This window comes from Nitrosomonas nitrosa (assembly GCF_003051105.1).
Classification (GTDB): domain Bacteria; phylum Pseudomonadota; class Gammaproteobacteria; order Burkholderiales; family Nitrosomonadaceae; genus Nitrosomonas; species Nitrosomonas nitrosa.
In genome coordinates this window covers 1-57671 of record NZ_QAOO01000005.1, presented here as the reverse complement: position 1 = coordinate 57671, position 57671 = coordinate 1, and the positions used below count along the sequence as shown (strand labels likewise).

51 protein-coding genes are annotated in these 57671 nt (G+C 48.7%); 34 read left to right on the top strand and 17 right to left on the bottom strand.

Translation table 11 applies throughout. The features are described from left to right. Positions 1 to 148: 148 nt before the first annotated feature. The 5 genes from C8R30_RS03665 (at position 149) to cysC (ending at position 4747) form a co-directional block, all read left to right on the top strand. A complete protein-coding gene (locus C8R30_RS03665; RefSeq protein ID WP_107783978.1) occupies positions 149 to 652 on the top strand; it encodes an aspartate carbamoyltransferase in 504 nt (167 codons plus the stop codon). Continuing rightward, positions 591 to 1466, top strand: coding sequence for a sterol desaturase family protein (locus tag C8R30_RS03660; protein WP_239654043.1), 876 nt, complete (start codon positions 591 to 593; stop codon positions 1464 to 1466). The genes C8R30_RS03665 and C8R30_RS03660 overlap by 62 nt, the downstream gene beginning before the upstream one ends. Positions 1467 to 1498: 32 nt before the next feature. Further along, positions 1499 to 1945: a hypothetical protein gene (locus C8R30_RS03655; RefSeq protein WP_107789576.1), complete on the top strand. Its 447-nt coding sequence runs from the start codon at positions 1499 to 1501 to the stop codon at positions 1943 to 1945. Between the two features lie 550 nt (positions 1946 to 2495). Further along, positions 2496 to 4124 carry an MraY family glycosyltransferase gene (locus tag C8R30_RS03650; RefSeq protein WP_258191928.1) on the top strand — a complete coding sequence of 543 codons (1629 nt, stop codon included), beginning with the start codon at positions 2496 to 2498 and terminating at the stop codon, positions 4122 to 4124. A 2-nt stretch (positions 4125 to 4126) separates the two neighbouring features. Further along, a complete protein-coding gene (gene cysC, locus C8R30_RS03645; RefSeq protein ID WP_090670340.1) occupies positions 4127 to 4747 on the top strand; it encodes an adenylyl-sulfate kinase in 621 nt (206 codons plus the stop codon). Here the strand turns inward: cysC and C8R30_RS03640 are convergent. Next, the gene (locus tag C8R30_RS03640) at positions 4696 to 5106 is read right to left on the bottom strand and encodes a hypothetical protein (protein ID WP_107789575.1); all 411 of its coding nucleotides are present in this window, start codon (positions 5104 to 5106) and stop codon (positions 4696 to 4698) included. The genes cysC and C8R30_RS03640 overlap by 52 nt on opposite strands. Positions 5107 to 5165: 59 nt before the next feature. Here C8R30_RS03640 and C8R30_RS03635 point away from each other — a divergent pair, with 59 nt between their 5' ends. From C8R30_RS03635 to C8R30_RS03605, 7 genes are all read left to right on the top strand, one after another. Next, positions 5166 to 5465 (top strand): hypothetical protein, encoded by a 300-nt coding sequence (locus C8R30_RS03635; protein ID WP_219908815.1) that lies wholly within the window; start codon positions 5166 to 5168, stop codon positions 5463 to 5465. 145 nt (positions 5466 to 5610) lie between these two features. After that, positions 5611 to 6762: an O-antigen ligase family protein gene (locus tag C8R30_RS03630; protein ID WP_107789574.1), complete on the top strand. Its 1152-nt coding sequence runs from the start codon at positions 5611 to 5613 to the stop codon at positions 6760 to 6762. A gap of 204 nt (positions 6763 to 6966) precedes the next feature. Further along, the gene (locus tag C8R30_RS03625) at positions 6967 to 7512 is read left to right on the top strand and encodes an acyltransferase (protein ID WP_107789573.1); all 546 of its coding nucleotides are present in this window, start codon (positions 6967 to 6969) and stop codon (positions 7510 to 7512) included. 3 nt (positions 7513 to 7515) lie between these two features. Continuing rightward, complete coding sequence (locus tag C8R30_RS03620) at positions 7516 to 8745, top strand: MATE family efflux transporter (RefSeq protein ID WP_107789572.1); 1230 nt, start codon at positions 7516 to 7518, stop codon at positions 8743 to 8745. After that, positions 8742 to 9896, top strand: a complete 1155-nt coding sequence (locus tag C8R30_RS03615) for a glycosyltransferase family protein (protein ID WP_107789571.1) — start codon at positions 8742 to 8744, stop codon at positions 9894 to 9896. The genes C8R30_RS03620 and C8R30_RS03615 overlap by 4 nt, the downstream gene beginning before the upstream one ends. Further along, positions 9874 to 11109, top strand: a complete 1236-nt coding sequence (locus C8R30_RS03610) for a phenylacetate--CoA ligase family protein (RefSeq protein WP_107789570.1) — start codon at positions 9874 to 9876, stop codon at positions 11107 to 11109. The genes C8R30_RS03615 and C8R30_RS03610 overlap by 23 nt, the downstream gene beginning before the upstream one ends. A 32-nt stretch (positions 11110 to 11141) precedes the next feature. Continuing rightward, complete coding sequence (locus C8R30_RS03605) at positions 11142 to 13268, top strand: bi-domain-containing oxidoreductase (protein WP_107789606.1); 2127 nt, start codon at positions 11142 to 11144, stop codon at positions 13266 to 13268. Here C8R30_RS03605 and C8R30_RS03600 read toward each other — a convergent pair. Beyond that, positions 13260 to 13628, bottom strand: coding sequence for a hypothetical protein (locus C8R30_RS03600; RefSeq protein WP_107789569.1), 369 nt, complete (start codon positions 13626 to 13628; stop codon positions 13260 to 13262). The two genes, C8R30_RS03605 and C8R30_RS03600, sit on opposite strands and share 9 nt — an antisense overlap. A 322-nt stretch (positions 13629 to 13950) precedes the next feature. Here C8R30_RS03600 and C8R30_RS03595 point away from each other — a divergent pair, with 322 nt between their 5' ends. Continuing rightward, positions 13951 to 14241 carry a GIY-YIG nuclease family protein gene (locus tag C8R30_RS03595; protein ID WP_090670229.1) on the top strand — a complete coding sequence of 97 codons (291 nt, stop codon included), beginning with the start codon at positions 13951 to 13953 and terminating at the stop codon, positions 14239 to 14241. A gap of 484 nt (positions 14242 to 14725) precedes the next feature. Here the strand turns inward: C8R30_RS03595 and C8R30_RS03590 are convergent, their stop codons facing one another. After that, positions 14726 to 15082: a hypothetical protein gene (locus C8R30_RS03590; protein ID WP_107789568.1), complete on the bottom strand. Its 357-nt coding sequence runs from the start codon at positions 15080 to 15082 to the stop codon at positions 14726 to 14728. A 492-nt stretch (positions 15083 to 15574) separates the two neighbouring features. On the opposite strand from C8R30_RS03590, the gene C8R30_RS03585 reads away from it, so the two are divergent. Genes C8R30_RS03585 through C8R30_RS03575 form a run of 3 tightly spaced genes read left to right on the top strand, consistent with a single transcriptional unit; the run spans position 15575 to position 19468 of the window. Then, the gene (locus tag C8R30_RS03585; RefSeq protein ID WP_107789567.1) at positions 15575 to 17227 is read left to right on the top strand and encodes a heparinase II/III family protein; all 1653 of its coding nucleotides are present in this window, start codon (positions 15575 to 15577) and stop codon (positions 17225 to 17227) included. A gap of 1 nt (position 17228) precedes the next feature. Next, the gene (locus C8R30_RS03580) at positions 17229 to 18449 is read left to right on the top strand and encodes a glycosyltransferase family 4 protein (protein ID WP_107789566.1); all 1221 of its coding nucleotides are present in this window, start codon (positions 17229 to 17231) and stop codon (positions 18447 to 18449) included. Between the two features lie 56 nt (positions 18450 to 18505). After that, positions 18506 to 19468 (top strand): acetyltransferase, encoded by a 963-nt coding sequence (locus C8R30_RS03575; protein ID WP_107789565.1) that lies wholly within the window; start codon positions 18506 to 18508, stop codon positions 19466 to 19468. Between the two features lie 92 nt (positions 19469 to 19560). Here the strand turns inward: C8R30_RS03575 and C8R30_RS03570 are convergent, their stop codons facing one another. Together C8R30_RS03570 and C8R30_RS15805 are read right to left on the bottom strand one after the other, a co-directional pair. Continuing rightward, positions 19561 to 20334, bottom strand: coding sequence for a PEP-CTERM sorting domain-containing protein (locus C8R30_RS03570; protein ID WP_181258694.1), 774 nt, complete (start codon positions 20332 to 20334; stop codon positions 19561 to 19563). Positions 20335 to 20538: 204 nt separating this feature from the next. Next, positions 20539 to 20805 (bottom strand): hypothetical protein, encoded by a 267-nt coding sequence (locus C8R30_RS15805; RefSeq protein WP_181258693.1) that lies wholly within the window; start codon positions 20803 to 20805, stop codon positions 20539 to 20541. Between the two features lie 46 nt (positions 20806 to 20851). Here C8R30_RS15805 and C8R30_RS03565 point away from each other — a divergent pair, with 46 nt between their 5' ends. The 4 genes from C8R30_RS03565 (at position 20852) to C8R30_RS03550 (ending at position 26220) form a co-directional block, all read left to right on the top strand. Continuing rightward, positions 20852 to 21826, top strand: coding sequence for a lipocalin-like domain-containing protein (locus C8R30_RS03565; RefSeq protein ID WP_177182336.1), 975 nt, complete (start codon positions 20852 to 20854; stop codon positions 21824 to 21826). Positions 21827 to 22004: 178 nt separating this feature from the next. After that, entirely contained in the window at positions 22005 to 22445 is a 441-nt protein-coding gene (locus tag C8R30_RS03560; RefSeq protein WP_090670215.1) for a low molecular weight protein-tyrosine-phosphatase, read from the top strand. Between the two features lie 133 nt (positions 22446 to 22578). Next, positions 22579 to 23796, top strand: a complete 1218-nt coding sequence (locus C8R30_RS03555; protein ID WP_090670213.1) for a polysaccharide export protein — start codon at positions 22579 to 22581, stop codon at positions 23794 to 23796. Positions 23797 to 23883: 87 nt separating this feature from the next. Then, positions 23884 to 26220: a polysaccharide biosynthesis tyrosine autokinase gene (locus C8R30_RS03550; protein WP_258191927.1), complete on the top strand. Its 2337-nt coding sequence runs from the start codon at positions 23884 to 23886 to the stop codon at positions 26218 to 26220. A 161-nt stretch (positions 26221 to 26381) separates the two neighbouring features. Here C8R30_RS03550 and C8R30_RS03545 read toward each other — a convergent pair whose 3' ends face one another. Beyond that, entirely contained in the window at positions 26382 to 28043 is a 1662-nt protein-coding gene (locus C8R30_RS03545) for a MutS-related protein (protein WP_107789563.1), read from the bottom strand. Positions 28044 to 28950: 907 nt separating this feature from the next. Here C8R30_RS03545 and C8R30_RS03540 point away from each other — a divergent pair. The 4 genes from C8R30_RS03540 to C8R30_RS03525 are packed head-to-tail and all read left to right on the top strand — an operon-like array spanning position 28951 to position 33172. Next, positions 28951 to 30105 (top strand): efflux RND transporter periplasmic adaptor subunit, encoded by a 1155-nt coding sequence (locus C8R30_RS03540; protein WP_107789562.1) that lies wholly within the window; start codon positions 28951 to 28953, stop codon positions 30103 to 30105. Then, positions 30102 to 30773 carry an ABC transporter ATP-binding protein gene (locus C8R30_RS03535; protein WP_090670202.1) on the top strand — a complete coding sequence of 224 codons (672 nt, stop codon included), beginning with the start codon at positions 30102 to 30104 and terminating at the stop codon, positions 30771 to 30773. Before C8R30_RS03540 ends, C8R30_RS03535 begins: the two co-directional genes overlap by 4 nt. Then, positions 30770 to 31972, top strand: coding sequence for an ABC transporter permease (locus C8R30_RS03530; protein WP_107789561.1), 1203 nt, complete (start codon positions 30770 to 30772; stop codon positions 31970 to 31972). The genes C8R30_RS03535 and C8R30_RS03530 overlap by 4 nt, the downstream gene beginning before the upstream one ends. Further along, a complete protein-coding gene (locus C8R30_RS03525) occupies positions 31973 to 33172 on the top strand; it encodes an ABC transporter permease (RefSeq protein ID WP_090670196.1) in 1200 nt (399 codons plus the stop codon). Positions 33173 to 33193: 21 nt separating this feature from the next. Here the strand turns inward: C8R30_RS03525 and C8R30_RS03520 are convergent, their stop codons facing one another. Next, complete coding sequence (locus C8R30_RS03520; protein WP_107784469.1) at positions 33194 to 34069, bottom strand: hypothetical protein; 876 nt, start codon at positions 34067 to 34069, stop codon at positions 33194 to 33196. Positions 34070 to 34355: 286 nt separating this feature from the next. Between C8R30_RS03520 and C8R30_RS03515 the strand changes: the two genes are divergently transcribed. From C8R30_RS03515 to C8R30_RS03505, 3 genes are all read left to right on the top strand, one after another. Beyond that, positions 34356 to 35294: a carotenoid biosynthesis protein gene (locus C8R30_RS03515; RefSeq protein ID WP_107789560.1), complete on the top strand. Its 939-nt coding sequence runs from the start codon at positions 34356 to 34358 to the stop codon at positions 35292 to 35294. Between the two features lie 115 nt (positions 35295 to 35409). Further along, positions 35410 to 36513 (top strand): calcium-binding protein, encoded by a 1104-nt coding sequence (locus tag C8R30_RS03510; RefSeq protein WP_107784471.1) that lies wholly within the window; start codon positions 35410 to 35412, stop codon positions 36511 to 36513. Between the two features lie 45 nt (positions 36514 to 36558). Then, the gene (locus tag C8R30_RS03505; RefSeq protein ID WP_107789559.1) at positions 36559 to 38391 is read left to right on the top strand and encodes a glycoside hydrolase family 15 protein; all 1833 of its coding nucleotides are present in this window, start codon (positions 36559 to 36561) and stop codon (positions 38389 to 38391) included. A gap of 20 nt (positions 38392 to 38411) precedes the next feature. On the opposite strand, the gene C8R30_RS03500 is transcribed toward C8R30_RS03505, so the two are convergent. The 7 genes from C8R30_RS03500 to C8R30_RS03470 form a co-directional block, all read right to left on the bottom strand. After that, positions 38412 to 39332 carry a CysB family HTH-type transcriptional regulator gene (locus tag C8R30_RS03500; protein ID WP_107789558.1) on the bottom strand — a complete coding sequence of 307 codons (921 nt, stop codon included), beginning with the start codon at positions 39330 to 39332 and terminating at the stop codon, positions 38412 to 38414. A 37-nt stretch (positions 39333 to 39369) separates the two neighbouring features. Then, positions 39370 to 40443: a sulfate/molybdate ABC transporter ATP-binding protein gene (locus C8R30_RS03495; RefSeq protein WP_107789557.1), complete on the bottom strand. Its 1074-nt coding sequence runs from the start codon at positions 40441 to 40443 to the stop codon at positions 39370 to 39372. Next, complete coding sequence (gene cysW / locus C8R30_RS03490) at positions 40433 to 41314, bottom strand: sulfate ABC transporter permease subunit CysW (RefSeq protein ID WP_107789556.1); 882 nt, start codon at positions 41312 to 41314, stop codon at positions 40433 to 40435. Before cysW ends, C8R30_RS03495 begins: the two co-directional genes overlap by 11 nt. 10 nt (positions 41315 to 41324) lie before the next feature. Continuing rightward, positions 41325 to 42158 carry a sulfate ABC transporter permease subunit CysT gene (gene cysT / locus C8R30_RS03485; RefSeq protein WP_107789555.1) on the bottom strand — a complete coding sequence of 278 codons (834 nt, stop codon included), beginning with the start codon at positions 42156 to 42158 and terminating at the stop codon, positions 41325 to 41327. Positions 42159 to 42206: 48 nt separating this feature from the next. Next, the gene (locus C8R30_RS03480) at positions 42207 to 43205 is read right to left on the bottom strand and encodes a sulfate ABC transporter substrate-binding protein (protein ID WP_107789554.1); all 999 of its coding nucleotides are present in this window, start codon (positions 43203 to 43205) and stop codon (positions 42207 to 42209) included. Positions 43206 to 43235: 30 nt separating this feature from the next. Continuing rightward, complete coding sequence (locus C8R30_RS03475; RefSeq protein WP_258191926.1) at positions 43236 to 44831, bottom strand: alginate export family protein; 1596 nt, start codon at positions 44829 to 44831, stop codon at positions 43236 to 43238. A 128-nt stretch (positions 44832 to 44959) separates the two neighbouring features. Further along, positions 44960 to 45151 carry a YezD family protein gene (locus tag C8R30_RS03470; protein ID WP_107789553.1) on the bottom strand — a complete coding sequence of 64 codons (192 nt, stop codon included), beginning with the start codon at positions 45149 to 45151 and terminating at the stop codon, positions 44960 to 44962. 284 nt (positions 45152 to 45435) lie between these two features. Between C8R30_RS03470 and C8R30_RS03465 the strand changes: the two genes are divergently transcribed. The 3 genes from C8R30_RS03465 to C8R30_RS03455 all read left to right on the top strand — a co-directional run bounded on the left by C8R30_RS03465 (position 45436) and on the right by C8R30_RS03455 (position 51381). Continuing rightward, positions 45436 to 46809: a toll/interleukin-1 receptor domain-containing protein gene (locus tag C8R30_RS03465; protein ID WP_107789552.1), complete on the top strand. Its 1374-nt coding sequence runs from the start codon at positions 45436 to 45438 to the stop codon at positions 46807 to 46809. Between the two features lie 3 nt (positions 46810 to 46812). Next, the gene (locus C8R30_RS03460; protein WP_107789551.1) at positions 46813 to 50322 is read left to right on the top strand and encodes an nSTAND1 domain-containing NTPase; all 3510 of its coding nucleotides are present in this window, start codon (positions 46813 to 46815) and stop codon (positions 50320 to 50322) included. 120 nt (positions 50323 to 50442) lie between these two features. After that, positions 50443 to 51381, top strand: coding sequence for a zinc metalloprotease HtpX (locus tag C8R30_RS03455; RefSeq protein WP_258191925.1), 939 nt, complete (start codon positions 50443 to 50445; stop codon positions 51379 to 51381). A gap of 43 nt (positions 51382 to 51424) precedes the next feature. On the opposite strand, the gene C8R30_RS03450 is transcribed toward C8R30_RS03455, so the two are convergent. Further along, the gene (locus C8R30_RS03450; protein ID WP_090670153.1) at positions 51425 to 52573 is read right to left on the bottom strand and encodes a S1C family serine protease; all 1149 of its coding nucleotides are present in this window, start codon (positions 52571 to 52573) and stop codon (positions 51425 to 51427) included. 301 nt (positions 52574 to 52874) lie between these two features. On the opposite strand from C8R30_RS03450, the gene C8R30_RS03445 reads away from it, so the two are divergent. Beyond that, positions 52875 to 53321: a DUF2147 domain-containing protein gene (locus tag C8R30_RS03445; protein ID WP_090670150.1), complete on the top strand. Its 447-nt coding sequence runs from the start codon at positions 52875 to 52877 to the stop codon at positions 53319 to 53321. Positions 53322 to 53331: 10 nt separating this feature from the next. Here C8R30_RS03445 and C8R30_RS03440 read toward each other — a convergent pair whose 3' ends face one another. Together C8R30_RS03440 and C8R30_RS03435 are read right to left on the bottom strand one after the other, a co-directional pair. Further along, positions 53332 to 54504: a class I SAM-dependent RNA methyltransferase gene (locus C8R30_RS03440; protein ID WP_090670147.1), complete on the bottom strand. Its 1173-nt coding sequence runs from the start codon at positions 54502 to 54504 to the stop codon at positions 53332 to 53334. A gap of 17 nt (positions 54505 to 54521) precedes the next feature. Then, positions 54522 to 55868 (bottom strand): sensor domain-containing diguanylate cyclase, encoded by a 1347-nt coding sequence (locus C8R30_RS03435; RefSeq protein WP_107789549.1) that lies wholly within the window; start codon positions 55866 to 55868, stop codon positions 54522 to 54524. Positions 55869 to 56301: 433 nt separating this feature from the next. Here C8R30_RS03435 and C8R30_RS03430 point away from each other — a divergent pair, with 433 nt between their 5' ends. The 3 genes from C8R30_RS03430 to C8R30_RS03420 all read left to right on the top strand — a co-directional run bounded on the left by C8R30_RS03430 (position 56302) and on the right by C8R30_RS03420 (position 57670). Further along, a complete protein-coding gene (locus C8R30_RS03430; protein WP_107784499.1) occupies positions 56302 to 56661 on the top strand; it encodes a hypothetical protein in 360 nt (119 codons plus the stop codon). 66 nt (positions 56662 to 56727) lie between these two features. Then, a complete protein-coding gene (locus tag C8R30_RS03425) occupies positions 56728 to 57162 on the top strand; it encodes a hypothetical protein (protein ID WP_146162675.1) in 435 nt (144 codons plus the stop codon). 187 nt (positions 57163 to 57349) lie between these two features. Continuing rightward, the gene (locus C8R30_RS03420) at positions 57350 to 57670 is read left to right on the top strand and encodes a copper-binding protein (protein ID WP_107789547.1); all 321 of its coding nucleotides are present in this window, start codon (positions 57350 to 57352) and stop codon (positions 57668 to 57670) included. The last annotated feature ends 1 nt before the right edge of the window (position 57671 follow it).

The following is a 57671-nucleotide window of genomic DNA, read 5'->3' as shown; positions in this document are numbered from 1 at the left end:
TATGCTCATTACGCCCCAAAATTCGGTTTTACCATCCCTCATCCAATCTTCTCCTGGCGGGAGATGATATCGATGCCGAATTTTGAGATGCAAAGCATATGAATATATAAACCGATGTACTCCCTGATTAATAGGGTAGGATAAAACTATGAATGAACGCTTCACATCTTTATTGATCACTCTCCTGCTGATTACCCCCCTTTACGCGGTTGAACCTGCAAATGAGCAGCACCTTGATGATGTCGCTGAGCGCGGCGTCCATGTCATGCCATTTGATCTGGAAAAAACCATGCACTTCTTTACAAAAACAACCCGTGGCGGCATTCAGCAGGTTATCGTCAAAGATAAGCTCGATACCGAACAGATTCGGTTGATACGCGCGCATCTTCGCGAAATCTCGATAGCATTTGCCAATGCTGATTTTTCCAGGCCTGCGCAGATTCATGGGGATGACATGCCGGGGCTGGCCGAATTGCGGTCGGCCCAACCGGGACAAATCAAGATTGAATATGAAGCGCTTGCCAATGGCGCTCAGATAATCTACACCGCCAAATCGCCCTCACTCGTGCAAGCCATCCACCGATGGTTCGATGCCCAGCTCAGCGATCATGCACGCCATGCCGCACCTGGGCAGACACATCCGCATCACTAAGCAAACTGCCAACATATTCACCATGATCGAGAATGAAATCGCTGTCCGGTTAGGATTTTTCTTCGGGATTTTTTTACTCATGGCAGCATGGGAAATCCACGCCCCCAAACGCGCTCTGACCGTTTCGAAACTATTGCGCTGGCGCAGTAATTTAACCTTGACGCTGCTCAATAGCATTTTGCTACGACTACTCTTTCCTATCGCAGGCACCGGCATGGCGATCTACGCACAAAGTAAGGGATGGGGACTATTCAACTGGATTGAAACCCCTTCCTGGCTTGCAGTGATTGTCAGCATCCTCCTGCTCGATCTGGTCATCTACTGGCAACACGTGATGATGCATGCATTCCCTGTGCTCTGGCGGCTCCATCGGGCCCACCATGCCGATTTGGATATCGATGTGACAACCGGCGCACGTTTTCACCCCTTCGAAATGCTGCTCTCGATGCTGATCAAATTCGCCGCCATTACGCTACTCGGTGCACCCGCGCTCGCTGTATTGATATTCGAAGTAATCCTCAATGCAATGGCGATGTTCAATCATAGCAACATCCGTTTACCCGCCGCATTGGATCAAGGGTTACGTAAACTGATCGTCACCCCCGACGTGCATCGGGTTCATCACTCGGCTATCAGCCAGGAGATGAATAGTAATTTTGGCTTTAATCTTGTTATTTGGGATAAATTATTCCGAACTTATCGCGATCAGCCCCAGGCTGGCCACCAAAACATGACGATCGGCCTGAGGGAATGGCGCGACACGGCAATCTGCTGCCGTTTCATCAATATCCTGATCATACCGTTCCGGAAATAAATCAGAATGCTATTGCAAGCAAGGAAGTTAACATGCCTGAAAAAATAGAGAATCTTCAAGACTTTCTTATGGCCATCATAGGGCTGCTGAAATTCATCGATAAATCGAGTCCTGTTCTGTTCCGCTCAAATTTTAGGTTAAACCTTAGCCATAGCCTGGAAGAAGCCATTCCGACCTTGATTAGATTGAAGGAGCATGATTACATCCAGTTCCCCACCGACTCCCCGGCCATGGCCGAAGCGGGGCTGACAGGCAGCCAGCTCGACCTCAAACTCGAATCCTTCGAACACAGTTATTTGAGCTTTCATGAAGAAGGCGGCCTCAACCATTTGGTACGGGTGCTCAAGAAAGGCCAAATCATTTTGAGTAGTATTGGCAAAGTGGCACCTGGCTTTGGTTCTTTTGCCCAAGAACTCATCATGTTCATTATCGAAGAATTAAGCCTGGACACCACACAGGACCACCCGCTTGATATCTAAACGATAATAAGCCCTATAAATTGATTTTTTTCAGCGGTTAGCCCAACTGCAACAGGTTCAATGCGAGTGCCCTCTGCGGCAAATTGTCGCATTCCCATTATTCGGTATCTATGCTAAAACTCACTCACTACTGGCATCAAAGCGTATGAATGGTGATCAGGCGAAAATTCATACCATATGAACCATATGCTGATACAAACTGGCCTCTAATTAAGGTATGCCAGCCAAGCCACGCAGGTCAGAACTCGGCAAAAACGCAGATGATTTTTTTAATGATTTGTCAATGAATTGTAGGCTTGAGCGATTGATTGCAGAAAACCCAACACCTCAGCGAATGAGAATTATTTGCATAGATAAACGCTTTGTAGTAGGGTACTCACATCCAAGTGATGCTGCCTATCACACTGGAGCTTGCCGATCAGTGCAATGAATCTGAACGGGCCGGACTGACTACAATTCAGCGTTTTAAAAACACTGCATAGTGAATTCAAAAAGATTTAATAAAGCTGTGCCACTATGATTCTTCACTATGATTTGTAAGGATTGACCCATGGTTACCACTAATCCAATAACGCAAATGGCTTTCTTATTTGTTCTCAGTACCCTGCTATCAGTCATCGTAATTCGTTTAGCCATCGACAAGGCACTTGCGCTCGGCATCGCTGACCACCCGGGTGGCCACAAACAACATGACACCATTACCCCGTTTGTTGGCGGTGTGGGCGTCTTCGCAGCCTTAGCCATCGCACTCGTCGTATTGTTCATGCTTTACCCCGATCAATCACTCAAGTGGCTGAGCTTAGGATTAAGTGCAATCATCATTTTTGCTACCGGCTTTGCTGACGATATATTGCAACTCAATTATAAAGTGCGGCTGATCATTCAAGCTATGGTTGCAATGATCATGGTTGCTGCGGGTGGCGTAGTCCTCAGCGATTTGGGAGAACTCCTGCCTGGCATGACGCTCACGCTGGGCCTCCTCTCCATACCGTTCACGGTCTTTGCCGCCATCGGCGGCATCAATGCACTCAATATGATCGATGGGCTCGATGGACTGGCCGGAACGGTCTCATTCATCAGCTTATTGTTGATCAGTACTGTGGCGTTGGTTGCGGGCGATATGCCCAATCTTACACTGGCTGCGGCAATTGCCGGCGGCATGGCAGGCTTCTTGTTTTTTAACCTGCGCTATGGCGCTCAACGGCGCGCCAAGGTTTTTCTGGGAGACAACGGCAGCATGCTGCTGGGATTTCTTTTTGCCTGGCTACTGGTCGATTTATCGCAAGGCGCTCATCCCGCCATCACACCGGTCACGGCGATCTGGTTATTCTCCATTCCGCTCATGGATACGATCAGCGTCATGTTACGCCGCTTATCACTGCGAAAATCTCCTTTCACGCCGGACCACAACCATCTGCATCATATTTTGTTGCACGCAGGCTTTCGCGTCGAAGATACCGTACTAGTCATCGCATTCCTGCACCTGCTCTTTGGTGCGATTGGGCTAACTGGTTTATATTTGGGTATCCCCGAATTCGTCATGCTGTTTAGCTTCTTGCTGATCTACATGGGTTATTTCTATGTCACACTGCGCCCATGGTACTTCATTATGGCACTGCGTCATCTTCATGCCTTCCTGGGACTCATCCCGACTGAAAATCATGGCATGTTCTTAGGTAGCTACAGCGCCACTGAAGCCGAACGCCTGGTGAAAATGATTTCTAAAGAACTCGGACCGGCTGCCGATTCCTGGGTACATGTCGTAGAACAATATTCGCCGCACCAGCATAACGAAAAACGCTACTCGGTCGCCCTCAATATCCGGCTCATAAGCGACAACATTGCAATGGACGAGGAAAACAAGCGATACATCACGTCGGTACAGCAACGCATGCTGGAACGGCATGGCATCCAGGTGCGTCAATTTATCGAACGAAGCAGCAAGAATGAGCGGAGGCTGCAAAATCAGGGGAATCCCACAGGCAATGAACAACGTATCTCGGAACGGCGCAGTGCTACCTCCACGATACTGGTGTTCGAAGCCTTATTCGAGAGGCACGCTCCACCCACAATTTTTTCACCGAGACAGAGTCACACACTCGATTCGCGAGAAACCAGCCTCGACACCATCCAATTTTCCAATGAACCGATCAAACGAACCAACAACCACGAAATCTGATCATGACCGACTTATCTCCTACTTTTAAACATATCGTCTGGCACCACGCCACGGTTACCCGCATCAGACGAGAAGCGCTCAATGGACATCGCGGTGCCATCCTCTGGTTTACCGGCCTTTCCGGCGCAGGCAAATCGACACTCGCGCATGCCGTTGAAGAAGAATTACACCAGAACGGCTACCGAACGTTTGTGCTGGATGGTGACAATATCCGCCATGGCCTCTGCAGCGACCTTGGCTTTACCCCCGAAGACCGGATAGAAAATATCCGTCGCGTCGGGGAAGTGGCCAAGCTTTTCATGCAAGCGGGCATTATCGTGCTGACCGCGTTTATCTCCCCATATCGCGTGGAACGTGAACGGGTACGCGGCCTGGTCGAGCATGGCGATTTTATCGAAATCTATTGCGACAGCCCGGTTGAAATCTGTGAATCACGTGACGTAAAAGGCCTCTATAAAAAAGCCCGTGCTGGACTCATCCCCGAATTCACTGGCATCTCTTCCCCCTACGAAACCCCACTGAATCCAGAACTCATCGTCAGCACAGGAAAAACAAGCCTGGAATCGTGCGTTCAGCAAGTCATCGACGAACTCAAGCTGCGTGGCATCATCAAGCAAGATTGATCACGCCTCCAGTCATGCTCGAAAAGATATACACGCTGCAAACAAGGGAAAAACCGATTGATCGACTCAAAAACAACCTGGATTGCTTCGGCCAAAGCCTCGCAATGACTAAAAACCTCAGCAGCAACATCACCCAAAACCGTCATGGCGAGGCGCAACGCGCCGCGGCCATCCAGCACTGCCTCAAATAACAATGAACGCCCGCTCAACCAACACCACTTGCCCAAGCCACCAAGCATCACCAGTGAACCAACCTGGATTGCTTCGGCCAAAGCCTCGCAATGACGAAAAACCTCAGCAGCAACTTCACCCCAACCCGTCATGGCGAGGCGCAACGCGCCGTGGCCATCCAGTCGCATGGAGGTACCTTCACACTTTCATCTCTCACAAACTAAAATAACAAGGAATCTCATCCACTATGCGTTTGACTAAACAACAAGCCCAAGCCATTCACGAACTTGCCATTCAACTGGCAGGAAGCCATGCCCGCGTATGGCTCTTCGGCTCGCGACTGGACGATGAAGCACTTGGAGGAGACTGCGACCTGATGCTCGAATTGACTGAACCCGCGGAAAACCCTGCCCTACCGGCCGCCACGTTTTCCGCCAAAGTGAGCCGCTTGAAGCATGGACGGAAAGTAGACGTTTTACTCTCAGTACCCAATCTGAAACGTCTGCCCATCCATGACATAGCTTTTGATGAGGGGGTATTGTTATGACTTACAGCTATTTGCAAGATACTGATGAGCGTCGAATACTGATAAACCAGCATGATTCCATAGTACTTAGATCATCCATAGAAAACAGTTATCAATACTCAGAATCTACATTTGTAATTCGTCAGAGAGATCGAGTACAGAATAAATGAAAATTCGCTTTGCTAAAAGGCAGTTCATGGATATATTTTTAGTCGCATGTGCCTTCTCATATCCACTTACTTCACTTTTTTCGGGTTTTGCTTCGAACCTTAAGTTTTTCTCTGCAATTTCTCTAATAGCCTTAGGCATATACTCTTTTTTTAAGACTGGGCGTGCTACTCGCGCAGCTATAACATTTGTACTTTTCTTTACGATTGCTTTCTTTTTAGTAGCAGTATCCTTGTCATGGTCAGTTAGCTTACAAGAAAAAATAAAGACATTTCTGGGTGTCATAACTATCTTCGGTATAGTCACATCCTTTATTCTCCTTCGTGATCGTTATTCATCAATTACTGATCAAGCTTTTGTTTTAATTGGTTTGATCGCCATAATAACTTTCTTTAGTTCACCAACCGCCTATCAAGAAGCTAGAGTGAGCTTTGACAACAATAACCCGATCTGGATGGCACGTGTCTTAGGGCTAGCGGCGATTGGATCCGTTCATTTGTTAGTTTCGAGAAAATATAACCCTCTATTGCTCATTACAATCATTTTCATTTCTTTGTATGCAATTGTTGCTACTGGAAGCCGCGGCCCACTCATAGCTGTAATGGCAGTAGTAATTGCTGCTGCGTTTTTTTCACCCTATAGAAGAAAACTTGTTTCAATAGTTACATTAGGTTTCTTTTTTGTTACTGCTTTTATATTTGTTAAGTATCTAGGCTTTTTTTCTGGCGCTAGAGGCTTAAGTTTCTCTTCAGAAGATACCGGTACAGTATCAATCAGACAGGAAATTTATGAATATACACTTAATTTGATTTTTCAAAATCCAGCCGGAATAGGAATTGGCCAGTTTTATTATTTATGGCAGCCGTATCCACATAATATTTTTCTGGAGTTCATTGTTGAATGGGGTTGGCTATCAGGAGGATTTATGTCGTATCTAATTATATTTACAGGTTATAAACTCTTTACAATGCGAAAAACTTATCTTTTCATTTTTTTAGTTTATATATATGAATTAGTAAATGCATTGTTTTCAGGGGATATTACCAGTCCGCGATTCCTTTATGCGGTAATTTTCTTTGCTTTAATAAAAGCATTAGAAGATACCTTTCGGACATTTAAATTTTCTATCAGGTCAAGAAGCTACTCCTGATAACTGGTTCTTAAATATAAAAAAACAGTTTTACATCATGATTCATATGTCATTAATTTAGTTAATAATATTTCTCTATGATTAACAATAATATTTTGTATTCGTTAAGTAATACAAATAGAAAAACCATTTACCAGAATTAGCATTTAATCACTTTCTATGAAAGATCACCAAATCGACTGATTACTAACTTTGGAGAATAAGATGTCAAAGGCGCCAAAATATGAGCGAGTAGTAGCTTATACGCTTATTACCTTCTTACGACCATTTAATATGCGTTGGGCGACAGCAACCTATATTTTTTTCTTACGCCGTTGGGGTACACGATTTACTGGGCGCCCAGCCTATATCTCTGGAAAAGTTGATATTGATGGTACTGATTACAGCTTAGTATCTCTAGGCGAAGGTGTAACGCTATCAGGTAATGCACGTATCCTAACTCATGACTGGTCGCCATATACTGTCGGTAAAGCTATGGGAATCCAAACAACAAATCCATTAGGCCGAATCTTACCTGTAACCATAGGTGACTACAGTTTTATTGGAACCGGCTCAATCGTCATGCCAGGAGCTTCAATTGGGCGAGGCTGTATTATTGGTGCAGGATCAGTTGTACGTGGCTCAATACCTGATTTTTCAATAGTGATTGGCAATCCTGGTCAAATAATCGGTGATACTCGCGATTATCTAGCAAAAAAATTTCCTGAACATGTAGCTTTAATTGCACAAAGCCGTGACGAAAAAGATTAATTCATGATTGGTGAAACTAAGTTTGTTTCGGTAGTAAGAAGACTTGCGCCATCTGCACTGATCTTTTTATCCGGTGTTGGTGCTCTCTATGTGGCTGACTTAACAATTGCAGCATCGGCTAACGACGAAGCTATCGCTTTATGGGCAACTTTAAAATCTTTCATGATGATTGCTAGCACCTTCGCATTGTTTGGTATCAATCAATTGCTTGTGCGAGAACCCAAGGCAATGCGTTTGCTCACCCGAGTCGGGGGAGCGAATATTTTAGTTGTTTCCCTTGTATTGGGAATTATCGGTGCCTATTTCGATCTGGTGCCATCGATTCTAGTCGGTATTGTTGCCATTGCTGGCTTTTCATTCAGCAACCTAGCATTCCAATGGTTGCGATCCAATTTACAAGTAACCGCGGCTTACTTGGCAAATGGAAGCTGGCGCGTACTGTTTCTCTTGGGCATTCTTGTCTTTTTTATCAATGACAACGTCGATATCGGCATGATCCTGACGGGTTCGTTTGTAATCAGTGGCTTGATTATCGTAGGGTTGATTGTTCAAAATCCTGCAAAAAAAAATCTTGTTTCGTTGCATGATGATATCCGCAGCGTTAAAGATATCTATCTCATTGGAAGCAGTTATTTTCTAGCAGCCATCTCCCTTTCGATTGCTACTTATGGTGAGAATCTTGTGGTTCATCAGATTGGTACGACAGCAGACGTGGCACAGTATTTTCGCGCATCGGTTGTATTTCTATTTCCCGGCATGATACTTAACCAGTACCTAACTGCTGTTTTTGGGCTAGCAGTACGCCAAGAAGAAAGCCGTGTATTAAAAAATTTACGACGCTATCTATGGAAAGGTTTAGCTGGACTTCTACTTATGTGGCCAGTACTAATTGCTGGTGGCTACGTGTTAGAAATGCTGGTATATGGTGAAATCAGCACATCTATTATGCTTGCAACACTTTTGTCAATGGCTAGTTGCTTGCGCCTTCTATATGTTCTGCCTGGTTCATTTATTGGCGTTATCGCAAACCGTCGTACACTTCTCAAGGCTTCTATTATCTATCTTATCTGTGCATTCTCATTACCCCTCTTATCACTTCTTTTTCATTCATTAGGCATGGCAACCGTTATTTCAGTGGCACTTGCCAGTCTCATTAGCTGGACGCTCAGATGCGCCGTGGGCGCTGGATTAGTTTATCAACGCCTTGTCACTGTTACCTTGGAGAATAAATGAGCCAGAAAAAAATTGATTACCATAAAACTGTGGTACTTATTGCACCCCATGGCGAACCTGGCAAGCGAGTTAGGCTAGCTAAAACGATTAGAATCATTAAAAATCAATATCATCGTGATATTGCCTATTGGGGTTGGAAACGCACACCCGATGAAACATTGGGCGCTCATCTCGAGGGAATTATCAAATCAAGCGCATTGCTGAAAGGAGGAGGATTCCAGAGTGCACTGACCCGTTTTTATTACCTGGCATGGATGCTGCGCGTATTTTTAGCGGTTTTATGGCACGCACCCCAACGTGTTTATTGTTTGGGATTAGAAACGGCATTGCCGGTTTGGGTGGCTTCACGTCTGCGCCGCCGTATCGGCTATGTGTTCGATGATGCCGATCGGCTCGTTTTGCTTTGGAATCTACCAAAGCCTATTGAGAAAATGATCACTGCGCTCGAACAGAAAGTGTCACGTGATGCAGTAACGCATATCGTGCCAACATTGGCGCGCTATGATTACCGCACATCAAAACTGTATGAAATAGCCAACATCCCAGAACAAAATCAAGTTGAGGAAGCTAAGAATATTGCAAAGCCAAAACAGGATAGTCGGCTACATGTTTATATCAATGGTTGGCTTAATAAATCGCGTGGTCTGGATCTGATAGACCGTGCAGCAACGATGCTCGAGCAGGAAAATTGCAAGGATATCGTCTTCAATGTCGCTATTAATACTGGGCGTACGACGGATGATCAGCTACGCTTTCTAGAACACAGCAATGTCAATAACTTAGGCTATCTCACGCATGTAAACTCATTAGCGCAATATCTCGCAAATGATGTCGTCGTAACATTCTATGATCCAGCTATTCGTATCAATCGCTTTGCTTTGCCCAATAAGTGGGGTGATGCAATCGTGATGGGTATGCCTATCATTCTTAACGAAGGGATTGAAACAGCAGCACCACTTATTACAGCAGGAGTAGCTTTTACGGTTCCATTCGACAGTCCAGATGCACTTGTAGTGCTCCTCCGCGATTTACAGCGCGATGGTAATCGGCTATCCGCTGCTAAAACGGCAATTGCCAATATCAAAAATAATTATAAGTCGTTTGATGAGTCCATCGTGCCGGTGATGAATGCATTTTTGGGAAATCACTAGACCAGCTCTGTATATCGACATGATTTTCCAACTTAAAGATAGATTGACTGAATTTATAAAGCGCACAGGTGTTTATGCCTCTGCTCTTCAGGATGCTCAAAATGCAGCTCTCCTCGAACCGATAAAATATCTGGATGAAGATACAACCATAAGCAAGTTGGAAATGCGCAATCAATGTATAAATAAGAAATTACCTCTCGGTTGGCGCCATGCTTCTACTTCTGGTACATCGGGCGCACCTTTGGTTTTCCCGCAGCCCATTTCGGCACTGCAGAGAGAACAAGCATTTATCGATCGTCTTTGGCATTTAGTGGGTTTTACCACTGACTCACGAGTCGCCGTTTTACGTGGTGTACTGGTGCCAGGAGGCGTTCGCCAAGCAGGGAATAGGTTGATTATTTCATGCGAAGGATGGAGTGATGAAGAAATCATTTTCAAGTTCGATGCAATCTGCAAATTTAAACCGCAATTCATTCACTGCTATCCATCTTTGCTTGAAAGATTCCTGAGGCGTTGCCATGCTCTTGGTCTTACCTTCCCGTGTGGTGTGATGGCGGTTCTGTCTGGAAGCGAGGAGTGCACAGCTTTGCACGAAGCATTTTTTCTGACAATGCTAGGTTGCAGAACGCTTGCCTGGTATGGGCAATCAGAGCAAGTGGCGCTTGCTGTCAAGGAGGCTGATGGTACTTATGCTGTTGTGCCAGGGTATTCTGATATCGCATTTATTCGGCACCCGAATCATCTTGAGATTGTTGGCAAGAGCCGCATGAACCCATTTTTCTCTAAGCGCTGGTATCGAACCGGTGATATTTGTTCATCGGCTGAAATAGCAGAATCATCCATCCTCGGTTGCAAAACAATCATACTTCATGGGCTACAAGGCCGTTCTAACAAGCAAGTGGTTATGGAGGATGGTACTTCTGTGCCATTCAATCACGTGGTGTTCGGCCTCCACTCCTCATCGTGGTTAGCTGTAGACCGGTATTGTTTCATTCAAACCAAACCAGGTGTATTGACCTTTGTTTATTCACTGTCCTCCAATGCAGATTCAGCCATATTAGATAATTTAGTCAATGAATTGCGAGCGCGCTTCCCCAAAGAATTACTACTTGTCACAAGAAAAATTGATGATATGAGCGCTATACGAAATACAAAATGGAAATACTTTTTTGAAGATGAACAATCATTCAATAATTTTATGAAGATTGTTTGAACTACACATTTTTTTATGATAATCGAACATTGATGAAACAAATCCTGCAATCCCTCAAAACCGGCGCAACAGAAATCGCCGAAATTCCTTGTCCATCTGTCAAGCGAGGCCAACTCCTTATCCGTACGACCCAGACTTTGGTTTCCGTTGGAACGGAACGCATGCTGGTCGAATTTGGCAAGGCGGGTTGGATTGACAAGGCTCGTCAACAACCTGACAAAGTGCGCATGGTGCTGGATAAAATCAAAACGGATGGCCTGAAACCGACGGTCGAGACGGTATTCAACAAACTGGATCAGCCCTTGCCGCTTGGCTATTGCAATGTAGGCGTGGTCATGGAGGTAGGCGATGGCGTTGCAGGGTTCTCCACCGGGGATCGCGTCGCTTCCAATGGCAAGCATGCGGAAGTGGTCTCTGTACCAACAAATTTATGTGCGCGCATCCCTGATAGTGTCTCCGATGAAGAAGCCGCCTACACGGTGATTGCCGCGATTGCATTGCAGGGTATCCGACTTGTGCAGCCTACCCTGGGAGAATCCATCGTTGTGACAGGGCTCGGGCTGATCGGGCTAATCGCTGTGCAGTTGTTGCGCGCGCATGGTTGCCGGGTGCTGGGTATCGATTACGACGCCGACAAACTGGCGCTCGCCCAACAGTTTGGTGCGGAGATCGTGAACCTATCCGCTGGAGAAGATCCAGTGGCGGCGGCACAGCGCTTCTCACGCGGCCGGGGCATCGACGCCGTTATCATTACCGCTTCGACCAAAAGCAGCGAGCCCGTGCATCAGGCTGCCCTGATGTGCCGCAAACGGGGGCGGATTGTGCTGGTAGGTGTCACAGGGCTCGAATTATCTCGGGCTGATTTCTATGAAAAAGAGCTGACATTCCAGGTTTCGTGTTCTTACGGGCCGGGACGCTATGATCCGAACTATGAGGAAAAAGGCCAAGATTATCCGGTCGGTTTTGTCCGTTGGACTGAGCAGCGCAATTTTGAAGCTGTGTTGGATATGCTGGCCGATGGCAGGCTGGATGTGAAACCATTGATTTCGCACCGATTCGCCATCGATGAGGCTGAAAAGGCCTATCAATTGATCGCCGAAGCCGCACCTTCCTTGGGAATCCTCTTGCAATACCCTACGACTGAGGAAAAGCCCGAAGCCGAGCTTAGGCAGCAAACGGTCAGGCTTTCCACCCAACGCCCGCTTCCCTCTCAGCATATGAACGCCGCCATTGCTTTCGTGGGTTCTGGGAATTATGCCACCTCTGTGTTGATTCCGGCCTTCAAGCAAACCGGCGCCCGCATGAAAGTGGTAGCCTCCAGCGGAGGGGTCAGTGGCGTGCATGCAGGGCGAAAATATGGCTTTGAAGAAACAACCACGGCCACAGAAACCGTATTCACCGACCCTGAGATCAATACAGTGGTCATCACGACCCGCCATGACAGTCACGCCGATCTCGTATGCCAGGCACTCACTGCAGGCAAACACGTGTTCGTGGAAAAACCCCTATGCTTGACTTTGGAAGAGCTCGCGAAAATTGAAGCAACCTATGCCCGTCTGCAAGATCAAGGCAATGCGCCGCTGGTAATGGTCGGCTTCAACCGTCGCTTTTCGCCCCATGTACAGAAAATCAAATCGTTGCTGGCCAGTGTAAGCGGACCCAAATCGTTTGTAATGACGGTCAATGCGGGGTCGATACCCAGTGATCATTGGACTCAGGATAAAGAGGTCGGCGGCGGCCGCATCATCGGCGAGGGTTGCCACTTCATCGATTTATTGCGCTATTTGGCAGACACGCCAATTGTAGAACAAACCCGAATGACCATGGCCTCAACAAGCAACGATACCGTGAGCCTGCAATTGGGATTTGCCGATGGTTCGATTGGCACTGTCCACTATTTTGCCAACGGCTGCAAGGCTTTCCCCAAGGAACGCCTAGAAATCTTCGCCGCTGGTCGCGTATTGCAGTTGGATAATTTTCGGAAACTCAAGAGTTATGCATGGCCAGGCTTCAAAAGTATGAATCTTTGGAGCCAAGACAAAGGACAGAGGGCATGCGCAGAAGCGTTCGTTAAAGCCATTAACGAGGGTGGCTTATCCCCCATTCCTTTTACCGAGATTGTGGAAGTCAGCCGAATGTCTATTTTGCTGTCATCGTGAGTGATTGGGTTCTTGGATCGTAAGGTTGTTATTTTGATAACAATACTGGATTGCCACGGCGGCTACGCCGCCTCGCAATGACGCGCGGTAGGTTTGCATAGTAAGCAAGTTCGTGCTGCTGACGTCATTGCGAGCATAGCGAAGCAATCCAGTAAGGTGCTGGTTAGCTGCGATGACGTAATAAATGCCCTGCACTGTCATGATTGGCGGATCAACCCTTGGCAGCGTGATAAAGAGGTGAAAATAGTCTGGAGTCAATGCGATTCCTTCGGAAAAACTGGATTGCCACGGCGGCCATGCCGCCTCGCAATGACGCGCGGTAGGTTTGCATAGTAAGCAAGCTCGTGCTGCTGACGTCATTGCGAGCGCAGCGAAGCAATCCAGTAAGGTGCTGGTTAGCTGAAATAACGTAATAAATACCGCTCACTGTCATCGTCAGCCGATAATTATTTGGTTACATGCTTAGGTGTATGGAAAATATTGCCTAGATTATGGATTTTATCTCTTTGGCAAAAGGATGGATTGCCGCGGCGGCTGCGCCGCCTCGCAATGACAAAATGGTTAGCGCTGCAAGTAAATGATGTGTCACGTTCCCCGTCATTGCGAACGTAGTGAAGCAATCCAGTAAAGCCGTTAAATGTAAATAACATGTCATATTAGTAACCTAAAGTCAGCACTCCGGATGGAAAAACAGCCTGCAGTTTATATTTTGGCAAGTCAGCGTAATGGCACACTTTATACCGGCGTTACTTCAAATCTTGTTAAGCGTGTTTGGGAACATAAGAATGATCAGGTAGAAGGATTTACCAAAAAATACAGGGTACACACATTGGTCTATTTCGAGCTTTGTGAATCCATGGAAACGGCGATTATGCGAGAAAAGCAGATAAAAGCTGGATCAAGATTAAAGAAGTTAAAGTTGATCGAGGCCAAGAATCCAGGTTGGCAAGATCTATACGATAGTATTGTTTAATGAAGCAGATTAGAGTGAACAAGTAATTCCTTTGTGAGGAAGTTTGGATTGCCACGGCGGCCATGCCGCCTCGCAATGACGCGCGGTGGATTTGCATAGTAAGCAAGCTCGTGCTGCTGACGTCATTGCGAGCGCAGCGAGGCAATCCAGTAAGGCGCTGATTAGCTGTAATTACATAATAAATGTCCTGTTCTGTCATGGTTGGCGGATCAACTCTTGGCTACGTGATAAAGGAGTGAAAATAATTAAGAGTCAATGTGATTCCTTCGGAAAAACTGGATTGCCGCGGTGGCTATGCCGCCTCGCAATGACGCGCGGTAGGTTTGCATAGTAAGCAAATTCGTGCTGCTGACGTCATTGCGAGCGCAGTGAAGCAATCCAGTAAGGTGCTGGTTAGCTGCGATGACGTAATAAATGCCCTGCACTGTCATGGTTGGCGGATCAACTCTTGGCAGCGTGATAAAGAGGTGAAAATAGTCTGGAGTCAATGTGATTGCTTCGGAAAAACTGGATTGCCGCGGCGGCCATGCCGCCTCGCAATGACGCGCGGTAGGTTTGCATAGTAAGCAAGTTCATGCCGATTCCGTCCACTTATGTCATTGCGAGCGCAGTGAAGCAATCCAGTAAGGTGCTGGTTAGCTGCGATGACGTAATAAATGTCCTGCACTGTCATGGTTGGCGGATCAACCCTTGGCAGCGTGATAAAGAGGTGAAAATAGTCTGGAGTCAATGCGATTCCTTTGAAAAAACTGGATTGCCACGGCGGCATGGCCGCCTCGCAATGACGAGCGGTAGGTTTGCATAGTAAGCAAATTCGTGCTGCTCCCGTCATTGCGAGCATAGCGAAGCAATCCAGTAAGGTGCTGGTTAGCTGTGATTACGTAAAAAATGTCCTGCACTGTCATGGTTGGCGGATCAACTCTTGGCTACGTGACAAAGGAGTGAAAATAATTAAGAGTCAATGTGATTCCTTCGGAAAAACTGGATTGCCACGGCGGCATGGCCGCCTCGCAATGACGAGCGGTGGATTTGCATAGTAAGCAAGCTCGTGCTGCTGACGTCATTGCGAGCGCAGCGAAGCAATCCAGTAAGGTGCTGGTTAGCTGCGATGACGTAATAAATGTCCTGCACTGTCATGGTTGGCGGATCAACTCTTGGCAGCGTGATAAAGAGGTGAAAATAGTCTGGAGTCAATGCGATTCCTTTGGAAAAACTGGATTACCACGGCGGCTACGCCGCCTCGCAATGACGGTGTTGCTCTTGTTGAGAATGTAGCAATATCTCAGCCGTCATTTAAATAAAATGAAGCACAAGGTTTATATCCATAATTTTTATGATTTCTATACGACACATCGCACGTTACTGGCATACTTTGCGGTATTTACGTCCAGTACAGCTATTTGGGCGAGTATGGTTCCGGTTATTGCGACCTAAAATTGATCTGCGGCCTGCTCCGTCCTGCCGGGTTGCCGGTAATAATCAGTGGGTGTTACCTGCCCGGCGGCCGATCAGTCTGGTAGATCATGATCGTTTTCATTTTTTGAATGAAGTCCATGGTTTATCGGAGCATGGCTGGGACGGTGATAATTTAGAGAAGCTTTGGCGCTATAACCTCCACTACTTCGAAGATTTGAATGCGCAGGATGCTGCAGCTCGGAGTGAGTGGCACCGTGCTCTGCTACTACGCTGGGTACAGGAGAATCCGCCTGCTACAGGTACCGGTTGGGAACCTTACCCCACTTCCTTGCGTATAGTGAATTGGATCAAATGGTCGCTGGCTGGTAATGAATTGCCTGATGAATGCCTGGAGAGTCTGGCCGTCCAGACGCGCTGGCTCGCAAAACGACTGGAGATTCATTTACTTGGCAATCATCTGTTTGCCAATGCCAAGGCACTGGTGTTCGCCGGTTTGTTTTTCGATGGCCGGGAAGCTTCAGGTTGGCTGAAGAAAGGCATGCGGATTCTAAGTAGAGAAATAGCGGAGCAGATTCTAGCAGATGGCGGACAATTTGAACGCAGTACGATGTACCATGCGTTAGCACTCGAAGACATGCTGGATTTGAACAATATCACCACCACCTTTGCCAACGCGCTGCCGCCACATTGGCGCACAGTCATCGCAGACTGGCCCCGGCGCATAAATCTGATGCGTGATTGGTTAGCGACAATGTGTCATCCGGATGGAGAAATCAGCTTGTTCAATGATGCAGCGTTAGGTATTGCGCCCACGCCTTCAGAGCTGGAACGGTATGCCCGTGATTTGGGTATGGCAGAATCTACCCGTAACTTGGATGGTATCGTTCACCTGGCGCAAAGTGGTTATATTCGTGTAACTCAGCCCGAAATAGTTGCACTGCTCGATGTCGCGCCGATTGGGCCAGACTATCTGCCCGGACATGCTCATGCCGATACGTTATCTTTCGAACTTTCCGCATTTGGCGAACGGGTTTTAGTCAATTCAGGTACTTCATGTTACGGTCTGAGTGATGAGCGGTTGCGTCAGCGGGAAACGGCAGCGCATAACACCGTCGTCGTCAATGAGCAGAGTTCTTCGGAAGTATGGGCAGGCTTTCGGGTGGCACGGCGGGCGCGGCCATTTGGTTTAGAAATGATGATGCATGATGAACTTCAGATTGTTTGCAGTCATGATGGTTATCGTCGACTGCCAGGTGGCCCGGTTCATACCAGACGATGGCAGTTCGGTGCTAAATCGTTCCTGATCGAAGATCACGTCAGCGGGTCTTTCAATCATGCTGCCGCGAGATTTCATTTACACCCTGCGATTACAGCTGCCGTGTCTGGGCATGGAATAACGGGTAGCCTGAGTTTAACCAATGGCCGTAAATTATCCTGGCAGGTTGAGATGGGAGAATTAGAGCTTAAGAAATCGACCTATCATCCGTATTTTGGTAGCAGCCAGCCATCCTGTTGCCTCGTATTGCACTTGCATAATGGGCGTAGCCGTATTCAATTCAAATGGGCATGAAATGCATATATTGTTTTTAACCGATAATTTCCCTCCCGAAGTCAATGCGCCTGCTTCGCGTACTTTCGAGCATTGCCGTGAATGGGTAAAAGCGGGACATCAGGTCACAGTGATCACCTGCGCGCCTAATTTTCCCAAGGGGCGAGTTTTTGAAAGCTACCAAAACCGGCTTTGGCAAAGCGAAGAGATGGCGGGTATTCGGGTAATCCGGGTGTGGTCATACATCACGGCGAACGAAGGATTTGTCAGGCGTATCCTGGATTACCAAAGCTTTATGCTAACCTCGACCTTGGCATCGCTGTTCGTGCGTCATCCAGATATCGTAATCGGCACTTCTCCGCAATTCTTCACGGCATGCGCCGCTTATGCGGTAAGCCGCATGAAGCGCATTCCTTTCGTATTTGAATTGCGTGATTTATGGCCTGAATCGATCAAAGCAGTGGGGGCTATGGAGGATTCCGCGGCAATCCGTCTACTTGAGCGTGTGGAAATGTTTCTTTACCGGAAAGCCAGCCAGATTGTATCGGTTACTCATTCTTTCAAGAAAACACTGATTGCGCGCGGGGTGAATAGTGACAAAATCACGGTAATTACCAATGGCGTAGATATGTCTCGCTTCAAACCGATGCCTAAAGACGCTGAACTGGTTGCTCAACTCGGTCTGGAAGGAAAATTCGTCGCTGGCTATGTAGGTACACACGGATTGGCGCATCATTTAGAAACATTGCTGGATGCCGCAGAAAAAATACGCACTCTTCCTGATGGCGTAGCATTCCAATTTATTTTGCTTGGGGATGGCGCACGTAAGCAGGCGCTTAAGGAGGAAGCAGCGCGGCGTGGGCTGGATAACATCATTTTTATCGATTCGGTGCCCAAGGATCAGGTTGCACGCTATTGGTCATTATTGGATGTTTCGATCATTCATCTGAAGAAAACGGATCTGTTTACGACAGTCATCCCTTCCAAGTTATTTGAATGTATGGGCATGAGTTTACCTGTACTCCATGGCGTCGCTGGGGAATCTGCAGATATCGTTCGTAATGAAGGCGTCGGTATCGTATTCGAACCTGAAAATGCAACCCAATTGATAGCGGGCTTGATGCAAATGCGATGCGACCGACCGGCTTATGAGCAGTATCAAAAAAATTGCCTGGCAGCTGCCAAAAAATATGACCGGTCAGCACTGGCTCAGAGGATGCTCGGAGTGATCAACGTGGTATAAGCACCAGAACTTGTAATGCAGTATTTATTCTATAGCACGTTAAGAAAGATTAAAAAATGACAAACCACATCGATGTATTCAATGGTGACGCAGACGGTATTTGTGCGTTGATCCAGCTAAGGCTAGCCGAGCCGCTCGATACGGAGTTGATCACTGGGGTAAAACGTGACGTCACTTTATTGAAACAGGTGAAAGCTACGCAGGGGGATCAAATTACCGTGCTGGATATCTCACTGGATCGTAACCGTACCGATCTTCAACGGTTACTCGATGCAGGCGCACAGCTACGCTACTTCGATCATCACTTTGCTGGTGATATTCCCAAACACGACCGGCTGCTGGCCGTTATCGACGAGTCTCCCAATGTTTGCACTAGCTTGCTGGTCGACCGTTATCTCGCTGAGCGCTTTACTTTATGGGCCATCGTTGCCGCTTTTGGAGACAACCTGGTCCAGGTTGCGGAAAGGCGCTGTGCTGAACTCAAGTTGGATTTGGATGATTGTCTTCGACTGCGTCAATTGGGTGAGCTGCTCAACTACAATGGCTATGGTACGCGGATCGAAGATTTGCACTTTCACCCCGCTGCACTTTTTCAAGCGATGCGTCATTTCAGCGATCCACGCCAGGTGTTTGGCAATTCGCCGGAGCTGGCGGTGCTTGCGTCGGGTTATGCATCGGATAGAGAGCAAGCTAGCAATTTGGCACCAGAATTCGTTTCACCCACAACCGCGGTTTATCTGCTTCCAGACGCTGCATGGGCACGCAGGGTAATCGGTGTTTGGGCCAATGATTTGTCACAAGCGCACCCCGAGCGTGCGCACTTAATTCTCTGTCCCGATGGAGAAGGAACCTACTCGGCCAGCGTGCGTACCGCGCGCACGTATCCACAGAGCGCTTCGGCTTTTTGCCGCCGTTATCCGGAAGGCGGCGGGCGTGAAGCTGCAGCGGGAATCAATCGGTTTCCTGAAACAGGTATTGCAGAATTAATCACCGATTTTGTAGCAACATTTAGCCGGTAATGCAATGGGCTAATGAGAAAGGATAAAAAAGGATTAAATAAGAATGGGTACATCGATTTTAGCCAACGTACCCACCTCTAAGGACAACAAATTTAATTTTTTCTGCGTCTTTGTGCTGCGCCCATGCCCAAGATCCCCAACCCAACTAAGGCGAGGGTGGCAGGCTCGGGTATAGCGGTAATCGCTTCAGCAGTTGCCACGATATCGGCAAGCTCGAACGGGCCATTGATGACACCGTCCCCTCCCATGACACCGTCCCCTCCCCCCAACAATGTATCCCCTGCGAGTAAGGTTCCACCAATACCCGTCCATGTTAAGGCCGACTCAGAGAAATTGAAGAGTGCGCTGGTGCCATCGGCAAAAAAAGTACCTGTCACGGTAAGCTGACCGCTTCCTTCCGGATCAACAAAACCGAAAGGCGCCATGAAACCCATGACCAAAGGACTGACGACACCATCGTAATCTAAGGTAAAGCCGAAGTTGATATCGGCACCGATTGACGATCCAAAGGTAAAGCCGTAAGAGCCCGGTGTTAACCCAGAGGAACCGAGGAATCCGCTATAAAGCAGTGTTGACGAAGGAACGGTTACGTCTATCGTACCCCCAGGCCCTGCATGTCCCACAAAATTTGCAGAACCTTGCCCATAAACATTGTAGAAGCCATTTTCCATAGCCAGCAGATTAAGAGAACCGCTTAAATTCTCAAAGCTGGCAGAGAACGTTGTGGGAGAGCCATCAGCAAACCCTGTGACTTCAACATCGCCGGTCATATTAGACGAACTGGCGATGATAGCTGCAACGGACGAGGCGCTTATACTTGTTAGCGAGACGGCAAAGATGACTGCAAGCAGTGATTTTTTATGCATATTCTGATACTCCATCTTTGAGAAAAAAACAAGTTAGAAATAAAATTCAGTTCTGCTCGTTATGCGAATCTATATGCAATTGGGCTGGTTGTCAAACATAAAATTTGTCATGAAATCATAACAATACCAATATAATAATATAAGCTTTTAACCATCACCATATAATTTCTATTCTCTTTTGGCATAATACTTTGCTTTCATCTTTTACACCATCCGCGATAGTATGGTTAACCAAAAATCGGCAAAGTTAGGGTTATTCGCGAGCCAGCCATAGCAATGACGCGAATACTTCATCTGTGCTATTGTAATCATCCTGCTGGCCAATGATTGTAGGTGTAAATTGATGACATCATTTTTGCCTATGACATGAGCAGCGTGCATAAAACCCGCACACATCGGTATGTTTGGCAAAAAAACTGAACGTAAATACAGAAAACGATACTCGGCAAAAGCTTCCCTTATACTGTTCATTCTGCTTTTCGTACTGGGCATGGGCGCATGGTTCATTTATGAGATCATGGCAATCAAACCTGCCGATGAATGGTTCGAGAGTAAAGCCTCTAATGAGGGAAAGGTGTCGCTCCCTAAAGATGATGCGCCACACCAAGCCAAGATGGAATGGTGGTACTACAATGGACATTTAACAACAGAATCCGGCAAACGATTTAGCTTCCATTACACGACCTTCATTGTGACGGATTTGATCAGCCATTTAGTGAAACATGTTTCACTCAGTGATCATCAAACAAACCAACGTTTCACCGATCAACGCAGGACCACTGTCGGCATTGATTTTGCGTCGGCGACCAGCGATGGATTCGATTTCAAAATGGATAACTGGACGATGACAGGAAAAAATGGCCATGATCAACTCGTGGCGGCAACCAATCAATACAGTTTCAACCTGACGCTAACCAGTACCCTCCCCCCTGTACTTCATGGCGAGGAAGGTATTATCTCACTGGAGCAGGCTGGCAGCAGCTATTACTATTCCCGAACGCGCATGGCCATATCTGGTACCGTCAAAATCGGTAAAAAAATTGAGGCTGTAAAAGGTATCGCCTGGTTTGATCATCAATGGGGTGATTTCACCACCAATCAATTATCATGGGATTGGTTCAGTCTTCAATTGGATAGTGGTGAGGATGTCATGCTGTACCAGTTGCGCGACAAATTAGGTAACCCTATCCTTTATACGGGTAGCGTAACTCAAAACGGCATCACCGAAGTATTGTCGAGCAAGGATTTTACGTTAATACCCGGAAAAAAATGGACCAGCAAAAAAACAGGTATTGCTTATCCGATTTCGTGGACTATCCAAATCCCAAAGTGGAATATGGATATCAAGACCCAGGGGCTCATGGAAAACAGTGAATTTGATGCCATGCTGTCTACCTACAATATTTATTGGGAAGGTGCCGTCAAAATTGAAGGTACGCATAAAGGTACAGGCTTCATGGAGCTATATGGATATGGCGATAAGAAGAAGTAAGCTTATCTGTCCAAACCATCATGATCGGAAAGACGGGCAGCCTGCCACGTAGTTTTGAATTATGCGCAATGATACTTGACAGCAAGAATTTGCAATCTCTTCATCTCGTTGCTTCTTTGTCAAGGTAGACATGCTCAGCGAGCAAACAATTACAACCTAAACCAATAAGAGTTGATCTTTGTTTAAAAATATTTTAGTTATCTGTATCGGCAATATTTGTAGAAGTCCGATGGCCGAGGGATTATTGAAGCAAACCTTGGCTCAATCGGCTATCGATTGTCATGTAAGCTCTGCCGGACTCAATGCCCTGGTCGGCCATAAAGCCGATCCTATGGCTTGCCAGTTGATGATGCAAAAAGGCATTGATATATCGGGCCACCGTGCCTGCCAATTAAATAGCGAGATGATCCGTAAAGCTGATTTGATTCTCGTAATGGAAGCATTTCAGAAAGACGCAATCGAAAAAAACGAGCCGAGCACAAGAGGTAAGGTTTTTCGTCTGGGCGAATGGAGTCATTTTGATATACCTGATCCTTACCAGAAGGAGATGACGGTATTTGAAGCCGCCTTGGCGTTAATAGAGCAAGGCGTAGCTGAGTGGGCAAAAAAGCTACACTGAATCGGTAAAAACGAAATTAATTCCCTAAATCAGCGCAACAGGTTTGACAAATAAAAGCGGATGACTTAAACATCATATACCAATAACTTGTCGAAAATTTTTACAGTTGATATCTGAATAATGTTTGAAATCCATGCGTACTAAAATTTTCTTCACTCTTATTGCGCTCTCGCCCCTTGCTGCTTGTTCTATCATTCCTGGTCAGCACATGAACCCATTTTCTCGACAATCGAGCGTGGAAATGCCGGTGACAGAAAATAATGAGACTATTTTAAAGAGGCTCAATATTCAAACCATCAATGCGCAGCTCATTGTTGAACTAGAGCAAGATTTCAACAATCGCAGCTTGGGGCCGGATAACGTTGCCAATCACTATTTTGATTACCGCATCGGGTCGAATACCATCAAAGGTGTTCCAGATTCAGAACCCTATACCCAATATCGTGTAGGGCCTAGGGACATTCTCAACATTACCGTTTGGGATCACCCTGAACTGACCATTCCCGCCGGTCAATTCCGCTCTGCGGAGGCTGCGGGTAATGTCGTCGGTGAAGACGGTACGTTTTTCTATCCTTACGTGGGGGTTGTGCATGCAGCCGGCAGAACGGTTGAGGAGATCCGGGATGAGCTGACTCGGCGGTTATCGAAGTATATCGAGCAGGTACAATTGGACGTACGGGTTGCGGCTTACCGCAGCCAACGGGTTTATGTCGTGGGTGAAGTCGCACAGCCCGGCATCCAGCTCGTCAAGGATATCCCGCTGACTGTGTTGGAAGCCATCAATAATGCGGGAGGCGTAAAACCGGAGGCCGATCAACGTAACATCACCTTGACCCGCGATGGCAGAACATACAGTATCAATTTACTCAGCCTTTATGAAGGCGGCGATATCTCACAGAATGTGCTGCTCAAACATGGTGATGTGCTCAATGTGCCCGACAGCATGCTGAATAAAGTATTCGTACTCGGGGAAACCAATCACTTCGTTGCGGGCGGTGCCATTGGCCGTTCGCGCAGCCTGGTCATGAACAAAGCGCGTATGACATTGACAGAGGCATTGAGTGAAGCCGGTGGGTTCGACCAAGAAACATCCGACCCGGCGCGGATTTTCGTGTTTAGAGGCGGTTTGGGTAAGTCGGAAATTTTCCACTTGGATGCAAAATCCCCCGATGCGCTGCTGTTGGCTGATCGTTTTCCATTGCAGCCACGCGATGTAATTTATGTGGATCGCGCTCAAGGTATCCGCTGGAATCAGATCATTGCGCAAATTCAACCTACCATTAGCTTGCTAAATTCATTTGATGGTTCGCTACGGATTCAGCCATTCAGGCGTCTCCCTTCGGTACGGTAACTATTTAACGCTTCAAATCGAGACAAGCCATAATTTGTCTCCAACTCAAGCAAATGCGCACAACGCAAACCTAATAGCAATGGTTTGTTGGCAACGCATTTTTTCAGATTTACCGCCTGGATATTATTTAACTTAGAGAACCACTACTTGCACAAGATGATGCCAAATACACCTAACGATCATGCAAAAGCACAGCTAGATTATCAATTCGATCAAGATGACGACGAAATTAACCTGGGCGAAGTATTAGGTATTTTACTCGATAGTAAATGGCTAATTATTGGCATAACGTTTGTCGCCCTATCTTTGGGTGTAGCCAAGACTTTCCTCGATCGCCCCGTTTACAAAGCCGATGGTTTGCTGCAAGCCAAAGAAAACACCCAATCGCTTGCTGGTCTCGAACCGTTAACGGGTCTGATCGATGGTAAAACACCAGTTTTGGCCGAAATCGAGCTGATCAAATCCAGGATGATACTGGGAAAAACGATACAAAGCCTACACTTGGATATTGTAGCGAAACCCAAGTATTTCCCGATCATCGGCGAGGCCATCGCCCGACAGTTCGAGAAGCGCAATCCAGATAATGCCGTAGCCAATCCATTGTTCGATCAAATCCACTATGCATGGGGGGGGGAGGCTATTCAAGTCGACACCTTTGCTGTACCTGCCGACTGGGAGGACGAAGAGTTGATTCTGCAGGCTGGCAAACAGGGTCATTTCAAGTTAATACGTGACGATGAAATCATCCTCGAGGGGGAAGTGGGCAAACTCGCCAGCATGCAACTAGAAGGCGAAAAACATTCAGTCTCGATCTTTGTATCTCTGCTGAAAGCCCGCCCTGACACTTATTTCACAGTCATGCGTCAATCGAAAAATCAAGCGATTCGCAATCTGAGAAACAGCGTTTCCGTGACGGAAAAAGGTAAAAATACCGGTATCCTCGAATTGACTGTCGAATCACATAGCCCAGATGCTGCGGTGAGTATCGTGAATGAGATCGCCAACATTTATGTGCAACAAAATGTCGATCAGAAATCGGCTGAATCCCAGAAAACCCTGGAGTTCCTGGAAAAACAACTGCCGATCGTGAAAGATCAATTGGAAGCGGCCACCGTCGCACTCAATGAGTATAGAACCCGCCAGGGATCCATCGATTTGGATCTTGAAACCCAGAACATCTTGAAAAGTGCGGTCGAGCTAAGAACCCAAATCACGCTGTTACAACAAAAACGGGATGAGCTCCGTCAAAGGTATACCGAATCGCACCCCACGATCATCTCGATTGACAAGCAAATCGCACGCTTACAAAGCCAGATCACCGCTCACGATAATAAAATCGAAGTATTACCGGAAACACAGCAGGTCATCTTGAGACTATCTCGTGACGTAAAAGTCAACACTGAGCTTTATACCACGCTCTTGAACAATGCACAGACCTTGCGCATTGCAAAAGCAGGGACAATCGGCAACGTCAGAATCATCGATTATGCCCTCCTGCCCGATGAACCCATTAAACCCAAAAAATTGCTGATTATCGGGATAGCGGTCATTCTAGGCATCATACTCGGTATAGTGACTGCATTCGTTCGCCGCTTGCTCAATCGCGGCGTGGAAGATCCTCACTTAATCGAAAAGCAATTGAATATCCCCGTCTATGCCACCGTTCCGCATAGCAAGAGTCAGAAAGCGCTTTATGGCAAATTAAAAAAACCAGCGTCATCGCGCCACTACACCCCGGTTATCCTGGCGCTGGAAAACAGGGAAGATATCGCTATCGAAAGCCTGCGCAGTTTACGCACGACATTGCATTTCGCTTTTCTGGAAGCGCGCAACAATATCATCATGATTACCGGACCCAGCCCGAATATCGGCAAAACGTTCATCTCCGTCAACCTGGCCGTAGTGATGGCCGATGCAGGCAAAAAAGTTTTGCTCATCGATGGCGATATGCGCAGAGGTTTGATCCATAAACCACTTGGCCTAGGTAGAGATAATGGTTTATCTGAGCTTATTTTCGACGCGATCAAGATAGAGGAAGCGATTCATCACATCCCTCAGGCGAACATCGATTTTATTCCGACGGGAGCCATACCGCCGAATCCCTCAGAGTTGTTATTGCATGAACGCTTCGGTCATTTCCTGGAGAATATCAGCGCGCAGTACGACTTGGTAATCATCGATTCCCCTCCCATCCTGGCTGTGACCGATGCGGCCATCATTGGCCGATTGGCGAGCGCGACCCTGATGGTTGTCAAAGCGGGTGAGCATCCCATGCGGGAATTGGAGCAAAGTACAAGAAGACTGATTCAGGCAGGCACCCGTTTGAAGGGCATCGTATTTAACGATCTACCTCAAGTATCCGCTCGACACGGCTACAGCTATGGCAAATATGTTTACCAGTACAGTTATAAGAAAGGGAAATAGCCGCTATAAGACGACCATTCCGGTGGTATTTTCTTGAGTTCTCATGTCCATCAGCAGTAACCACCGAGTTGAGTTTTCCGCATTCTCGGTGGTTACGGTAAAACTACGCATGCATGAAGCATCCACTGCGTAATTCTTGTTGCATCGCCGGGGTAGTCTATTTACTCGGCTTTTCCAGGTAAGGTAGCCAAATGCTTTTCCACATCCTCTTTGCTGAATCCAAGGGCGCTCGCTACACGATCGGCATGGCTTACGTGAGAGATGCCCGGGATCAAGCGATGCGTTGGGCCTTCAGGCAAGAACTCCACTTGCAGGTAGCTTCCTATCCCCTCCCCTGATAAACGCTCGCATAGCTCATGGTTATGCGTCACCAGTATCGTCGTTGCACCGAGCTGATGAAATCCCTTCAGAACATACTCGGAAAGCGTCATCCTTTCTTCAAAAGTCGTGCCTTCGGCAAGTTCGTCGAGTATTACCAGGCTCAGCGGTGTCGAGTTGAAGAAAATTTCCCGCGTCTGCTTCAGCTCATGCGCGAAGCGTCCCATTCCTTCATCGAGCCTCCCGGGTTCAGGCACTTGATAAAAAATATGTTCTGCTGGCACCAGCCGTGCGTGCGATGCCGGTACATAACCACCCGTTTGACCTAACAACTGAATCTGCACGATGGTTTTGCAATAAGCTGTTTTTCCTCCGCTGTTTGGACCGGTGATGATCAGCAAACGATTGGCGGCATCCAGTTTGATGTCATTGGGAACATAATCGGGCTGGATTCTGGCAAGCAGAGGATTTCTAGCATTCGTCACCGTCAATGAATGTTGACCTGCTGCGAGGATTTCTGGCAGTGTCATTTCACCTTCGACCGATTTGGCATAATGGTGCAGAGATAGCAGCTCATCGATCATGCCAAGCGATTCCACCGCTTTAGCGAGCTCAGGACTTTTCCTGAATAACTTCTGCAAAGGATAGATAACTGATTTGAGGTCCGATGAGCAGATAGCTTGCAATACGATCGGGATCATGGGCACGGTCAAAATCAAGATACCGTAGCCTATGTAGGTTTCGCCTAGCTCGGCCCACATATTCTGAAAGAAAAAATAAAGCCCGCTGACGATGGAAACAAATATCAGCATCGGCAGCCATTTGAACATGCTCGGCCGGAAACGCGGCACTGGCAAGTAACGGGGCTTTTCTTTGCCGGTCTTAAATTTGCCGTCGATGATATAGATCGGACCATGCATCAATGCATACGTTCGGCTATTACCAAAATCGACCATTGCTTGAATCAGTTCGCGCAAATAAGCGCTGCGCACGGGGGGTAGTGCATCGGCTTCTTCAACCAGGTCGACCGCGAATTGCGTCCCGTCGATGAATTGATGATAACCGTAGCCACCGAATTCGAGCTTCTCTGTCTTGTTTTTGGGGTCATCTGTTGCCAATCCCCCGTTAAATTCACCATAAAGCAGATAATAAAGCGACTCCTCCCCTGCCACCATCTGCTTGACGAAGCGCTCGAGTGCAGCGTGCAATTCTGGATTGTCGGCCAATTCCCTAAGCGCTTCCTGTTTTTTCTGCAGTAATTGTGCATCGTGCGTGGGTCTCGCCAATGACCGGTAAAGTACGGATTGCCCGATCCAGGTTTCGGCACGATTGATTTCGTCGAACAAAGCATCCGTCTCAATCGCGTTGAACGTTTTGACATCCAAAACGCCCTGATCCGCCTCGGTAGGCCGGGTGTCCCGTATACCCGCCAACCGCTTGCCGTCCGATAAAATGAAAGGGCTTCGCCAGATGGGAATGGAGTTAGATTGGGTTGCGTCGTTCATGGTTATTCCCCAGTTTTGACTAAAAGATGATCGCTGTTATGTATAGCCTGCATAAGAGCATTTCTAAAAATCCATATTTCGTCTCAATTCGTCGTTGTTCGAAAAAAAGTTTCTTTACCTATCAATCATAAGCTGCGACAACATTTTTTGCGCTCGCTTCGCCTTGTTTAAATACTGAATTTTGAGAGAGACTCTTTTTTATGCACGTGGGTTGATTTTATTTAACGCGCCAACTTGCAATTCAGCCTACTTATGCTAATGAATTTATCGGATCGATGCTCTTATTAGCCTGAGATCAACCTGAGTCATTCTACCGAAACAAAATGAATATTTTCCAATCATTAGCGTCATATTTTCGGCATAATAAACCTGTGGTGTGCAAATTTTATAAATCCTTCATCTACCTAGTGGAAATATCCAATAAATCCAGTAGATCAGTTTTTTTGGTTATCCGCTTCCACCATCCCAACAAAGTCGATTCACGCATTGCGGTCTTCACCAAGCTTTAATCCAATCCTGTTACTATCGCATGCTCCATTTTTTTATATGACTGCGTTCAACCATGGCGGTTATCTCATACGCAACGGCATGATAATAATGCTGCTCTTGAAACGGATTTGATGAGCGGGAAATTCACCGTAGGGATTCGATCATAACACTCAGGCTTACTTTGATTGGTAAATCATGGATCACAGTTCTTTTACGATTAGCTTTCCTGTTAGCCGTTGTCGAATATTTTACAGTCATCGGCGTCTGGCGCATGTATGTCGTTCAAGCATGGCATAATCAGGGCAAAGCGCGCTCAGGATAATCACCAACCGCTTTTCTCAGATAAAAATTGATACAAACAAACCAAATGCAGTAGCCTATTGGATTTTTGATCAAGGGCCAAAGCATTTTCTAACTCATGATAAAAACAAAAACACTGCCTCGTACGATCACTTTTCTACTTATTGCCGCATTGTTGGGCTATGGCGGGTGGTCTCTGACCCGCCCCACCCCTATCGAAGTCGAGCTTGTCAGCATAGCGCGCGGCACGGTGGAGGCGACTGTGGTCAATACCCGCGCAGGGACGATCAAAGCATGCCGGCGCGCCAAGCTTGCGCCTGCAGTAGGCGGGCAAATTATCAAACTTCCTGTAAAAGAAGGGGACCGCGTCGAGCAAGGCACAATTCTGCTGGAACTCTGGAACGCCGATCTCACAGCACAGCATGAGCTTGCCAAACAGCAACTGGCGACCGCAAAAAGCCGGCAACGCGAAGCTTGTATTTTGGCCGAAAATGCGCGGCGTGAATCGGTACGCACCCAGCAACTGGTATCACAAGGTTTTGTCAGTCCGCAGCGAGCAGAAGACGCCGATTTCAATGCCCAGGCCAAACAAGCAAGCTGCGCGGCCGCGGCGGCAGATGTCAAACGTGCACAGGCCCAAATTGAAGTCACGCAAGCCAATCTGGAACGCACCCAACTGCATGCGCCTTTCGCGGGTATCGTGGCACAGGTTACCGGAGAATTGGGCGAATACACCATGCCTTCCCCACCGGGTATTCCCACGCCTCCGGCAATCGATTTGATCGATGACAGTTGTTTGTATGTCACAGCACCGATGGATGAAGTAGACGCGCCGAAAATAATGGTTGGGCAGGAAGCGCGAATCACGCTGGATGCATTGCCTGGCCGCTCCTTTGCCGGACGTGTGCGCCGGATTGCGCCCTATGTGACCGAAATAGAAAAGCAGGCCCGTACCGTCGATGTCGAGGTCAATTTCACCGAGAGCTCGGATTACGCATTGTTAGTTGGCTACAGTGCCGATGTCGAAGTGATCATCGATCGGCAGGAAAATGTTTTGCGTATCCCGACACAAGCCATCCGGCAGCAAGGCAAGGTGCTGGTGCTCGGCGAACAAGATTACCTGGAAGAACGCCAGCCAGAAACGGGTCTCGCCAATTGGGCGTACACTGAAATTGTCAGCGGGTTGGAGGAAGGTAATCAGGTCGTCATTTCATTCGATGATGAGAATATTGCCGCCGGTGCATTCGTCAGATCTAAATCGCTCGCACAATGATTGAGCTTTCAGCCATTTCCCGCATTTTTCATATGGGTGATCAGGAAATACGCGCGCTTGATCACATCGATTTGGAAATTGCCTCCGGTGAATATGTATCCATCATGGGGCCTTCCGGTTCCGGTAAATCCACTTTGCTGAACGTGATTGGTTTGCTGGACAGACCCGATAGTGGGCGTTATCAACTCGATGGAAGAGACGTGACCGATTTATCCGAAACCGAGCAAGCACGCGTTCGACGTGAAAAAATTGGCTTTGTTTTCCAGTCTTTTCATCTTATCCCCCGTCTAACCGCTGCAGAGAACATCGAACTACCGTTGATTCTGACTGGCATTTCGCCTGCCGAACGCAAAACACGCGTGGATGAGACGCTGCACGCGTTCAATTTAAGTGAGCGCGCACGGCATCGGCCGGCCGAGTTATCAGGGGGGCAACGCCAAAGAGTGGCGATCGCACGTGCAACCATTCTACGCCCGAGCGCCTTGCTGGCCGATGAGCCGACCGGCAATCTCGATCATTCCATTGGCGCGGAAGTAATGGCCTTGCTTGAGAATCTGCATCACGCCGGCACGACGTTAATCATCGTGACGCACGACCGAGAGCTCGGGCTGCGCGCGCACCGCCGCATCGCAATGCGCGATGGACAGATCGTGGCTGATGAGCGATGAAGCTACGCGATATTCTTCACCTCTCATTCAAGACGGTCACCAGCTACCCTACCCGCTCGTCCTTGATCGTTCTGGCGATGGCGCTGGGCATCGCTGCCGTCATCGTTTTGACTGCTTTGGGCGATGGGGCGCGTCGCTATGTACTCAATCAGTTCTCTTCAATTGGCTCCAATCTGCTGGTCGTATTACCGGGGCGCGCGGAAACGGCGGGCAGCTTTCCAGGCGCGGCCATAGGGCAGACACCCCGCGACCTGACACTGGAAGATGCGCGCTGGATTGGCCATCTCCCACAAGTGCGGCGTTACGCCCCCCTCAACGTCGGTGAAGCAGAACTTTCTGGCGCAAGCCGGCTACGGGAAGTCACCGTTATCGGCAGTACCGGCAATTTTTTTCCCATTCGCCACATGAAGCTCGCCCAGGGCAGTTTTCTTACACACGGATCGGAATTGAGCGCACAAATCGTGCTTGGCGCAAAACTGGCGGAAGAGTTTTTCCCTGACGGTAATGCCGTTGGCCAGCGTGTCCGGCTGGCTGACCGCCGTTTCATCGTATCGGGCGTCCTGGTCAAGCAAGGCGAAACGATGGGGTATAATTCAGACGAAATCGTCGTCATCCCGATCAATCATGCCCAAGCGCTGTTCAATACCACTTCGCTATTCCGCATTCTGGTCGAGGTCAGAAATCGCACAGAGATTTCTTCTGCCAAGGACGCCATCCGGGAATTACTGATTCAGCGGCATGATGGCGAGGATGATGTCACCATCATCACGCAAGATGCCGTGCTGGCCACGTTCGATCGCATCTTGCGCGCGCTGACGCTTGGTGTGGCCGGTATTGCCGCGATCAGTCTGGCCGTGGCCGGTATTCTGGTGATGAATGTCATGCTGGTAGCTGTCACGCAACGCACGACGGAAATCGGCTTGCTCAAAGCGGTCGGTGCCTTTTCGACCGATATTCGCCGTCTATTTCTTGCCGAGGCGGCCTGGCTTTCGCTCGCTGGCGCAGTGTTCGGCATTTTAATAGGGCAATTGGGGAGCTTGCTGATTCGCATCGCCCTGCCCCAGTTGCCAGCCTGGCCGCCTCTGTGGGCGACCCTAGCCAGTATCCTGGTTGCGCTGACAACAGGCATGATTGCTGGATTGCTGCCCGCAACCCGTGCGGCGCGGCTTGATCCGATCAAAGCATTGAGCGGTAAGTAAATGAATAGCGCCGACACCATCCGTTTTGCCTTACGCGCCCTGTCTGCTCACTGGCTTCGCACGCTGCTTTCCGCGTCAGGCATTGCTATCGGTATTGCAGCCGTCGTCCTGCTCACTTCGATTGGTGAAGGCATTCAACGTTTCGTATTGTTAGAATTCACGCAGTTCGGCACGAATATCCTGAACATAACACCCGGCAAAATCAAAACGCATGGCGGATCAGTCGGCGCCATCGGCAGTGCCCGTATCCTCACGATAGAGGATGCACTGGCGCTAAAACACTCCCGTTATACTCAATACGTCAACGCGACAGCCATGGGTAACGCAGAAATTCGTGCAGCGGGTCGTAGCCGCCGTGTTACAGTCTATGGCCAAGGCCCGGATTTCGACAAGGCATTCAATATGCATATCGCGATCGGTCAGTTTCTACCTGCGGATGACCCGCGTAATCCACGCGCTTTTGCGGTGCTGGGCGCAAAGGCGCATAGCGAGCTATTCGGTGAAACGACCCCGCTGGGCGCCATTCTGCAGGTCGGTGGGTCACGCTTTCGCGTCATCGGCGTGATGGCGTCAAAAGGACAAGTTTTGGGCTTCGATCTGGATGATACGGTGTTCATCCCTACCATGCGTGCGCTGGAAGTATTCAACCGCGAAGGGTTGATGGAGATTCAGGTTGTCTATCCGCCAGATGCGCCCTTGCAAGCCGTCATCGATGATGTCCGGCGAATTCTGGTCGAACGGCATGGACGCGAAGACTTTACCATCACCCCTCAGCAACAAATGCTCAGCACCCTCTCGACCGTGCTGAACGTATTGACCTTTGCGGTTGCTGCCTTGGGTGGAATTTCTCTGTTGGTGGGTGCAGTCGGTATGGTTACGCTCATGCATATCTCGGTCGCCGAACGGGTAGCAGAAATCGGGTTGCTCAACGCCCTGGGGGCGACACGCGGCCGTATCCGAATGCTGTTTTTGATGGAATCGACCGTCCTTTCCACGCTGGGTGGCCTGGCTGGGCTTGCGATCGGCACTGCGTTGGCCACTTTGCTGGAATTTCTTATCAGCGATCTACCCGTCAGTATCCCTTGGAATTTTGTATTGGCTGCCCTGGGCGCATCGATGGTGATAGGGTTGGCCGCCGGGGTCGTGCCCGCAATGCAAGCAGCCCGGCTAAACCCGGTCGAAGCATTGAGAACCGAATAACGTCTGAACTTGCAATTATTTCTAATCCATCATGCGGCTGATCGTGGATGCCCAGCTCGCACAGCCTGCATAGGGTGTGCTTTTCAGCATCGTCTTGTATTTCTGCGGCAAACGCGCTAGCAGCCATCTCATTTCCTGCTCATCTTGCCCAGTGATCACCGTAGGGCCTATAAAAGGCGTTTTGTTTCGATACAAATCCATATCGAAACGGGATTTGTGAGATAGATCAAAAAAATCAGCCAGTTGCTTTAATATTGCTTCGTCTTTCAAATGCGCGTCGACATCGATGAAAAAGACACGATTTTGCCAATGATTGTGCTGAATCAATTGCATCGCCCGATGTTCGATTTCGATCCATTGCAGCAAATAAAATTGAAAGCGGCTCAAAGTATGCTGGGCGTAGTACTGAAAAAGCGTTTCTTTTCCCGTCAACGCCCATAAAAAGCAACGTTCTCCCGCTTCGGTGAAGTAATCAACAAACGGAAGGTGTAATTTGCGGATCATCTGCTCGCGCAACCACTCGCTTTTTGCCACCTTGGCCGGATGACGGACGAGATGGATAAACCCGACATTGTTCAGTAAAGCGCCAGCGTGCCGGTTAAACGCTTTCAGAAAAGCATGATTGGATTCAAAATACACCGGTTCCTGGCGGTTTGCGATAAAGCGGCATTTACGCTCTAACACTGGCATCAGTGCATTATCGTTGTGCTGGGTATTCCAGTCGATCGGCTTGCCGAACAAAGTGGGATTGCCCAAGGTAAAATAGGGCTCGTGGGTGTGGTAGCATTGCTCGATATTCTTGGCAAAAAAATCTGCTAGAAAAAGAGTACCGGAGCGGCCGCTTGCCAGCGTAAAAATTGTCAGCTTATCGCTGTTTGCAAGATTTTTTGTATTCAAAGGAAAGTTAGTATTGGGAGTAGACCAAGGCTGGCCACTATCTTAAACGAGAGTCCATCGATTGCGTAATAAAACTGCCATATTGGCTGACTGAGTGCTGCTATTCTTTGCTCGTCCCAAGTCGTTCAAAGTAGCGACACTGCGAAATCTTTAGGCGCTGCAGTATGTTTAACCGGCTATAATCTTTCTTTTGATCCATTGCTGTTTATACCTCGTCCAGGCGCTTTGCCCTATTGCAATTTCATCATGACGTCATAGAATTCACGGCGTTTAGACCAGTCAACACGTGCTAGAACTTTTCTACAGCTTATTATATCGACCGTATGTCACTTTGTTTCTGCTCGCTTTCCTCGCGATGAGTTGGCTTGAGCAAGGAACACTGCGAACTGGCATCTGGCTGATTACAGGCTATTTGGTTGCGCTCGCTGCCGAATGGGGCAGTATCAACTATGGTTTTCCTTTTGGCTATTACACCTACCACTACGAACAGCTGGAACATGACTTGGTAATCTTGGGGGTGCCATTTTTTGATTCGTTATCCTTTGTCTTTTTGAGTTACGTAAGCTTCTCATTCGCACAATTTTTCCTGTCGCCACATTGGCGCAGTGGCTTCAACGTGCAGCGTGTGACATTATCCCCTGTTCGCAATAGCCGCGCAGTGCTGTTCGTAGGTGCGTTTTTCATGATGGTATTGGATTGGGTGATCGACCCAGCGACACATTTGGGAAAGCACTGGTTCTTGGGCGATATCTACCACTACCCCGACCCAGGCTGGCATTTCGACGTTACGCTGGCTAACTATGGTGGCTGGTTCATCGTCGGCTGGATAATCATTTTCATCAACCAGCGTGCCGATGCACTGTTAGCAAAATATGTACCGTCGATCCACAAACCGTTAAAGTTACGCTACGTGGTCGGAAAGGGATTGTTCGCGCCACTATTCTGGTTTGGAATCGCGCTCTTTATGCTGGGAATGACCGCTTGGCTGGGCTGGGGCTATGATCTTGAGCAAATTGCCCCTGATGAGCGCGCGACTTTTATCGCTGAAACACGTAAACTCTTTCTTGCCAGCACTTTTATCATCGCACCGATTGCCGTGCTTGCCTGGGTGCATATGGTGCGGTATGACGGGCAACCTTCGCCTGAGCACCTTGCAGCCTGGCTCAGAGAGTACCCCAGTCCAGAACTGGAAGCTCGCTTGGGTATGCAGAGAAAGTCAGAGTAAATCATTGTTGTATCCATTACAATGATGGGCGCTAGTCTTTATCAGTGAATCGTTCTCACTCGCGGATATAGCGAGAGAGAATAAAGATTCATTTAATTAGTAAGGAGGATATCTCATGGCATTCCACCTATACCGCATCAACGAACTTTATTCGGACGTAACCGGCACCATTCAGTTTATTGAAATGTCGGTCGGATCGTTTAATGGAGAATCGTTTTGGATCAATCAGACCATCTCGGTTACGCAAGGGGGTACAACCCACGCTTTCAGGTTTCCCAGCAATCTTCCCAATACATTCACGGCCAACACGACCGTGCTCATTGCTACCCAAGGTTTCGCTAATTTGGGTATCGTCACACCGGATTTTATTGTTCCGGATGGATTCTTGTTTACGAATGGCGGTGCAACTGTCAATTTTGCAGGTGTTGATCAAATAACGTATTCTTCGTTGCCGCTCGATGGTATCCATTCGATTAATCGTAGTGGTGACATCATAGTCAATTCACCGAAAAATTTTGCTGGCGTCACAGGCACCATACAAAGTAATACGATTGCAGGTACCGATGGCCCGGACAACCTTACCGGCACTGCCGGGAACGACACAATTCTAGCAAAAGGGGGCAATGACACGCTCAATGGACTGGCAGGCGATGATTTATTGGATGGTGGTGCCGGTGCCGATATTGCAATTTATAACGACCCCAGTGCAGCCTATGCGGTCAATCGAACGCCATCTGGCTTTAGTGTCAGCGGCCCAGAAGGCAATGATACGCTGATCGATATAGAACGATTCGATTTTCAGGACAGAAATCTTGCATTCGATCTTGCGCAAGGCCAGGCCGCCGGCAATAGCGTGCGCATCATCGGCGCGGCTTTCGATACGCACAACATCATCCCCGAGTATGTGGGAATTGGCTTGCAATTATTCGATAGCGGCCAATCGATGCTGGAAGTCAGCGAACTGGTCGTCAATACACCACTGTTTATCTCATTGGCAGGTTCGTCGAGTAATGTCGATTTCGTCAATCTCGTTTATCAAAATGTTGTGGGTGAACCGCCTGTACCCTCTGAACGCGATTTTTATGTTGGCTTGCTGCAGGGAAGCGGGGGCACCATGACGCAAGCAGAACTCCTGATGTTGGCTGCGAATACCATTGCAAACGAGGTCAATATCGATCTGGTCGGCCTGAACCAAAGCGGAGTCGAGTTCATTGCCTAGCCCAATGGTTCATGCCACTGAGTAAACTGTTATTTTTTAAAAATAATGAGCTATCAACCAATCGAAGATTACGGCATTATCGGCAACATGCGCACCACCGCATTGGTGGGAAAGAATGGTTCGATTGACTGGTTTTGTCTTCCCAGACACGATTCTCCGAGCATCTTCGCTGCAATTCTGGATGACGAGAAAGGCGGCTATTTTCGAATCTACCCCAGCGAAGATCAGGTTGCCTGCAAGCAGTTTTACTGGCCCGAAACCAATGTGTTGGTCACCCGCTTTTTGGCCGATTGCTGTGTAGGTGAAATCGTCGATTTCATGCCGGTGGGCCTCTCCGCCAAAGAAAAGGGGTATCACTGGTTGGTTCGGCAAGTACGCGGCATCCGTTCTCGCATGAAATTCCGCCTGGAATGCTATCCGGCTTTCAATTACGCGCGGGATCGGCATGAGACTGTAATCACCGATAATGGCGCGCTTTTCCAATCATCGGACTTGGCTTTGGAATTTATAACCGATATCCCGCTGCATCGAGACGACCGCGGGGTCTATGCCGAGTTTACGCTCGAGGCCGGTCAAAGCGCCGTCTTCGTGTTACGGCAATGGACCACTTCCGAAGATCAGGGTTCATCCTGCCATCGCCAGGAAGCGCAGCAATTATTCGAATCGACGGTCGAGTTTTGGCGACGCTGGCTTTCCCAGTGCATCTATAAAGGCAAATGGCGTGAAATGGTCGAGCGCTCTGCACTCGTTCTCAAACTGCTCACCTATGAGCCCACTGGCGCGATTATCGCAGCGCCGACCTGCGGGTTACCCGAGCAGCTCGGGGGAGAACGCAATTGGGATTACCGATATACCTGGATACGGGATGCCGCCTTCACCTTGTACGGATTGTTACGCATCGGTTTCTCCGAAGAAGCCGCCCAATTCATGCACTGGATAGAGGCGCGTTGCCACGAATTGGAAGCAGATGGCGCGCTCCAGACGATGTATGGTATCGATGGGCGGCATACCCTGCAAGAAGATATGCTTACCCATCTGGATGGTTATAAAGGTTCACGCCCAGTCAGAATCGGCAATGGCGCGCACAAGCAGTTACAGCTCGATATTTATGGCGAGCTCATGGATTCCGTTTATCTGTTCAATAAGTATGGCTCGCCCATTTCCTACGATTTGTGGACACATTTGCGGCGACTGCTCACCTGGGTATGCGATCATTGGCAAACTCCCGATGAAGGGATCTGGGAAATTCGCGACCAACGCAGACATCACGTTTACTCTAAACTGATGTGCTGGGTAGCACTGGATCGAGGTCTACGCCTGGCCGAGAAACGTTCGTTTCCCGCCGATAGAGAACGATGGCTCGATGAACGCGATCGTATCTACGAAGAAATCAACCTCAAGGGATGGAATGCCGAAAGACAAGCTTTTGTCCAACATTACGATAGTCACGCGCTGGATGCCAGCAATTTGGTGATGCCACTGGTTTTTTTCATGTCCCCCAATGATCCCCGCATGCTCAGCACCATCGATTCGATCAATCGTCTGCCGGAAAAAGGCGGGCTGGTATCAAATAGCCTGGTCTATCGTTACAACCTAAAAAGCAACACCAACGGCCTAAGCGGAGAAGAAGGCAGCTTCAATCTGTGCACGTTCTGGCTAGTCGAGGCGCTGACGCGGGCAGGCCGCAGAGACGGCCAGCGGCTCAATCAGGCACGTTTGATGTTTGAAGAAATGCTGAGTTATGCCAATCATCTAGGACTGTATGCCGAGGAAACAGGCGCAAGCGGCGAAGCACTAGGCAATTTCCCCCAAGCGTTCACACACCTGGCTTTGATAAGTGCTGCCTGGAATCTGGATAAGGCACTCAGCAGATCATAGACAATTTGTCACCCAAATGTTCAGCGAAGATAATCTCTCGTCTTGAACGATTCGCTGAGCGTGGGGATGCACAGCTCGATGAAGCAGTGGGCATAATCTCGCAAATAATGATTCTGACGAATCGAGATATAAGTGGTGTTTTTTTCGAATAAATGTGACGCATCGAGCTTGACGAGCAGCATGTCTCGCTCAGGCACGAATGCGACCGACGCGATGATTCCGACGCCCAATCCAAGTGCCACATAGGTTTTGATCACATCGGCATCCAGCGCTGACATGGCGATATCGGGTATCAGGCCCGCCTGCGCAAAAGCCTGGTCGATTCGTGACCGTCCGGTGAATCCCTGATGATAGGTAATGATCGGAAAAGCCGAAATCGCTTCGAGCGTCAGTGGTTGAACCGCCTGCAATGGGTGCCCGGCAGGCACGATGATGGTATGGTGCCAGGTGTAGTAAGGATAAGAGACCAACTCGACCGTGCTTTCCAGTGCTTCCGTCGCGATGCCGATATCTGCCTGACCATCGAGTAACATCGATACGATTTCGCTTGGACTCGATTGGTGCAGCACGAGATGCACCTTGGGAAATAACCGCTTGAACTGTGCTACTACGGATGGCAATGCATATTGCGCTTGCGTATGAGTCGTCGCTACCGTAAGTTGGCCTTGATCATGCTGGCTAAACTGTTCAGCCAGGCGTTTGATATTTCTGGTATCCAACAAGATTCGGTCAACGATTTTGATCAACTCCTTGCCAGGCTCGGTCAAACCCATCAACCGTTTGCCTTTACGAACAAACAGCTCGATACCGAGTTCATCCTCCAGATCCTTGATATGCTTGCTGACACCCGATTGTGAGGTAAACAAGGCATTGGCGACTTCCGTCAGGTTGTACCGTTGACGCACGGTTTCACTCAAGATGCGCAATTGTTGGAAGTTCAAGGGATCATTCCTTTAGCATTATTTGAAAGATGCAATATTAATGCATTTGATAAGGAAACAAATCGAGCCGCCGTGGTTTTATGAAAACTTGGTCACCCTTTGTCAACTGCAATTCACGGAAACGCTCCTTGCTGATCTCGACCTGAATCAGATCTTGCTCATGCTGCCCCTCACGGAGGAGCTCCAATCGCACTACGGGACCCACTGAAAGCACATGGCTGACACGCGCCGCCAAAGCCGCGTCACCATTTGCAGTTCGAGTCACCTCGATGTCATGGGGTCGCACATAGGCAACCGCAGCCAATTCCTCAGCCCAGCTAAATTCAGGTGCAGCGATTTCGACATCGCCAATCCAGGCGCGGCCTTGGTGAACTCGGCCATGAAACAGATTGACATCCCCCAAAAATTCATATACGAACGGGTTAGCCGGCTGCTCATAAACCTCATCGGGCGTGCCGACCTGTTCGATCCGCCCTTCATTCATGACCACGACACGGTCGGATACTTCCAGTGCTTCTTCCTGATCGTGCGTGACAAAAATACTGGTGATATGCATTTCATCATGCAATCTTCGCAGCCAGGTACGTAATTCTTTGCGCACCTTGGCATCGAGTGCGCCGAAGGGTTCATCCAACAACAATACTTTGGGTTCGACCGCCAAAGCACGCGCTAAGGCAATACGCTGGCGCTGGCCGCCAGAAAGCTGGTGGGGGTAGCGATCGGCCTGCCAATCGAGCTGCACCAGCTTCAACAGCTTGGTGACACGTTCACGGATTTCCTGATCTTTCAGGCGATTTTTTCTAGGGCGAACTTGTAATCCAAACGCGACATTCTCGAAAATCGTCATATTGCGAAACAATGCATAATGCTGGAAGACAAATCCTACCTGCCGTTCACGGACAGGTTGATCGGTCGTGTCTTCGTCGTTGAACAATACCTGCCCGGCATCGGCAGTTTCCAGTCCGGCGATAACGCGCAGCAAAGTCGTTTTGCCCGACCCAGAAGGGCCCAACAGCGCCAACAGTTCACCAGAATGAATTTTCAGATTAATGCTACGCAATGCGGCAAATGAGCCAAATTGCTTGGAAAGTTGACGGATTTCAATGCTCATGGATGAGTTTTCCTTTTTGTTGCGTGACTTTTAATTCGACGAACGTTTTGATGGCCAGTGTAATCAGCGCAAGCAGCGCAAGCAGCGAGGCAACAGCAAAGGCTGCCGCATAGTTATACTCGTTATAAAGAATCTCGACGTGTAGCGGTAACGTATTGGTGCTGCCGCGAATATGCCCCGACACCACCGAAACGGCCCCGAACTCCCCCATTGCGCGCGCATTGCAAAGAATGATGCCGTATAGCAACCCCCATTTGATATTGGGAAGCGTAATCCGCCAGAAGGTCTGCCAGCCACTTGCACCCAGGATAATGGCCGCTTCTTCCTCTTCAGTGCCCTGCGCTTGCATCAATGGAATCAACTCTCGTGCGATGAAAGGTACGGTCACAAAAATCGTGGCGAGCACAATACCGGGTACCGCAAAGATAATTTTCAAATCATGCTCGATTAACCATGCGCCGAACCAACCCTGCAAGCCGAACACCAGCACGTAAATCAAGCCGGCAATGACAGGGGAAACCGAGAAAGGTAGATCAATCAGCGTAATCAACATATTCTTGCCACGAAATTCAAACTTGGCGATGGCCCAAGCAGCAGCGACACCAAATAGCAAATTGAGCGGCATCGCAATCGCTGCCGCCATCAAGGTCAACCGGATAGCAGCTTGGGCATCCGGCTCAGTAATCGCAGCGAGATAAACATCTACGCCCTTTTTGAGCGCCTCGAAAAATACCGCCGCCAGCGGCAGAATCAAAAACAAAGTCAGAAAAACAAGCGCCAATCCGGTCAGCATCCAACGCACCCATGCAGGTTCCTGAGTAAGGAGAGTGTGCTGCGCCTTTGCTGGATAAGTAATCGTTGCTGTGTTCATGGGATACCTTTCATGTGAGTGCGTTGCGACGGCGGCTCCACCATTGCAATAAGTTAATGATGAGCAACAAAATAAACGAAATAACTAGCATGACTACGGCGAGAGCCGTTGCACCCGCATAGTCATACTGCTCGAGCTTAGTGATGATCAGTAGCGGCGTAATCTCTGAAATCATCGGCATATTGCCAGCGATGAATATCACCGAACCGTATTCGCCAATAGCACGCGCAAAAGCCAGCGCAAAACCGGTCATGAGTGCCGGAAAAATAGTCGGAAAAATGATCCGTGAGAAGGTTTGCAGCCGGTTTGCACCCAACATGGCTGCCGCTTCTTCCAATTCTGTTTCGATATCCTCCAGCACAGGCTGCACTGTGCGTACTACAAATGGCAATCCAATAAACGTCAGTGCTACATAAACGCCTATGGGCGTAAAGGCCACTTTGACACCCAGCGGTTCGAGAAATTGACCGATCCAGCCATTACTCGCATAAAGCGCAGTCAATGTGATACCCGCCACGGCGGTGGGCAACGCGAACGGCAAATCAATCAAAGCGTCGACGATCCGCTTTCCTCTAAATGAGTAGCGTACGAGCACCCATGCCACCAACAGCCCAAAAATGGCATTGGTCATAGCAGCAGCAAATGAAGCGCCGAAAGTCAGCCGATATGAGGCGAGTACCCGGGGTGTTGTGACCGTCTCCCAAAATTGTGGCCAAGTCAGTTCGGCAGTACGAATGAAGGCAGCCGAAAGCGGAATCAATACAATCAGGCTCAGATAAAGCAGCGTAAAACCGAGCGCCAGATTAAAACCCGGCAGCACACTATGTTGTTTGAAAGTATTCAAGTGTTAGGTACCTCATCAAATTAGCTTGGTTTGGCAAACTTAAACGGACTACTTCAGATAAACTTGGTCGAATGTACCGCCATCATCGAAATGTGTTTTTTGCGCATTTTTCCAGCTACCGAATGCCTCATTGACTTTAAATAACTTGATCGGTGTAAATTGCTTGGCGTACTTGGCGGCAATTTTTTCATTGGTTGGCCGGTAAAAATGCTTGGCAGCAATCACCTGCCCTTCCTCCGAATAGAGATACTGAAGATAAGCTTCCGCAACTTTGCGCGTGCCTTTCTTGTCGACGACCTTGTCGACCAGCGCGACAGTCGGTTCTGCCAGAACACTGAATGAAGGTACAACAATTTCGAGCTTGTCCTGGCCGTACGCCTTAAGGGCCAAGTAGGCTTCGTTTTCCCAGGATATCAACACATCACCGATGCCACGTTCTATGAAGGTGGTCGCCGAGCCACGTGCACCGGAATCCAAGACAGGAACGTTTTTGAAGATATCGGCGACAAATTCTTTTGCTTTGGCTTCACCGAAATGCTGTTTGCCATATTCCCAGGCGGCCAGATAATTCCAACGCGCTCCTCCGGAAGTTTTCGGATTCGGTGTGATCACGGCCATGCCGGGTCTCGCCAGATCGTTCCAATCCTTAATTCCTTTGGGATTGCCCTTACGCACAAGAAAAATGATGGTCGAGGTGTAAGGTGAACTGTTATGAGGCAGGCGCGTTTGCCAACTCTCAGGCAGTCGTTTACTGTGCTCGGCAATGGCATCGATATCGACGGCCAGCGCCAGCGTCACCACATCAGCTGCCAATCCATCGATCACGGAACGGGCCTGCTTACCCGAACCCCCATGGGATTGTTGTACCGTGACCTTCTCGCCGGTCAGTGCTTGCCAGTATTTGCTGAATGCTGGGTTGAATTCTTGATAGAGTTCACGTGTTGGATCGTAGGAAACATTCAATAATGTTTTGTCAGCAGAAGCATGACTACCCAGCATCAAGCTGGCTACCAACATGATGATTCTTGACCACTTGTTTGTAAACATGATTTTGTCCTTTAATGTAATGAGCTAGGGTTATTTAAATGCTCGGATCGATACTTCAACATAGAAAAAATTGGAACTTTCTCTGGATACTCCCAGCGTTGCCAACTGCCTGTTTTTAGTGAATTCACCATTAATGAAGTGAGAATAGCCAATCGTGGTATCGACCAACGGCGCTATCTTGTAGTTGATACGTGCATTGATCGATTGCCCAATAAAATCACCACTTTCCCCCGTACGATCGCGATTGCCGGGATTAGGCATTGAAACATTGAAAAGATTGTTGAATCGATCGGTATCGCTAGCCAACCAGAACCAGCTATATCCCCCATCGATAGAAAGATCCTTGTGAGGGAAAATTTCGAACACCAATTTGGGCGCTTTGATGTTCTCCATCACAAGATAGTCATCGGGCGACCAAGGACGTCCAAACCCGAAGAAACGTTCAAAACGATTGTCGACATTATCGTTAGGATCCCGATCACCACTCACATAGCCATAAAAGGCACTTAATCGTGGTTTCCAGTCATGTTTCAGGGTATAGCCAAATTCGAGTAGATATGACCAGGCAGATTTTTTCAAACCATTATCACGGCCAAACTGGTAGATCGCACCCAAATCAAAATCGATATCGGTATTGGGTAGCACCCCGTAGGCACGAATACCCGGCGAATGAATCTCGCGCTCAGCCTGCCTGCCCTCTCTGCCATCCTGCATGAGCCCCATATAATAAGGTTGCAACGTCACAACATCCGACCATTTCCGCCAGTGTCCGACTGCACCATAGAACCATTGACTTTTATTACGCCCATCAAAATCATCGATAGCGCGAATAACTGGCTGCATGCCCCATGCATCGAATTCCCAGTCATTGGCTTCTTGTCCCAATGTGACGCGAAACCCTTCAAAGTTATTAGTCGTATTGCGCCACTGATTATTGCCGAGGAGACGCCGATCAACCGCTTCCCAGGCCATGCGCCCGCCCCGTATTCTGATGGGACGCTGATTACCCAGATCATCCTGCCCTAGCGCGCCTTTGAAATACAATTCGCCATAAGTCTGAATCAATTCAAAGGCATTCCAGTCACGGTTATCTCTCGGAAATTCGCTGTTATAGCCGCGCGCATCTTCAAATTCGACGGCCATCCGAAACGGATCGACAATATTTCGAATACCTATATAGGCGCGCGTCCGCAGCAGGAAAGGATGATCCGTCAGCAACCGGTTACGGCGTATATCACCGTCACGCAACTCGTATCGAACGCGGTAATCTAGGCCGACATCCAACCAGTCGAGATCCTTGAATGCTTCATATTCGGTTTTGGCCAGGTTACGCACATAGCGAGGTGGATCGGATTCTGGGTGGGTGCTATAGCTGCGGGCGCGCTGAAAGTAGGTGGTTTTCAACGGGGCTTCTGGTTTAGCGTCAGCGGGTTGAGTTGCCGGTTGATCCGCGAGTTTAATTGCCCATTTGTAAGATCCCCCTGCATCGGCTTGAGTGATTTGCGTGGCAGGCTGATGAGTAGCCTGAGCATGCCCAAGTTGCGATGAATTTCCACCGGCCTGAATCGAGGCAATAGGCAGCAAATTTGCTGTCAACAACAGTAAAGATCGCCAGGTATATTTCATTAATTTCTCCCCTGTGCCCTTCCGGCATTTCGGTCAGGACATTGCTGTTTATTTTTTTCTTTCGCCAGTTTTCTGGTCAAAGTGAAGGGTGGTTACTGCTGAAACATAATCTGACTGAGCTGGTTTTGCTATTTTACTTTGTGAGTGTAATCAGCCGGACTAACGCGAATTTTTTCTCTGGACTCAATCTTCACAACCTGGCCAGCATGAATCAGGATTTCAACCAAGCCATATCGAATGCCGTTAATGACCCGTAGGATTTCCTGCTTGATATTCTGGGAAACAGGCTGACTGTTTGATGGGGCAGTGTTGTGTGTCATAGTGCTGAGATAAAATGTTGTCTCCGATGGCTGCGCACTTTATCAGCCATCATATATAAACAAAAATAATATTATTTCATTTGATTATCACAATTATGTATATAGAAAATTTAAATGAGTCGTACGCGCACCCATCTATACCTATGAATTACAAACCGCTGCGTAGCGGTTGTCACTTGCGGCAATCTGTAAATGTATTTTTGGGCGGTATGATAGACTGTTGTAACCGCTGCCAGCAGCATGAGCTTTATCTCTAAGTGATATGATAGAACGGTAAACAGGCCATGAATGAAAGAAGTTGGGATCGTTTGTTGAAATCGATCGAAGACGGATTAGTCGTGCCCGTTCTGGGACCGCAAGTGCTGATTGCCCAGGGCGATAGCGGCTCATCTTTTCAAGCGCAGGTTGCGCACCAACTTCTGGCCTATTATGGGTACGATCTCAAGGATGAAACCCTGCCGCCCTTTCGTGAGCTGAATGAAGCTGTCACCCGCCTCAAACGTGATCATCCACTACAAGACTTATATGGTGATATTCACGATGCGATTGAGAAACTCACACCCAAAAACGAAACAGCTAATCCAGGACCGCTCAAACATATTGCGGCCATCACCCATTTCCGTCTATTCGTCACCCTGACGCCGGATGAGTTGCTTGCTCACAGTCTACGTATGCGCTGCGCCGTCAATGAGATTGTGCACTCGCCCTACCTGCCTACGAGCGAAGGCTCAGATTTACCTACCGATTGGCTATCACACCGCGGAGAAGTGTATCTACTCTATTTATTCGGCAAATCGAGACCGGCTCCCATGTTCGCGATTCATGACGAAGATATTCTGGAATACGTCCATAACATCATCGCACGCGGCAGCCATGTACCAGTCAAATTTTTTGGTGAGTTGCAGCAGCGCAACTTGCTGTTGATCGGCTGCAATTTTCCACAATGGTTGAGCCGATTCTTTCTGCGCTTGACCAATCAAAAACGACTCTCAGACACCCAAAGAAAACGCGAGTGGCTGATTGAGGCGATGAAACCGGAAGAAGAGCTGATTTTCTTCTTGAAAAGTTATAGTGAAGGAACCGAAATTCTATCGGATATCTCCCCATCAGCGTTCATCGCCGAGCTTTATCGGCGATGGCTGGAACGAAACGGTGCTGAAGCGGATTCCATACCTGCTCAGTTTGAAACGGTTCCACACAACACCCTATTTTTTGTCAGTTATTGCCGGACACCCGATTTCCCCGCAGCGAATAAGCTAGTGGAATCCTTGAAATCGCTGGGTGTCGCTGACAATGAAATCTGGTTCGATAAATCGGCGATCGAGCCCGGGCAGGATTTCCGGGAACGGATTCTAAGCGGCATCCGCACCTGCCGCTATTTCATACCATTGATTTCCAGCTCAGCCGACCAACTGGATGAAAAATTTTTCCGGCGTGAGTGGAACGAAGCGCTCGATCGGAGCAAAGCGATCCAAGGCAGAACGTTCATTGTGCCGGTCATTGTCGATCAGGCTTACGATCCCGAGCAATACCAGCGGGTTCCGCGTGAATGGAAGGATGCTTTGCATTTTGGTTATGCGCCAACAGGGCTTCCAGATGAACAGACCAGCGCGTTACTGAAGAAACTCATCCGCGCCGAGCGACAGCGTACTGCCTAAGGAATGAATGCGCCTCCTATACCATTAGCAACGGATAGCCCCGAGTCGGTATTGGCTGCGAGCGAGGCAAAATCAACTATCCTGCTCACAGCGCAATCCCCTTGGCCAGGGTTGGCGGCTTACGATGAAAATGCCAGCAATTTCTTCTTTGGACGCACAGAAGAGGCAATCGAACTCGCACGCATGATCCGGCAAGCGCCGTTGACCGTGTTGTATGGGAAATCCGGTCTCGGCAAAACATCATTACTGCAAGCGGGACTCTATCCGCTGCTACGCGCCGAGCATTACTTCCCCGTTCAGCTCCGGCTCGATTATGCCCCAATGGCACCGTTACCGCCGCTCGAACACGCCATGCAGAAACTCCAGGAAGCGCTTGCTGCTGCAGGCGCTGAATTTCCAGCCCCCGCTCTCGATGAGAGTTTGTGGCACTATCTGCACCGGCGCAATCTTGAAATCTGGAGTCAGGATAATTATTTACTGACGCCGGTACTGGTATTCGATCAATTCGAGGAATTTTTTTCCCAGGGTGAACAGGCCCCCGCTCAGATGCAGTTTACGCTCAATGCATTAGCGGATCTGATTGAAAACCGCATTCCAAGTGAACTCACTGGAGACAATATCAAACGGCAAGCGCTGTCAGAATTGGATTTACAAGCACAGCGCTACTGTATCGTTCTTTCCTTCCGGGAAGATTTTTTACCAGAAATCGAAGGCTGGCAAGGGCGAGTCCCCTCCCTATTGCGTCATCGTCTGCGGTTGTTGCCGATGTCACGCACACGCGCGATCGAAGCCATCAGCGCAGCAGGTGCTGCAGTTCTGGCCACCGGCGTAGCCGAACCCCTGGTCGATTTCGTTGGCAATCTCGACACCACCACCCGTGCGATGCCGGTAATCGAACCTGTGCTGCTAAGCCTTTGTTGCTACCAACTCAATCAACGCCGCCCCGCCGGCGGAAAAATAGACATCCAGCTGTTACAGCAAGCTGGACAGGACATTCTGCAGGATTTTTATAACGAAGCATTGGCAGGAATGCCTGCAATTGTCTCAGAATTTATCGAAACCCACTTGATTCAAGGTAATCGTTACCGCAGCAGCTATCCTGTCGACCAAGCGCTGCAAGACGGCTATTTGACAAAAGAACAGCTGTCCCAATTGGCAAGCAAACATCGTCTGTTGCGCATCGACCAGCAATTGGGGGTTAACCGGATCGAGCTGATTCACGATCGGCTGGTCAGTGTAGTGAGCAAAGCACGTGACGAACGATTGCGGCAATTAGAACTGCAGCGCCTGCGGCTCGAAGAGGAAGAACGCAGACGGCAAATGGCGCTGGAAACGGCTTTAGAAAAGCAAGTTGCCGCAGAAGCGCTGGCGGCAGAGCAGCTCAGAGCTGCAGAAAGAGCGCGCGCAGACGCGGCGCGCCTTCGCAAACAAACTCGGCGATTGCAATTTGCCCTATTGACGGTATTCATACTGGTTGGGATAGCCGGTTATGGACTTTATCATGCCAACGCAGAGAAAAAAGTGCGGAAGCTCGCGCAACGCGAGATTATGAGCCTCCGATTAGTATCAGAAAGTCTGGATATCATGAACGATCTCCGCCCGGGTAACGACGAGCGTGCCATACTACAACTGCTCGCAGCACAACAAATCACGCCCGGAAACAAAAAAGTGGATGCCGCACTCATCACGACACTGAATCGTAATCATCATGTCAAAAAAATCTGGACTACACCTACACCCATTGGTGCAATTGCATTTAACCCGAATGAAAAACACCTGGTCTCTGTGGGTGACGATGGCCAGTTGCATGGGTGGGATGCGGAAACCGCACAGCCACTCGGCGAGACGACTCAGATTAGAGAACAACAAATAACGACTACCGTCCTCTCGCCCAACGGTAACAGACTTGCGACTGGCAACGCTGAAGGGAGAATAAAGGTATGGAATATCGGTAGCGAACAACCGATTGCAGAATGGAAAACCGACAAAGCTATTGGCAGTCTAGCGTTCTCGTTCGATGGCAGCCAGTTGATCAGCTCAAGCGGTAACATGCTCCAGTTGTGGGACTTAAACACGCACGAACCCATTGGTGATGCCTGGCAAAACCAGGAAGAGACCATCCGTAGCATTGCTTTTTCTCCGGATGGCGACCGACTTGCGCTAGGTGGTGAAAACAAGACTATCCAGCTATGGGATAGCCGCACACGCCAACCTGTGGGTAAGCCTATCCACGGTCATACCGGCGCTATCAGTAGCCTTGCATTTTCTCCTGATGGACGCAAAATCGTGTCTGGCAGCGAAGATAAAACGCTGCGCCTATGGGATAGCCAAACAGGTCAACCTATCGGCAAAGCCATGCACGGCCATGAAGGCACCATCGCGAGTGTCGCATTTTCTTCCGACGGCAATTACCTTGCTTCGGGCGGCCGTGATGCAACCCTGCGCATTTGGGATGCCAACAATATTCAATTTATCGATGTGCCCTTACAAGGCCATGAAGATATGGTAACAAGTGTTGTTTTCAATCCAGATGGAACGCGCATACTCTCAGCCAGTGACGACAAGACACTGCGTCTGTGGGATGCACACACCGGCGAGCCGATTGGCGAACCGATGCGCGGGCATGAAGGCACGCTCAATGGTGCCGTCTTCAGCCCCGATGGCACCCTGATTGTCTCAGGCGCCAGCGACAAAACGCTCCGGCGATGGGATGCGCAGACCGGCAAACCGATCGGCGAGCCATTGGTCGGACATGAAGATGGTGTAGAAAGCGTCGCCTTCAGCCCCGATGGCAAACGAATTGCGTCAAGCGGTAAAGACCGTACTATCCGCCTATGGGATGCACAAACGGGACATCCGATTGGTCAGCCGCTGCGTGGCCATGAAGAAATGGTCAGAAGTGTTGCTTTCAGTCCGGACAGTACAATCATTGTTTCCGCCAGTTACGATCAAACCTTACGACGCTGGGATGCCAATACCGGCCAGCCCATTGGCGAACCTCTGCGCGGCCATGACGGGCAGGTGGTCAATGTCGCCTACAGTCCGGATGGACAGTATATTGCTTCGGGCAGCAAAGACAAAACGGTACGGTTATGGAATGCCCATACTGGCAAGCCCATTGGCGAACCTTTAGTAGGACACGAAGATCGTGTCAACAGCGTTGCATTCAGCCCGGATAGCCGCCGTATCGTTTCTGCCAGTCACGATACGATGCTTCGTTTATGGGATGTGGTCAACGGACTGCCTATAGGCAGTCCGTTGCCAGGCCATCTGGGATCGGTAGCAAGCGCCGTTTTCAGTCCGGACGGCACACGAATTGTATCTGGCAGTGCTGACAAAACCTTGCGTTTCTGGCCTGCAACGACCGCATGGAACGATGCGCTCTGTAACAAGCTGACACGTAATATGAGCACGCGCGAATGGCAGGAATGGGTTTCACCTGATATCCCCTATCGCCGGCAATGCCCTGATCTGCCGGTTCCTGAGCATTATTCCGCAGCAGAGAAATCATGACACACCGATGGGAAAGCAGTCATTACCGTTACAGCAGATCAGTTTGCTATCGTATACCACCTTTTATGCATAAAATGAAAACAAAGGAAGTGCTGTACCATCATTTGGAGGACAAGAACATTGCATGATCGTGTAACCCATCATTCCTGGATTAATCGCTTGCAAACGCTGCTGCTAATTGGCTTGCTCCTGGGGATTTCCCTGCTTGCGGGCTGGCTGTTGTTCGGCAAAGAAGGCTTCTGGCTCGTCATTCTCGCCAGTATCGTCATTTTGCTGGTAGAACCTGCCGCTGCCTCGCGTCTGACACTGAAGCTCTACCGTGCTTGCCCCATTGCACCGCATGAAGCGCCCGAATTGTACCGTATCATGGCGTTCCTCGCCGATCGTGCCGGGCTGGCCCATATGCCGACACTGTACTATATCGCAAGCCCGATGGTGAACGCATTCACGGTCGGCAATCGACGGCAAGCGGCTATCGCTTTGACGGATGGCTTGTTACGCTGCTTGTCGATACGTGAAACCGCGGGTGTCTTGGCGCACGAAACTGCCCATATTGCCAATGGGGATCTTTTTGTCATGGGGCTAGCGGATTATATCAGTCGACTTACCAGCATACTCGCGCTGGTCGGCCAGATTCTATTGATATTGGCGCTACCGTCCGTGCTGCTTGGCTATGCGAAAATCAACTGGGCTATCCTGCTCTTGCTGGTTTTCTCTCCCTATTTGACGATGCTCTTGCAACTCGGTCTGTCGCGCGTCCGGGAATTCAATGCCGATCTAAAAGCAATCCAACTTACCGGAGATCCGGAAGCACTCGCTGCTGCACTCGCCAAAATTGAGCGAGTCAGTCACTCCTGGCGGGCCTGGATTTTGCCCGGCTGGGGCAATCCAGAGCCTTCCTGGCTCAGAACGCATCCCGCCACTGAAGAGCGCATCCGTCGCCTACTTACGTTACGCTCCCGCCACTCTGGGCAATGGCCAAACCACCCCATTTCTTATCGTGTCCATTCGCCGCGGCACTCCTCCCCGCGCTGGTATCCCGGTGGCTTCTGGCATTAACACCTGCCTACACCACCGAAATTGCGCTTGTGTGCAATGATGCTCATACACCGGGTTGCAGAGTTACTTCGACTTCTCGAGTTTGCCCTTCGCGCATGACTGTCAAGCGTACCGTATCCCCTACTTTGAATTCATCGATCAACCCCAGTAATTTAGAAACGGTGTCAACGCTTTTACCTTGAATGGCCACGATCACATCATTTGGAATAACACCGCCATCAGGTGTTAAAACCGCCCCTTTCAACCCCGCACGATCTGCTGCGGAGCCTCGGGCAACGCGCAGCACGATCACGCCTTTGATTTCGAGCATCGAAGTCACACGCTCATTGAGGCGTTCGTCGACTTCGATCCCAAGCGTAGGGCGTATATAGCGTCCCTGTTCGATCAGCTCAGGCACGACTCGCATGATGGTATCGACAGGGACGGCAAATCCGATACCGATAGACGCGCCGCTAGGACTATAAATTGCCGTATTGATACCAATGAGGCGCCCCGCGGAATCCAGCAAAGGCCCTCCTGAGTTTCCGGGATTGATCGCCGCGTCGGTCTGAATCAAATTCTGGATAGGCGGCCCACCCCCCCCACTGGCAAGCGAGCGGTCGAGCGCGGAAACGATGCCTGTCGTTAACGTCCAATCCAGCCCAAAAGGATTACCGATAGCGAAGACCTTCTGCCCCACCTTCAAATCGCGACTGGTGCCGATAGGTACGGGTAGAGGGCGCTTAAACCCGATGCCGATACGCAAAACGGCAATATCATGCGCGGGACTTGCACCAACGAGTACGGCCTTGTAATCCCGTCCATCGGCCAGCTTGATGGTCGCTTCACTGGCGCCTTCGATCACATGGTAATTGGTCACCACGTGACCCGCATCATCCCAAATAAAACCCGAGCCATTGCCTCTGGGAACAGCAAATACGTTACGCGTCCAGATATCGCGCACGAGTCTCGCAGTCGAAATAAACACGACCGAATCGCGCGACTTTTCGAAAAGCTCGATAGTCGCGCGTTCATCTTCAGCTAAATCACCCCGCGCCGTGACGGTACGTACGCCTCCCTCGGTAGGCGTGAACAGAGATTCGATCATGGGTAATGACCACCAAAGCAGCATCACCACGATGATTGCGGTTGAAATGGCAGCCAGGCGACGCACGAAAGGATCGCGGCCAGAGGGAGGTGGAACAGGATACATAGTCGATTTTTTATTAATGTCAGTTAATGATGAGGGCACGCAGCCACAGGAAGCCACATTCTAGTCAGAAAGAATCAAACTGAACAGACCAAAATATACGTGTTTTTTACAGGTGTATTGTCCATGAACGTATTTTATGCCTGTATCGGCACTACCTCAGCAAGTCAATCACCTTAGCCTGGCTTTTTTTGTTATATTGGTTACCAAAGGGCAGCCTCTAAACAACAGTGACAGATTCCAATAGTTCCAGCAAGCTGTTTTCCTTTTACAAATCAAATCTTTTACAGGTGGTCAGTCAGTTATGGCAAATCCTCTCATTTTCGCTCTTTCTATCACTTTGATGTATCCACAGATTACCCAGGCTGAAGATAGCACAAACATCACCGGCTTGTGGTTAACCAAAAAGCAGGATGTCGCCGTACGGATCGAGCATTGCGGCGATGAGGGGTTATGTGGTCATATCGCTTGGCTCAATGCGCAGGAAAGTACTGAAAATCCGGAACTTTGCGGAACGAAAGTTCTTTGGAATATGCGCGCCAAAGAGGGGCACACGAACGAATGGGTAGGGGGCACGCTCTACAAAGCGGATGAGAAAAAATATTACGGCGCTAATCTGCGGCTTACGGATGAGAATACATTGGCGTTACGGGCGTATATCGGCGTGCCGTTGCTTGGTAAAACCAAAAAACTCACTCGCACAAGCGTGAAGACGCATCCACCGTGCACCAAATTGAACCAAGACGGCTGAAATATCATTCCTATCCATTTGGAATGGCTAGGGTACTTTTTTTAAATTCGGCAAGCGTCTCGACATGAGGCGTGTGCGGAAATAGGTCTACTAGCTGGATATCAGTTAGCTGCCAACCTTTTTTTGCAAACGCCCATGCATCCCGGGCAAATGTCTCGGGATCGCAAGAGATGTAATAAATCGTCCGCAGCGACACAAAATACTCAAAAAAACCTTTCATATTCTTCAAACCCGCACGCGGCGGATCGATGACTAACGTCTCTGCATCGGCAATACTTTTTTTTAAGATTTTCCAGATATAAGGCTTGAATAAATCAATGGACCGTGCATCGACTTTAGTCAGATTTTTTGCTCGGAGCTGTTTGATTGCATCCAGCCCGCACTCGTAAGCAATTACCTCGCTGCAGTGTGAGTCGGCAATCACTTCAGTAAAATTGCCGGATCCACAAAAAAGCTCGATGACTTTGCCTATTCTGGGGTTTGCATTGAGCCGGCTACGCAACCAGCATTTCATCCGTTCATTTTGAGCGGTATTACCCTGCTTAAAAGGCCGTTTCTGGTTGAGCGCTATTTGCTCAACGGACAATTCATCATCCAGATCGATGAAATTCCAATCAAAGCCAGCGCCAGGCTGCCAATCTTCGCGAGGTAGGCTGGCGAGCATTGCTTTCAATAGGCTTCTGCACGCACCATTCAGCACTATACAATCGCCGATGGGTGCAATACGATGCGACCCTTCAGCGACATAACCGAATTTCATCCCATCGGTTTTAACCTGGAAACGATTGCGGTAGCCAAATTGTTCAGGAGAAGGCTGCACGCTGGGCACATGCAGCTGCGCCATGTCAAAGCCAATTCGCTTCATGGCGTAAACCAAACGGTTTCGCTTTTGTTCAAGTTGGCTCTCGTAATCGGCAATCATCCAAGGGCAGCCAGAACACGCATCATCATGTATGCCTAGATAAGCACACTCAGGTTGATGTCGTTGGCCGGATGCCTTGATGAGCTGAATCAATTTAGCATAACCATATTTTTTATTGTTCAGTGGCCGATCGATGATCTCGAACTCGCCCCAATCCCCAGGCCATGTGCCAAATACAAAATAGGAAATGCCATCTGCATCATTCCTGACTACACCCAATCCTTTTTGCGATAAATGGGTGACTTCGCCCTTGAATTTCATTTAGCAATAATTAGGCTTTATTTAACGATGGCGTCTGCTCTGCTACTTCCGCCCCCTACTCCATCAGGCTTGAATAAGCAGACCCGGTTCCGCCCTTCGCATTTAGCTCGGTACAACGCAGTATCAGCGCTACTGAAAAGGTCGGCCAGGGTATCATGCTGGTGCGACAACACCACACCAAAGCTGGAGGTAATATAGATGGGTTCACCCTCGTCGCTCATTATGGGGGTACGTGCAATGGCTTCACGTAATCGCTCAACAGGCAATAAAACTTCTTCAAATCGCGCATTCCCAATCATGGCAACGAACTCGTCCCCGCCCCAGTGGCCGAACAAATCAATCTCACGCAAAATATTTTTACAGACCGACACCAGCATCTGTATGGCACGATCACCGGTCAAATGTCCATAGGTGTCGTTGAGATGTTTAAAGCGATCGATATCGAAAAGTATGACTGCTATCGCATGCCCGGTCCGCCTGGCTCGCTTGAACTCATACTCTGCGCGCTCCATCCAATGGCGGCGGCTGAAAATGCCTGTCAATGCATCCGTATTTGCCAATTCTTCGAATTGCTTGCGCAGTTGTACGATTTCCGTGATGTCAGTTGAAATGCCGATCAACGAGTCAACTTGATTTTCTTTGAATAGCGGCACCTTGATTGACCAGTAATGGCGCTTCTCTCCATTGGGATGCGTTATCGTTTCTTCACCACATTGTTTCCGTTGCAACCGCAATACTCGTCGATCCATTGCATTGAGTTTGCGTGCTTCTTCCAAAGGCATGAAATCAGCATCTTGCTTTCCTAGAATATGCGCTTGGGAGACACCAAACAGCTCTGCCAGTTTAGAATTGACATATCGATAATGAAAATGCCTATCTTTCATATAAATATAGGCATCGGCATGATTTAGAATGCTGTCTAGCAAAATTTTCTGTTCGTGGGTTTGTTGTTCGAGATTGCGGCGTTCTGTGATATCGGTCGATATCCCGCATAATCCACTCACCTCACCCGTCGAATTATGCAAAGGTATTTTTACTGCCCAATAAACACGGCGCTCTCTCGTCGCAGCAATATAATTGACTTCTTCGCTTTCTACTTTGACGTTGTTTTCCATGACATGAATATCGTTTTGACGTAAATCGTTCGAGATGGCTAAATTAAAGAACGCTTCATCCGTCTTACCGATGATTTGGTCAGGCGTACAATTGAACAATTCACACACCATGCGGTTGACGAACGTATACCTGCCATTGATATCTTTCGTAAAGACATAGGCACCGACGTTATTAAGCGCATCCTGCAACTCCTGGATACGGCGCAGCAATTGCTGGCGTTCTGCTTGCTCCCTCTTGCTATCACTCATTTCCCGAGTTCATTTACATCAACAAACGTAATACCTATCGTAAACAACCCCAACCGATAGATCGATAACTCTCATCGAATCGATCAACCCATTCGTTCAGAAGGCTATAAAAATCTATCAAGGCCAAATAAAAACGATTGCCACTTCTAGAAGAAGGATTTACAAATTAGTGTTTTATTATCAATCATTATCATTATTTCTACCAGATGATATCAATTCAGTGCATCGCGCAACACATAGCGGGTAATCAGCACCCGCGTCTTCTGACTTACAACACCGTTACGGAAACGACAAACTTAAATTTTCCGATTAAGAAGAAAAAGTTGCGCAATACTCAAAAAAAGTCTAAATAGTAAGTTGAAGTAGGAGAAATGGCATCAAGTAACCTAATTCATTCCTGGGTTGTCACATTCATTCATTAGGGAGCAATATCATGAAAATATGGCGCAATTTCTTAGCATTAGCCACTCTAAGCTTATTTTTTTCTTGTGCGCAAGCGCAAATTGGATCTCACCCTATGGACATGACGCAAGCTATTCAAGATGCTAAAACTGCAGCTGATCACGAAGCTTTAGCCAAGCACTACGAAGAAGTTGCTAAAAGCATGCAGTTAAAATCGCAGAAATATGAAGAATTGTTCGAAAAATATGAATCTAACCCCCAGCTCTACGGCAGAATGGGTGAGACCCTGCAGAACCATAGCAAAAGCCTGGCTCATCTATACGAAGAAGCCGCAAAAACGAATATGGAAATGGCCGAATCCCACCGAAGTATGGCTGCCGAGATGAAGTAGTTTTAATCAATAAGCAGCGTGATGTGATCATCTTGAGCATTGTCAGATAAAGAGCAGCTTGCCGACATGAAACAGTTAGCTCTCTATCACCCTACCACCCGTTCGATCTGGCACTCAAAACGGATGGTAAGTGGTCTATTGCTCATCACACTGCTCGCGGTGCAGGTAAAGATCATGTTGGAAGGGTGTTTCGTCATGCCCTATTTGCCAGCACCGCAGAACACGGTAGAACCGATGGAGGGCCCTTGTAGCGAGCCTGCTTCATCTACCGAGCGGGTTTGCCTAGCTAATTGCGAATATTCGGTAAGTAAGCCCAAACTCGTTAGTGAAACTTCCCTGTTTGACATCATCGTAGGGCTTCCGGCGATCACTTTTGTAGTCGCCCTGCTCGTTAGCTTCTCTCCTCCTATTTATTATGCTACCTTCATGCCCGCTAACGGGCCACCTTTGTATCTACTTTTTCTGCGCCTTTTCATTCCCCTTCCCTCCTCTCATCATTGACTGGTTTTCTGCTCGTCTGTCGACGTAAGCAAAAACCCATTCGCTTCAAAAAATATCTTTAGTCATTTTCCGAGCTGTTTTCCTCCATGGAGAAGAAAACATGTTACCTCCTGCCAGTAGCCAAGAGGTATCCGCCTGCTTGGATTATGAGTGATATGTATTCAAAGAATTATTTGGGAGTCAGAACATGAAAAGAAATATGCAAGTTGTTTTTATCAATATTTGTGCAGTTTTCCTATCGATCGGACTGGTTGCCATGCAGCCTGCTAACGCTACCGCTGCGTCACATGAGGGAGTTGCAATGGTGAAAGCAATAGATTTAGACAAGAGTATCGTGAAACTTGCCCATAGTCCGATTGCCACTCTCAACTGGCTCGCCATGACTATGAATTTCAAAACCAAGGAGCGAACGCGCCTGCAGGGAATCAAGGTAGGCGATGTTGTGACTTTTACCTTCATTCAGGCAAATGGTGATTATGTCATTACCCATATCCAGTCTGACCGATAGG

What these genes read in the sequence shown, in the direction of transcription:
- C8R30_RS03665 (WP_107783978.1), top strand. Translation starts at nt 149, where the DNA reads ATGAATGAACGCTTCACATCTTTATTGATCACTCTCCTGCTGATTACC.
- C8R30_RS03660 (WP_239654043.1), top strand. Translation starts at nt 591, where the DNA reads ATGCCCAGCTCAGCGATCATGCACGCCATGCCGCACCTGGGCAGACAC.
- C8R30_RS03655 (WP_107789576.1), top strand. Translation starts at nt 1,499, where the DNA reads ATGCCTGAAAAAATAGAGAATCTTCAAGACTTTCTTATGGCCATCATA.
- C8R30_RS03650 (WP_258191928.1), top strand. Translation starts at nt 2,496, where the DNA reads ATGGTTACCACTAATCCAATAACGCAAATGGCTTTCTTATTTGTTCTC.
- cysC (WP_090670340.1), top strand. Translation starts at nt 4,127, where the DNA reads ATGACCGACTTATCTCCTACTTTTAAACATATCGTCTGGCACCACGCC.
- C8R30_RS03640 (WP_107789575.1), bottom strand. Translation starts at nt 5,106, where the DNA reads ATGCGACTGGATGGCCACGGCGCGTTGCGCCTCGCCATGACGGGTTGG.
- C8R30_RS03635 (WP_219908815.1), top strand. Translation starts at nt 5,166, where the DNA reads ATGCGTTTGACTAAACAACAAGCCCAAGCCATTCACGAACTTGCCATT.
- C8R30_RS03630 (WP_107789574.1), top strand. Translation starts at nt 5,611, where the DNA reads ATGAAAATTCGCTTTGCTAAAAGGCAGTTCATGGATATATTTTTAGTC.
- C8R30_RS03625 (WP_107789573.1), top strand. Translation starts at nt 6,967, where the DNA reads ATGTCAAAGGCGCCAAAATATGAGCGAGTAGTAGCTTATACGCTTATT.
- C8R30_RS03620 (WP_107789572.1), top strand. Translation starts at nt 7,516, where the DNA reads ATGATTGGTGAAACTAAGTTTGTTTCGGTAGTAAGAAGACTTGCGCCA.
- C8R30_RS03615 (WP_107789571.1), top strand. Translation starts at nt 8,742, where the DNA reads ATGAGCCAGAAAAAAATTGATTACCATAAAACTGTGGTACTTATTGCA.
- C8R30_RS03610 (WP_107789570.1), top strand. Translation starts at nt 9,874, where the DNA reads ATGCATTTTTGGGAAATCACTAGACCAGCTCTGTATATCGACATGATT.
- C8R30_RS03605 (WP_107789606.1), top strand. Translation starts at nt 11,142, where the DNA reads ATGAAACAAATCCTGCAATCCCTCAAAACCGGCGCAACAGAAATCGCC.
- C8R30_RS03600 (WP_107789569.1), bottom strand. Translation starts at nt 13,628, where the DNA reads ATGACGTCAGCAGCACGAGCTTGCTTACTATGCAAACCTACCGCGCGT.
- C8R30_RS03595 (WP_090670229.1), top strand. Translation starts at nt 13,951, where the DNA reads ATGGAAAAACAGCCTGCAGTTTATATTTTGGCAAGTCAGCGTAATGGC.
- C8R30_RS03590 (WP_107789568.1), bottom strand. Translation starts at nt 15,082, where the DNA reads ATGCTCGCAATGACGGGAGCAGCACGAATTTGCTTACTATGCAAACCT.
- C8R30_RS03585 (WP_107789567.1), top strand. Translation starts at nt 15,575, where the DNA reads ATGATTTCTATACGACACATCGCACGTTACTGGCATACTTTGCGGTAT.
- C8R30_RS03580 (WP_107789566.1), top strand. Translation starts at nt 17,229, where the DNA reads ATGCATATATTGTTTTTAACCGATAATTTCCCTCCCGAAGTCAATGCG.
- C8R30_RS03575 (WP_107789565.1), top strand. Translation starts at nt 18,506, where the DNA reads ATGACAAACCACATCGATGTATTCAATGGTGACGCAGACGGTATTTGT.
- C8R30_RS03570 (WP_181258694.1), bottom strand. Translation starts at nt 20,334, where the DNA reads ATGCATAAAAAATCACTGCTTGCAGTCATCTTTGCCGTCTCGCTAACA.
- C8R30_RS15805 (WP_181258693.1), bottom strand. Translation starts at nt 20,805, where the DNA reads ATGAACAGTATAAGGGAAGCTTTTGCCGAGTATCGTTTTCTGTATTTA.
- C8R30_RS03565 (WP_177182336.1), top strand. Translation starts at nt 20,852, where the DNA reads ATGGCAATCAAACCTGCCGATGAATGGTTCGAGAGTAAAGCCTCTAAT.
- C8R30_RS03555 (WP_090670213.1), top strand. Translation starts at nt 22,579, where the DNA reads ATGCGTACTAAAATTTTCTTCACTCTTATTGCGCTCTCGCCCCTTGCT.
- C8R30_RS03545 (WP_107789563.1), bottom strand. Translation starts at nt 28,043, where the DNA reads ATGAACGACGCAACCCAATCTAACTCCATTCCCATCTGGCGAAGCCCT.
- C8R30_RS03540 (WP_107789562.1), top strand. Translation starts at nt 28,951, where the DNA reads ATGATAAAAACAAAAACACTGCCTCGTACGATCACTTTTCTACTTATT.
- C8R30_RS03535 (WP_090670202.1), top strand. Translation starts at nt 30,102, where the DNA reads ATGATTGAGCTTTCAGCCATTTCCCGCATTTTTCATATGGGTGATCAG.
- C8R30_RS03530 (WP_107789561.1), top strand. Translation starts at nt 30,770, where the DNA reads ATGAAGCTACGCGATATTCTTCACCTCTCATTCAAGACGGTCACCAGC.
- C8R30_RS03525 (WP_090670196.1), top strand. Translation starts at nt 31,973, where the DNA reads ATGAATAGCGCCGACACCATCCGTTTTGCCTTACGCGCCCTGTCTGCT.
- C8R30_RS03510 (WP_107784471.1), top strand. Translation starts at nt 35,410, where the DNA reads ATGGCATTCCACCTATACCGCATCAACGAACTTTATTCGGACGTAACC.
- C8R30_RS03505 (WP_107789559.1), top strand. Translation starts at nt 36,559, where the DNA reads ATGAGCTATCAACCAATCGAAGATTACGGCATTATCGGCAACATGCGC.
- C8R30_RS03495 (WP_107789557.1), bottom strand. Translation starts at nt 40,443, where the DNA reads ATGAGCATTGAAATCCGTCAACTTTCCAAGCAATTTGGCTCATTTGCC.
- cysW (WP_107789556.1), bottom strand. Translation starts at nt 41,314, where the DNA reads ATGAACACAGCAACGATTACTTATCCAGCAAAGGCGCAGCACACTCTC.
- C8R30_RS03480 (WP_107789554.1), bottom strand. Translation starts at nt 43,205, where the DNA reads ATGTTTACAAACAAGTGGTCAAGAATCATCATGTTGGTAGCCAGCTTG.
- C8R30_RS03475 (WP_258191926.1), bottom strand. Translation starts at nt 44,831, where the DNA reads ATGAAATATACCTGGCGATCTTTACTGTTGTTGACAGCAAATTTGCTG.
- C8R30_RS03470 (WP_107789553.1), bottom strand. Translation starts at nt 45,151, where the DNA reads ATGACACACAACACTGCCCCATCAAACAGTCAGCCTGTTTCCCAGAAT.
- C8R30_RS03465 (WP_107789552.1), top strand. Translation starts at nt 45,436, where the DNA reads ATGAATGAAAGAAGTTGGGATCGTTTGTTGAAATCGATCGAAGACGGA.
- C8R30_RS03460 (WP_107789551.1), top strand. Translation starts at nt 46,813, where the DNA reads ATGAATGCGCCTCCTATACCATTAGCAACGGATAGCCCCGAGTCGGTA.
- C8R30_RS03450 (WP_090670153.1), bottom strand. Translation starts at nt 52,573, where the DNA reads ATGTATCCTGTTCCACCTCCCTCTGGCCGCGATCCTTTCGTGCGTCGC.
- C8R30_RS03445 (WP_090670150.1), top strand. Translation starts at nt 52,875, where the DNA reads ATGGCAAATCCTCTCATTTTCGCTCTTTCTATCACTTTGATGTATCCA.
- C8R30_RS03440 (WP_090670147.1), bottom strand. Translation starts at nt 54,504, where the DNA reads ATGAAATTCAAGGGCGAAGTCACCCATTTATCGCAAAAAGGATTGGGT.
- C8R30_RS03435 (WP_107789549.1), bottom strand. Translation starts at nt 55,868, where the DNA reads ATGAGTGATAGCAAGAGGGAGCAAGCAGAACGCCAGCAATTGCTGCGC.
- C8R30_RS03430 (WP_107784499.1), top strand. Translation starts at nt 56,302, where the DNA reads ATGAAAATATGGCGCAATTTCTTAGCATTAGCCACTCTAAGCTTATTT.
- C8R30_RS03425 (WP_146162675.1), top strand. Translation starts at nt 56,728, where the DNA reads ATGAAACAGTTAGCTCTCTATCACCCTACCACCCGTTCGATCTGGCAC.
- C8R30_RS03420 (WP_107789547.1), top strand. Translation starts at nt 57,350, where the DNA reads ATGAAAAGAAATATGCAAGTTGTTTTTATCAATATTTGTGCAGTTTTC.